38 protein-coding genes (1 of these 38 running past the window's edge) are annotated in these 57,671 nt (G+C 72.5%); 20 read left to right on the top strand and 18 right to left on the bottom strand.

Annotated elements, in window-relative coordinates; all coding sequences use genetic code 11:
• The 6 genes from J7E88_RS32200 to J7E88_RS32175 all read left to right on the top strand — a co-directional run.
• On the top strand, window positions 1–207 hold the end of the coding sequence (locus tag J7E88_RS32200) for an MFS transporter (protein WP_215186998.1). 1,092 nt of this gene lie to the left of the window's left edge; 207 of the gene's 1,299 nt are visible here — the last part of the coding sequence; its start codon lies beyond the left edge, outside the window; its stop codon occupies window positions 205–207.
• Between the two features lie 795 nt (window positions 208–1,002).
• Complete coding sequence (locus J7E88_RS32195; protein WP_215186997.1) at window positions 1,003–5,154, top strand: non-ribosomal peptide synthetase; 4,152 nt, start codon at window positions 1,003–1,005, stop codon at window positions 5,152–5,154.
• Complete coding sequence (locus J7E88_RS32190) at window positions 5,147–8,506, top strand: non-ribosomal peptide synthetase (RefSeq protein WP_215186996.1); 3,360 nt, start codon at window positions 5,147–5,149, stop codon at window positions 8,504–8,506. Before J7E88_RS32195 ends, J7E88_RS32190 begins: the two co-directional genes overlap by 8 nt.
• Complete coding sequence (locus tag J7E88_RS32185; protein WP_215186995.1) at window positions 8,506–9,927, top strand: condensation domain-containing protein; 1,422 nt, start codon at window positions 8,506–8,508, stop codon at window positions 9,925–9,927. The genes J7E88_RS32190 and J7E88_RS32185 overlap by 1 nt, the downstream gene beginning before the upstream one ends.
• 16 nt (window positions 9,928–9,943) lie before the next feature.
• Window positions 9,944–11,134, top strand: a complete 1,191-nt coding sequence (locus tag J7E88_RS32180; protein ID WP_215186994.1) for an acyl-CoA dehydrogenase family protein — start codon at window positions 9,944–9,946, stop codon at window positions 11,132–11,134.
• Window positions 11,131–12,276, top strand: a complete 1,146-nt coding sequence (locus J7E88_RS32175; RefSeq protein WP_215186993.1) for an acyl-CoA dehydrogenase family protein — start codon at window positions 11,131–11,133, stop codon at window positions 12,274–12,276. Before J7E88_RS32180 ends, J7E88_RS32175 begins: the two co-directional genes overlap by 4 nt.
• Before the next feature lie 108 nt (window positions 12,277–12,384).
• Here J7E88_RS32175 and J7E88_RS32170 read toward each other — a convergent pair whose 3' ends face one another.
• From J7E88_RS32170 to J7E88_RS32140, 7 genes are all read right to left on the bottom strand, one after another.
• Complete coding sequence (locus J7E88_RS32170) at window positions 12,385–12,738, bottom strand: ATP-binding protein (protein WP_308307686.1); 354 nt, start codon at window positions 12,736–12,738, stop codon at window positions 12,385–12,387.
• A gap of 338 nt (window positions 12,739–13,076) precedes the next feature.
• Entirely contained in the window at window positions 13,077–14,069 is a 993-nt protein-coding gene (locus J7E88_RS32165; protein ID WP_215186991.1) for a hypothetical protein, read from the bottom strand.
• A gap of 73 nt (window positions 14,070–14,142) precedes the next feature.
• Entirely contained in the window at window positions 14,143–15,120 is a 978-nt protein-coding gene (locus J7E88_RS32160) for an ROK family protein (protein WP_215186990.1), read from the bottom strand.
• Window positions 15,120–15,899, bottom strand: a complete 780-nt coding sequence (locus J7E88_RS32155) for a glucosamine-6-phosphate deaminase (protein WP_374196349.1) — start codon at window positions 15,897–15,899, stop codon at window positions 15,120–15,122. The genes J7E88_RS32160 and J7E88_RS32155 overlap by 1 nt, the downstream gene beginning before the upstream one ends.
• Before the next feature lies 1 nt (window position 15,900).
• Complete coding sequence (locus J7E88_RS32150; RefSeq protein ID WP_215186988.1) at window positions 15,901–16,041, bottom strand: hypothetical protein; 141 nt, start codon at window positions 16,039–16,041, stop codon at window positions 15,901–15,903.
• Window positions 16,038–16,304 carry an HPr family phosphocarrier protein gene (locus J7E88_RS32145; RefSeq protein WP_215186987.1) on the bottom strand — a complete coding sequence of 89 codons (267 nt, stop codon included), beginning with the start codon at window positions 16,302–16,304 and terminating at the stop codon, window positions 16,038–16,040. The genes J7E88_RS32150 and J7E88_RS32145 overlap by 4 nt, the downstream gene beginning before the upstream one ends.
• Window positions 16,305–16,348: 44 nt before the next feature.
• Window positions 16,349–17,584, bottom strand: a complete 1,236-nt coding sequence (locus J7E88_RS32140; protein WP_215186986.1) for a PTS transporter subunit EIIC — start codon at window positions 17,582–17,584, stop codon at window positions 16,349–16,351.
• Between the two features lie 325 nt (window positions 17,585–17,909).
• On the opposite strand from J7E88_RS32140, the gene J7E88_RS32135 reads away from it, so the two are divergent.
• The 6 genes from J7E88_RS32135 (at window position 17,910) to J7E88_RS32110 (ending at window position 22,314) form a co-directional block, all read left to right on the top strand.
• Entirely contained in the window at window positions 17,910–18,638 is a 729-nt protein-coding gene (locus J7E88_RS32135) for a GntR family transcriptional regulator (protein WP_215186985.1), read from the top strand.
• 164 nt (window positions 18,639–18,802) lie between these two features.
• Window positions 18,803–19,033, top strand: a complete 231-nt coding sequence (locus J7E88_RS32130; RefSeq protein ID WP_215186984.1) for a glucose PTS transporter subunit EIIB — start codon at window positions 18,803–18,805, stop codon at window positions 19,031–19,033.
• Window positions 19,030–19,491 carry a PTS glucose transporter subunit IIA gene (locus J7E88_RS32125; protein ID WP_215186983.1) on the top strand — a complete coding sequence of 154 codons (462 nt, stop codon included), beginning with the start codon at window positions 19,030–19,032 and terminating at the stop codon, window positions 19,489–19,491. The genes J7E88_RS32130 and J7E88_RS32125 overlap by 4 nt, the downstream gene beginning before the upstream one ends.
• The gene (locus J7E88_RS32120; protein WP_215186982.1) at window positions 19,488–20,225 is read left to right on the top strand and encodes an HAD family phosphatase; all 738 of its coding nucleotides are present in this window, start codon (window positions 19,488–19,490) and stop codon (window positions 20,223–20,225) included. The genes J7E88_RS32125 and J7E88_RS32120 overlap by 4 nt, the downstream gene beginning before the upstream one ends.
• Window positions 20,222–21,244 (top strand): Gfo/Idh/MocA family protein, encoded by a 1,023-nt coding sequence (locus J7E88_RS32115; RefSeq protein ID WP_215186981.1) that lies wholly within the window; start codon window positions 20,222–20,224, stop codon window positions 21,242–21,244. Before J7E88_RS32120 ends, J7E88_RS32115 begins: the two co-directional genes overlap by 4 nt.
• On the top strand, window positions 21,244–22,314 hold the full coding sequence (locus J7E88_RS32110) for a Gfo/Idh/MocA family protein (protein ID WP_215186980.1): 1,071 nt from the start codon (window positions 21,244–21,246) through the stop codon (window positions 22,312–22,314). The genes J7E88_RS32115 and J7E88_RS32110 overlap by 1 nt, the downstream gene beginning before the upstream one ends.
• Window positions 22,315–22,562: 248 nt before the next feature.
• Here the strand turns inward: J7E88_RS32110 and J7E88_RS32105 are convergent, their stop codons facing one another.
• From J7E88_RS32105 to J7E88_RS32080, 6 genes are all read right to left on the bottom strand, one after another.
• The gene (locus J7E88_RS32105; RefSeq protein WP_215186979.1) at window positions 22,563–23,144 is read right to left on the bottom strand and encodes a GNAT family N-acetyltransferase; all 582 of its coding nucleotides are present in this window, start codon (window positions 23,142–23,144) and stop codon (window positions 22,563–22,565) included.
• Window positions 23,141–24,235: a low specificity L-threonine aldolase gene (locus J7E88_RS32100; protein ID WP_215186978.1), complete on the bottom strand. Its 1,095-nt coding sequence runs from the start codon at window positions 24,233–24,235 to the stop codon at window positions 23,141–23,143. Before J7E88_RS32100 ends, J7E88_RS32105 begins: the two co-directional genes overlap by 4 nt.
• Window positions 24,232–24,921 (bottom strand): DUF2461 domain-containing protein, encoded by a 690-nt coding sequence (locus J7E88_RS32095; RefSeq protein ID WP_215186977.1) that lies wholly within the window; start codon window positions 24,919–24,921, stop codon window positions 24,232–24,234. The genes J7E88_RS32100 and J7E88_RS32095 overlap by 4 nt, the downstream gene beginning before the upstream one ends.
• Window positions 24,918–26,318, bottom strand: a complete 1,401-nt coding sequence (gene glyA, locus J7E88_RS32090; protein WP_215186976.1) for a serine hydroxymethyltransferase — start codon at window positions 26,316–26,318, stop codon at window positions 24,918–24,920. Before glyA ends, J7E88_RS32095 begins: the two co-directional genes overlap by 4 nt.
• Window positions 26,315–29,734 carry a non-ribosomal peptide synthetase gene (locus J7E88_RS32085; RefSeq protein WP_215186975.1) on the bottom strand — a complete coding sequence of 1,140 codons (3,420 nt, stop codon included), beginning with the start codon at window positions 29,732–29,734 and terminating at the stop codon, window positions 26,315–26,317. Before J7E88_RS32085 ends, glyA begins: the two co-directional genes overlap by 4 nt.
• Before the next feature lie 78 nt (window positions 29,735–29,812).
• Entirely contained in the window at window positions 29,813–31,684 is a 1,872-nt protein-coding gene (locus tag J7E88_RS32080) for a BTAD domain-containing putative transcriptional regulator (protein ID WP_215186974.1), read from the bottom strand.
• A 195-nt stretch (window positions 31,685–31,879) separates the two neighbouring features.
• Between J7E88_RS32080 and J7E88_RS32075 the strand changes: the two genes are divergently transcribed.
• Window positions 31,880–32,080: a hypothetical protein gene (locus J7E88_RS32075; protein ID WP_215186973.1), complete on the top strand. Its 201-nt coding sequence runs from the start codon at window positions 31,880–31,882 to the stop codon at window positions 32,078–32,080.
• A 276-nt stretch (window positions 32,081–32,356) separates the two neighbouring features.
• Here J7E88_RS32075 and J7E88_RS32070 read toward each other — a convergent pair whose 3' ends face one another.
• On the bottom strand, window positions 32,357–35,392 hold the full coding sequence (locus J7E88_RS32070; RefSeq protein WP_215186972.1) for a BTAD domain-containing putative transcriptional regulator: 3,036 nt from the start codon (window positions 35,390–35,392) through the stop codon (window positions 32,357–32,359).
• 185 nt (window positions 35,393–35,577) lie between these two features.
• Window positions 35,578–36,069: a MarR family winged helix-turn-helix transcriptional regulator gene (locus J7E88_RS32065; RefSeq protein ID WP_251023522.1), complete on the bottom strand. Its 492-nt coding sequence runs from the start codon at window positions 36,067–36,069 to the stop codon at window positions 35,578–35,580.
• A 221-nt stretch (window positions 36,070–36,290) separates the two neighbouring features.
• Here J7E88_RS32065 and J7E88_RS32060 point away from each other — a divergent pair, with 221 nt between their 5' ends.
• From J7E88_RS32060 to J7E88_RS32035, 6 genes are all read left to right on the top strand, one after another.
• The gene (locus J7E88_RS32060) at window positions 36,291–37,637 is read left to right on the top strand and encodes an MFS transporter (protein WP_308307685.1); all 1,347 of its coding nucleotides are present in this window, start codon (window positions 36,291–36,293) and stop codon (window positions 37,635–37,637) included.
• The gene (locus J7E88_RS32055) at window positions 37,597–49,062 is read left to right on the top strand and encodes a non-ribosomal peptide synthetase/type I polyketide synthase (protein ID WP_251023521.1); all 11,466 of its coding nucleotides are present in this window, start codon (window positions 37,597–37,599) and stop codon (window positions 49,060–49,062) included. Before J7E88_RS32060 ends, J7E88_RS32055 begins: the two co-directional genes overlap by 41 nt.
• A gap of 98 nt (window positions 49,063–49,160) precedes the next feature.
• Window positions 49,161–50,168: a branched-chain amino acid ABC transporter permease gene (locus tag J7E88_RS32050; RefSeq protein ID WP_215186970.1), complete on the top strand. Its 1,008-nt coding sequence runs from the start codon at window positions 49,161–49,163 to the stop codon at window positions 50,166–50,168.
• A gap of 10 nt (window positions 50,169–50,178) precedes the next feature.
• Complete coding sequence (locus J7E88_RS32045) at window positions 50,179–51,171, top strand: branched-chain amino acid ABC transporter permease (protein WP_215186969.1); 993 nt, start codon at window positions 50,179–50,181, stop codon at window positions 51,169–51,171.
• The gene (locus tag J7E88_RS32040; protein WP_215186968.1) at window positions 51,161–52,057 is read left to right on the top strand and encodes an ABC transporter ATP-binding protein; all 897 of its coding nucleotides are present in this window, start codon (window positions 51,161–51,163) and stop codon (window positions 52,055–52,057) included. Before J7E88_RS32045 ends, J7E88_RS32040 begins: the two co-directional genes overlap by 11 nt.
• Window positions 52,047–52,811, top strand: coding sequence for an ABC transporter ATP-binding protein (locus J7E88_RS32035; protein ID WP_215186967.1), 765 nt, complete (start codon window positions 52,047–52,049; stop codon window positions 52,809–52,811). Before J7E88_RS32040 ends, J7E88_RS32035 begins: the two co-directional genes overlap by 11 nt.
• Window positions 52,812–52,863: 52 nt before the next feature.
• Here J7E88_RS32035 and J7E88_RS32030 read toward each other — a convergent pair whose 3' ends face one another.
• Window positions 52,864–54,126 carry an ABC transporter substrate-binding protein gene (locus J7E88_RS32030; RefSeq protein ID WP_215186966.1) on the bottom strand — a complete coding sequence of 421 codons (1,263 nt, stop codon included), beginning with the start codon at window positions 54,124–54,126 and terminating at the stop codon, window positions 52,864–52,866.
• Window positions 54,127–54,390: 264 nt separating this feature from the next.
• Between J7E88_RS32030 and J7E88_RS32025 the strand changes: the two genes are divergently transcribed.
• Window positions 54,391–55,299 (top strand): aminoglycoside phosphotransferase family protein, encoded by a 909-nt coding sequence (locus tag J7E88_RS32025; protein ID WP_215186965.1) that lies wholly within the window; start codon window positions 54,391–54,393, stop codon window positions 55,297–55,299.
• A gap of 142 nt (window positions 55,300–55,441) precedes the next feature.
• Here J7E88_RS32025 and J7E88_RS32020 read toward each other — a convergent pair whose 3' ends face one another.
• Complete coding sequence (locus J7E88_RS32020) at window positions 55,442–56,443, bottom strand: NEW3 domain-containing protein (RefSeq protein WP_215186964.1); 1,002 nt, start codon at window positions 56,441–56,443, stop codon at window positions 55,442–55,444.
• A 44-nt stretch (window positions 56,444–56,487) separates the two neighbouring features.
• Window positions 56,488–57,671 (bottom strand): Gfo/Idh/MocA family protein (locus J7E88_RS32015; RefSeq protein WP_215186963.1); only part of this gene is annotated, 1,184 nt, incomplete at its 5' end.

The raw sequence follows: 57,671 nt of genomic DNA, 5'->3' as shown, positions 1-57,671 counted from the left end.
GCCGGCGGCGCGCTGGGCGAGGCCTTCGGCCTCACCGCGGCGCTGGCCGTCGCCGGAGCGATCACCATCGTCGGTGGTCTGACCCTGTTGGGCGGCCCCGTCGCCGCCATCAAGGAGATGCCGGGCGGCGACGCCACCGCCGAGGAGGGCGCCGAAGGCGCCGGACCGGCGGAGCCCGTGGCGGACGACGCCAAGGTCGGCGCGTAGGGCGACCTGTGCGCGTCGGAGCGGGTGGCGGCCCGACCGGCACCCGCTCCGCAGCCACACCGGCGCGGCCGACAAGACCGCGGCCGCGGCCCGCGACACGGGGCCGCACCGTCGGGGTCGTGCCGGAACGGCTGCACCTCCCGCCGCACCGGCGCGGCACGCCCCGCGAGTGGCCGCGGCGTCGCGGAGCGCGGTACCTCTGGGGCCGGCGGAACTGGCCGCACGTGGCCGGGCCGCGCGGCACGGCCGCACCGCAGGGGTTGGCTGAACGGCTCTCCCTCTGGGGTGTGCGGAATCGGCCGCCTCGTGGGTCGGCCGGAGCGGTCGTACCGGCGGGGTCGGTGGGAACGGCCGCCGCTTCGGGGCTGGCGCAGACCGCCGCATCTCCGGGAGCGCGATTGGGCCGCACCTGGGTCGGCCGGAATGGTCGCACTTCGTGGGTCGGCCGGAGCGGTTGTACCGCCGGGGTCGGTGGGAACGGCCGCCGCTTCGGGGCTGGCGCAGACCGCCGCATCTCCGGGAGCGCGAATGGGCAGCACCTTCCGGGCCGCCGCTCCGTAGCCCGGCGCACCTCCGGGGTCGCCGGGAACCGGCTGCACCTTCCGGGCTGAACGTCCGCACCGCCGGGGCGGCGCGAGCGGCCCACCTGCGGCCGCCGCAGAGGCCCCACCGGGGCCGCAGGCGGTCGCGTCCCGCACGACGGGGCGTTGCCGCCACCGGTCGTCCGGGGGCGCCCCGCGTCCCACCGCAAACCTCGCCGTATCCCTCATCCTTCAGACCGCACGGAGGCACAAGGTGAGCGAGTCCCTCGCCGAACGCATAGCCGCACTTCCGAAGCACCGCCGGGCGCTGTTCCAGGCCCTCGCGGGCCTGGGCGGAGGGCGCGCCGCCGTACGGGAGGACCCCGAACCGGCACCACGGGATCCCTCCGAGGCGCCGGTGCTCTCCTTCGCCCAGCGCCGCCTGTGGTTCCTCGACCAGCTGCAGCCCGGCAGCCCCGCCTACAACGTCCCGGTCGCCACCCGCATCCGCGGCCCCCTCGACGTGCCGGCCCTGCACGGAGCCCTTCAGGACGTCGTGGACCGCCACGAGGTCCTGCGCACCGTCTACCGCGACGTGCCCGGCGCCGCGGAGGCCGAGCCCCACGTGCTGCACGGGTTCCGCCTGCCGCTGCCGGTGACCGAACTGCCGGACGGGTCCGGCGTCCGCGCCTTCTACGACGCGGACGCCGCCGCCCCCTTCGACCTCGCGGGCGCCGTACCGCTGCGTGCCTCGCTCGCCCGTATCGCCGCCGACGACCACGTCCTCGTCCTCAACCTGCACCACATCGTCACCGACGGCTGGTCCATGCGGCTGCTCTACACCGAACTCGAGCGCGCCTACGCGGCCCGCGTGGGAGCGGCCGCCGAGCCGCTGACGCACCTCGCCCTGCAGTACGCCGACTTCGCCGCCTGGCAGCGCCGCCGCATCAGCGGCAAGCGCCTGGCGGAACTCACCGCCTTCTGGCGCGAGGAGCTCAGCGGCACCGGCCCCGTCGACCTCCCCACCGACCGGCCCAGGCCGCCCGTCTTCGGCCACGCCGGAGCCTCCCGCTACTTCGACCTGCCACCCCAGCTCATCGCGCGTCTGCGGGAGTTCGGCAAGTCTGAGGGCGCGACGCTGTACATGACGATGCTGGCCGGCTTCGCCGCCACCCTGCGGCGCTGGACCGGCCAGGAGGACATCGTCGTCGGCACCTCCGTCTCCGGTCGCGACCACCCGGCCTTCAGCGAGCTCGTCGGATTCTTCGTCAACACCCTGCCGCTGCGCATCAGAACGGGCGGCGACCCGGACTTCGCCGGGCTCGTCCGCGCCACCCGGCAGACCACGCTCCAGGCGTACGCGCACCAGGAGTTGCCCTTCGACCTGATCGTCGACGCGCTCGGGCCGCCGCGCGACCCCAGCCGCCCGCCGCTGACCTCCGTGATGTTCCTGCTGGACGAGACCCCGGACACCGCGCCCGGCCTCGCCGGACTCGACACCGAGCCGATCGACTTCTCCTCCCGGGCCACCAAGTACGACCTGATGATCAGCGTCCATGACACCGGCAGCGCGGTCCGCGCCCTCGTGGAGTACCCCACCGATCTCTTCGACGCCTCGACCGTCGACCGGCTGCTCGGCCACTTCCTCACCACCCTGGAAGCCGCCGTCGCCGTGCCCGACGTGCCGATCTCAGCGCTGCCGCTGCTGACCGGGTCTGAGCGCCGTACGGCCCTGGACGACTGGAACGCCACCCGCGCGCCCTTCCCCCAGGACGCCTGCCTGCACCAGTTGTTCGAGCAGCACGTCGACCGGCGCCCCGATGCCGCCGCGATCGTCTGCGGCGGCCTCGGCGGCTGGAACGTCACCTACCGGGAGCTGGAGGAGCGGGCCAACCGCCTCGCCCACCACCTGGCGGAGGCGGGCGCCGGGCCGGACCGGACCGTTGCGCTGTGCCTGCGCCGCGGACCGGGCCTTGTCACCGCGATCCTCGCCGTCCTCAAGGCGGGTGCCGCCTACGTCCCCCTCGACCCCGAGTACCCCGCCGAGCGTCTGGGGCTGCTGCTGCGCGACGCCGCGCCGCCGATCGTGGTCTCCGACTCCGAGCTGATCGGCCGGCTCCCGCTGGGCCCCGACACGGTCCGGGTCCTGCTGGACACCGACCGGCCGGTCCTTCAGACCCTGCCCGCGACCCGGCCGGCGGTCCCCGTCACCTCCCGCGACCTGGCGTACGTCATCTTCACCTCGGGTTCCACCGGCACCCCCAAGGGCATCGCGCTGGAGCACCGCGGGGTGGTCAACAACCTGCTCGACCTCAACCGCTCCTACGGCATCGGGCCCGATGACGCGGTCCTCGCACTGTCCTCGCCGAGCTTCGACATGAGCGTGTACGAGACGCTCGGCATGCTCGCCGCCGGCGGCACCCTCGTCCTGCCCGACCCGGCCGCCGCCAAGGACCCCGCCCACTGGGCCGACCTGATCGAGCGTCACGGGGTGACCGTGTGGAACTCCGCGCCCGCTCTGCTCGGCCTCCTCCTGGACCAGCTCGAGCACGCCGGCGGCCCCGCGCTGCCGAGGCTGCGCACCGCCTTCCTCGGCGGCGACTGGATCCCCGTCACCCACCCCGACCGGCTCCGCGCCTTCGCCCCCGGGCTGGCTTTCGCCGCGCTGGGCGGCGCCACCGAGGCGTCCATCCACTCCGTGGAGTACCGCGTCGACCGGGTGGATCCGACCTGGACGAAGCTTCCGTACGGCCGGCCCATGGCCAACCAGCACACCTACATCCTCGATCCGGCCGACCGGCTGGTCCCTGTCGGTGTGCCCGGCGAACTGCACCTCGGCGGAGTCGGACTGGCCCGCGGCTACCTCAACCGGCCCGAGCTGACCGCGGAGAAGTTCGTCCGCGTCGAGCTCGAACCCGGCCGCACCGAGCGGCTCTACCGCACCGGCGACCTCGCCCGCTACCGGCCCGACGGCACCATCGAGCTCCTCGGCCGCACCGACTTCCGCATCAAGCTCAACGGGCTGCGCATCGAGCCCGGTGAGGTGGAGAGTGCCCTGCGCGACCGGCCCGGCGTCCGCGAGGCCGTCGTCGTCGCCCGCCAGGGTGCCGGCTCGGCGCGCCTGATCGGCTACGTCGTCCCCGAGGACGGGGCCGCACCCGACACGGCCGCGTTGCGCGCCGCGCTGGGCACCGTGCTGCCGCCCCACTGCGTGCCCGCCGAACTCGTGCTCCTGGACCGGCTGCCGCTCAGCCCCAACGGCAAGGTCGACCGCAAGGCCCTGCCGGAGCCGCGGACCCGACGCCCCGAGGCCGCCGCACCCGCCGGCCCCACGACCCCCGCTGCCACGGACGGCGACCCCGCCGGCCCCGTCGCCGTTGCCATCACCGACGGCGCGCCTCCCACCGCCGGCGACGCCGTCGCCCGGCGCGTCGCCGCCGTCTGGGCCGAGGTCCTGGGCCTGGAGGCCGTCGGACCCGACGACGACTTCTTCGCCCTCGGCGGCGACTCCTTCGCCGCCGTCCGCGCGGTGCGGGCCGTGGCCGACGGGATGCGGCAGGCGCACGCCCTGCGCGTGGTGGACCTGTTCAGCAACCCCACCCCGGCGGGCCTCGCCGCCCGTGTCACCGAACTCGGCGGCCCGAGCGCCGACGGGGCCACGCACCGGCTGCTGCACCGGCTTTCCCAGGGGCCCGCCGAAGGCCCCGCCGCGCTCACCCTCGTCTGCTTCCCGCACGGCGGCGGCGACGCCATCGCCTACCAGCCCCTGGCCGCCCACCTCCCGCCGCACATCCAGCTGCTGGCCGTGTCCCCGCCCGGACACGACCCGCTCGTCCCCGGGCCGATGCTCCCGGTCGGGGAATTCGCCGAACTCGCCGCCCGCGAGATCGCCCGCACCGTCACCGGACCGTTCGCCGTCTACGGCCACTGCGCCGGGGTCGTCACCGCCCTGGAGACCACCCGGGTCCTCGAACGCGACGGCCTGCGGCCGGTCGCCCTCCATCTCGCCGCCGCCCTCCCGGAGGACGACCCCGAGTACGCGCTGGAGATGGAGCGCGTCTCCAGCGACGAGGACCTCGTCGGCTACCTCACCGCCATGGACGGCTTCGACGGCGTCCTCGACGACAGCGACCTGACAGCCGTGCTGCGGATGGTCCGGCACGACATGACCGAGGCCGCCCGCTTCTTCGCCCGTACGCCCGAAGGCTATGAACGCCCCCTCCGCACTCCCCTCACCGTCATCGTCGGCGACGCCGACGACGCGACCGAGGGCTTCGAGCAGGGCCACCGCGCCTGGGGCCGCTACGCCCCCGACCTGCGGCTCGCCGTGATCCCCGGCGGCCGCCACTACTTCGCCAAGCATCTGCCCGACCGGCTTGCCGCACTGCTGGCCGACCTGCACCGCAACGGAGGAACCCATGTCTGACCTCGCCGAACGGCTCGGCCGACTGCCACAAGGGCAGCGCTCCCGGTTGCTGGGCCGGATGCGCAACCAGATGACCGCCCCCGTCGGTCACCGAGGCGAACTGAAGCGCGCCGACCACGGCCCCCGTTCCCGGGCCTCCTTCCAGCAGGAACAGATGTGGTTCGTCGACCGGCTGGGCGCGGGCAAGGCACGCAACAACATCGCCCTGGCGATACGCCTGGACGGCCCGCTCGACCGGGCCGCGCTGCACGAGGCGCTCAACGCGGTCGTCGCCCGCCACCAGGTCCTGCACAGCAAGCTCGTCGAGGTCGACGGGGTGCCCTGGCAGGAGCCCGTCCCCGGCTTCGTCCTCGGGGTGCAGACCACCGACCTCAGCGGCAGCGACGACCCCGACGGCGAACTGGCCGAACTCACCGCCTCCTGTGCGTCGGCGCCCTTCGACCTGGCCGCCGCCCCACCCGTACGGGCGCACCTCGTGCGCCTCGCGGGCGACCGCCACATCCTGCTCTGGGTGGTCCACCACGTCGTGTGGGACCCCGGCTCCACCCGTATCTTCACGGAGGAGCTCACCTCCTGCTACGCCGAAGCCGCGCAGGGCAGGCGCCCGGAGCCCGGGGAACTCGCCGTCCAGTACGCCGACTTCGCCGCCTGGCAGCGCGCCAAGCTGGAACACCCCGAGCACCGGCGGGCACTGGCCGACAAATGGCGGCAGCTGCTCGCGGGCGCCGAGGCCACCGAGGTCATGCCCGACCACCCGCGCACCCCCGAGACACGAGGCGACGGCCGCGGCCTGACGCTCACCCTGCAACAGGACCTGCTGGACCGGCTGAACGCGGTGGCCGAGAGCTCCGACACCACCGTGTTCACCACACTGCTGGCCGCCTTCAACGCAACTCTGCGGCACTGGACGCACACCGAGGACGTCGTCGTCGGCACGGCGAGCGCCTCCCGCCCGCACCCCGACCTGGAGCAGGTCATCGGCTGCTTCGTCCAGATGATCACCCTGCGCACCGAGGTCGGGGACGACCTCACCTTCCGCGAGCTGGTCTCCCGCACGGCGGGCACCGTGATGGACGCCTTCACCAACAGCGAGCTGCCCTTCGAGCAGGTCGTCGACGCCGTCCGCCCGGCGCGTGACCCCCTGCGGCACCCTCTGTTCCAGATCGAGTTCACCTCGCTTGGCCGCTGGGGAACGCAGACGAGCGAGGCCGCCGGCGTCGAGCTCGCCGTCGATCAACTGCACGACGGGGCGGCGAAGTTCGACATGAGCTTCCTGGTCGGCGAGAACGACGGCCTGGAGCTGTCGCTGGAGTACAACACTTCCCTCTACCGGCACGGCACCGCCTCCGCGCTCCTGACCGCCTTCCGGCGCGTCATCGAGCAGGTGGCCGAGAATCCCGACCTCCGCATCGGCGAGCTCAGCCTCGTCGAGGAGCCGGCCGCCTCCCGGCACGCCCGTGAGCTGTCCCGTGGCGGTCCTCTCGACGAGGCCGCCTGGACCACCACCCTCGACAGCGCCTTCCGTGAGCGTGCCACCATCCGGCCCGACGCCGTCGCCGTCCGCCAGGGCGCCACCACGCTGGACTACGCGGCCCTGGACCGCTGGTCGGAAGCCATCGCCCACCGGCTGCGCGACCGGGGCGTCCGGCACGGCGACCCGGTGGCCGTCTGCCTCGGGCGGGGCGCCCCCGCTGTCGCCGCACTGCTCGGCATCCTCAAGGCCGGCGCCCACTACGTCCCCGTGGACCCGGCCGCGCCCGCCGAGCGCACCAGGACCGTCCTCGCCGACGCCAAGGTCCGCCACGCCCTGGTCGACGACGACGCCACCGCACTGCCCGTACCGCTGGAACTCGTCACCGCGGGCACCACCGCTCCCGTGCGCGAGGTGCCGTCCCTGCCGCCGACGTCGACCCCTGCCGACCTCGCCTACGTGCTCTACACCTCGGGCAGCACCGGCACCCCCAAGGGCGTGATGATCGAGCACCGCTCGGTCACCCACTTCTCCCGCACCATCGCCAGGGCGTACGAGATCGGTGCTGCCGACCGCGTCCTGCACTTCGCCCCCTTCACCTTCGACGTCTCGGTCTTCGAGGTCTTCACCACCCTGCTCGCCGGCGGTGAACTCGTCATCGCCACCGACGACGAACGCCGTGACCCCGCCCTCCTCCAGGCCCGCATGCGCGACGACGCGGTGACCGTCGCGGAACTGCCGCCCGCGCTGCTGCCCCTGCTCGACCAGGCCGGACTGCCCTCCCTGCGGCTGGTGTCCGTCGGTGGCGAGGCGTTCCCCGGCAGGCTGGTGGCCGAATGGACCGCGGGGGAGCGCCGGTTCGTCAACGGCTACGGCCCCACCGAGGCCACCGTCGCCGTCACCCTCATGGACTGCACCGGAAGCTACGACCGCAACCCGCCCATCGGCCGCCCCATGCCCGGCCACCAGGCCTTCGTACTCGACGACCGGCTGCGGCCGGTGCCGCCCGGCGTGCCCGCCGAACTGTGCGTCGCCGGCCCCGGCGTCGCCCGCGGCTACCTCGGCAGGCCCGAGCTGACGGCCGAACGCTTCGTCACCAACCCCTACGCCGACGGGCCCGAGACCGAACGCCTCTACCGCACCGGCGACCTGGTGCGCTGGCTGCCCGGCGGCAACCTGGAGTTCCTCGGCCGCACCGACCGTCAGGTGAAACTGCGCGGACACCGCATCGAACCCGGCGAGGTCGAGGCCGTGCTCATCGGCCACCCCCGCGTCCAGCAGGCCGTCGCCCTCGCCCAGCCGGCCGCGGGCGGCGAGCGGATGCTCGCCGCGTACGTCACCGTCGAGCAGGTCGGCGCGTACGCCTTGGAGGTGGTCGACGCCGAAGTGCTGCGTGCCTACGCCGCGTCCCGGCTCCCGGGCTACATGGTGCCGGTCGTCGTCGTCCTGGACGAGCTGCCGCTCACCCGGCACGGCAAGGTCGACGTCACGGCGCTGCCGCTGCCCGTCGACCAGGTCGCCGCCGGTGGCACCGCGCCCCGGGACGAGATCGAGGAGCAGATCTGCCGGGACATCCTCACGCCGCTGCTGGAGTGGTCCAGCCCCGACGTCGAAGGCGACTTCTTCGCCCTCGGCGGCAGCTCGCTCCAGGCCACCATCGTGGTCTCCCGGGTCCGTGCCCTGTTCGGCATCGACATCGCGCTCGCCGACTTCTTCGGCCGCCCGACCGTCGCCGGGCTCGCCGACCTCGTCCGCAGTGCACAGGCGGAGGCGGCCGGTGAGCAGGACCGGCTGCTCGCGGTGTTCGACCAGATCGAGAACATGAGCGACGACGAGGCCGCCGCGCTGCTGAGGTCCCTGCAGAACCCGGACGGCCCGTGATGGCCGCCCCCTTGGAGGCAGGGGTCGACCGGGCCATCGCCGCCCTCCCGGAATCCAGGCGCGAACTGGCCCGGATGCTGCTCGCCGCCCGCCGCCCCGTCCCCGCCCGACCCGCCCCGCGCTCCGGCGCGGGGCCGGTCCCGGCCACTGCCCTGCAGGCCCGGCTGCACCGGCGTGAACAGCACATCAGGCCGGGCGCCGGCACAGGATCGCACGCCGTGCGGCTCACCGGACGCCTCGACCGGGGACGGCTGCGGGACGCGCTCACCGGCGTCGTCGCCCGCCACGAGGCGCTGCGCTCCCGGATCACCGACTCCCCGGACGGCGGCCGGCCACAGCTGAGCGTCGACCCCGAGCCGACCCTGCGGCTCACCGTCACCGACCTCACCGACCGCACGCCCGCCGTGCGGAAGGAAGCCGTACGGCAGCAGATCGCCGAGAGCGCGGAGAGCGTGCTGGACCTGGAGAGGGGTGACACCAGCCGGTTCCGGCTCCTGGCGCTCGGCCCCGAGGAGCACGTGCTGATCCTGGCTTCGCACCTCGCGCTCTTCGACGGCTGGTCCTCCGGGGTGTTCCTCACCGACCTCGCCGCCGGGTACCGGGACGGCGCGGACAGCCTTGCCCCGCCGGACCTGCAGTTCCCCGACTACGCGGACTGGCAGCAGCGCTGGCTCGCGTCCCCGGACGGCGTTGCCGAACTGGAGCTCCGGCGGGCCGCGTTCGCCGGCGTCCCGCCGGCGCAGGCCGCCCCCGGCGGGTTCGAACGGGGGCATGTGCCGGTGCGGCTGGACCGCGGGCCCGGCAGCCCCCTCGACACGGGGCTCGCCCTCGGGGCCGCACAGGGAGCCACCCCCTTCATGACGCTGCTCGCGGCCCTCGCCGTGGTGCTGGCCCGCCGCGAGGGGAGCACCGACGTCGTCGTCGGCACTCCGGCCGCGGGCCGCTTCGCCACCCAACTCGAGGGGGCGGTCGGGCAGTTCACCACCGTCGTCCCCATCATGATCGACCTGGCCCAGGACCCGTCGTTCGCGCAGCTGCTGGAACGCACCCGCGCCTCGGTCGCCGACGCGCTGAGCCACCAGCGGCTTCCCGTCGACGAGCTCTTCGCCGCCGGGACCCAGCCGTACAGCGTCCTGTTCGCCCTCCACAACTACCCGGCCGTGCCCTTCGGCCTCCCCGGAATCGAGGTGAGCCAGCAACCCGGCCCCCCTGCACGCCACCTGGAGCTCTACAGCCCCGACCCCGCCGCCACCCTCGCCTGCATCGGCCTGGTCGAACGCGACGGCGAGATCGGCGGAACAGCCGAGTTCAACCGCCGAGCCGCCGCACCCGAGGACGTGACAGCGCTGATCACCGGCGTCGAGGACGTCCTGAGGCAAGCCGCCGAGTCGCCCACCGCCCCCGGGATCACCACCCGCTAGCCCCTGGGAGTATCCGTTGCTCACCACCGAGTTCTACCGGGCACCCGCCGACTGCGGGCTCGTCCGTTCCGGCGACGGCGTGCCCCGTACGCCCATGCGCGTCCTGCGCGAGGAGATCCACGACGTCCTCGTGTCCGCACCGGTCGCCGCCGCCCGGCGCACCCGGGACCCCCGCCCCGTCCACCGGGCGCTCGGCGAGGCCGGGCTGCTCGCGCCGCAGTGGCCCGAGGAGTACGGCGGCCGCGGCGTCAGCCAGGTCGCCGCCGCCGTCCTCGTCGAGGAACTGGCGATGCACGACGTGCCCGACCTGCTGCACACCCTGACCGTGCAGATCGTCGGCTCCACCCTCCTCAACGTCGCAAGCCCCGCCATGAAGGCCCGGCACCTGCCCGGCTTCGCCGCCGGGACCGCCTTCGGCTGCGTCCTCTTCAGCGAGCCGCAGGCCGGCTCCGACCTCAACATCCTGTCCACCCGCGCCGTCTCCGACGGGGACGGCGGCTACAAGCTGTACGGCACCAAGGTCCACTCCCTGTTCGCGGGACTCGCCGACTACGGACTCTGCCTGGCCCGCGGCGAGGACGACGCGTTCAGCCTGTTCCTGGTGCCCCTCGCCAACAAGGGCGTCACGATCCGAGCCGTCCCCGGCATCGGGGACGACGCCTTCCACGAGGTCACCCTCGACGGCGTGGCCGTCACCGCCGACGACGTGGTCGGCACCATCGGCCAGGGCTGGGCCATCGTCGTCAAGACCCTCGCCTTCGAACGCACGGGGCTCGACTACTACGTCAAGGCCCTGCGCTGGTACCGCGCCGCCGTCGAGCGGCTGGAGGGCCACGCCGACCGGCTGGCGGCCGGTCAACACGACCAGATCGGCCTCGCCAAGCTCAATGCCCGGCTGCTCGCCGCGGGCACGCTCGTACGCCGCGTCCTGACCCGGCTCGACCGGGGCGAACTCAACGAGGACGAGGCCGCGGCCGCCAAGTGGTACACCACCGAGCTCGCCGCCGAGGTCGCCTGGTGGGCGGCCGAACTCGACGGCGACCGCAGCATGACCCTCGACGACCCTTCGGTCGACGGGGTGGCACACCCACTGGACTCGGCGATGCGAGAAGCCCCCGGGATGCGGATATCCGGAGGCACCGCCGAAATGATGCTGGAGACGCTGGCCCGGCTGCGTCTCGACTCCGGGGCGGAGGTACGGCCGTGACACACTCCACGACGACGGGCCAGGAGGCCGCAGGACGGGCGGCACCCGCCGAGCGGTGGCGGGAGCGCGAGGAGGAGGACGCCCTCTTCCGCCAGCTCCGCCTCACCGTCCGCCAGGGCCTGGAACTCGACTCCGGCGGCACCGCCGAATGCGCCTGGGTGGCCTTGACCCAGGTCGGCGCCTGGGAGTTCGTCCTCCCCATCGACAAGGACGGTCTCGACCTCGGTCAGGCCGTCCTCGCGATGGTCTGCGAGGAGGCCGGCAACGCGATGCAGCCGCTCCCGCTGACCGACACCCTGCTCGCCCTCGACGTGCTGTCCGGGCTCGGCCCGCTCGCACCGGAGGCGACCGAGGGCCTGCTGGACCGGGTACGCGCCGGTGAGCACCCCATCGCAGTACCGGGCCGGCTGCCCGACCCGTGCGGCGCGGTCCCGCCCGGCATCACCTGGAAGCGGGACGGGGACAGCGGCGGCATCGTCCTGACGGGAACGGTGGGGCCCTTCGCCACCGGCGTCGCGCCCGGCTCGCTGCTCGTCCTGGCCACGGGGCCCGACGGGCCGTGCGTCGCCCTGGTGGAGCTGCCCGCCGAAGGGGTCGCGTTGCGGTCGCTGCGCGACCACGGCGGCGGAGCGGTCTCCAGCGCGGTCTTCGACGGGGCTCGCGTTCCCGCCGGGGCCGTTCTCCTGCGGGGGATCGCCGCCGAGCAGGCGCTGGCCCGGGTGGGGCTGCGGGCGGCAGTGCACCAGGCGTCGCTGCTCGCCGGCATCACCGCCGCCGCGCTCACCGCCGTGGTGACCCGGATCAGGGGCCGGCAGCAGTTCGGCCAGGCGCTCGTCAAGCACCAGGGGCCGCGGCTGCGGGTCGCCGGCCTCCTGGCCCGCCTCGACGCGGTCCGGTGGGCGGTCGGCGACGCGGCCAAGGACCTCGACGAGAACCGGCTCACCCCGGGGGAGGCCGCCGGGCTCATCGCCCTGACGGCCGAGACGGCCCTGGACGTGACACGTGAAGCGGTCCACCTGCACGGCGCGTCAGGTCTGGTGCGGGACGGGCTGGTCGCCGGCTGCTACCGGCGGACGGCTTGGGAGGCCCTGCGCTGCGGCCGCCCCACGCAACTGTGGGACACGGCGGCCCAGATGCCGTGACCGGCCCCGGCCGGCCCGAGCGGGACGCCCGTTCCACGGGACGGGCGCCCTCCCGGGCCGGACGACGCTCCACCGGCGCGGAGAGCCGCCGCTTTCTGGAGCCGGATGTCAAGGAGTCAACTCAGCCCATCGTGTGGCGCCTCTTTCGTGCGTGACGGTGCCGTGCCGAGTGGCAAGGGCCGCAACGATGGTCAACCCGCGGCCGTGTTCCTCCTGCGGATGGGCGTGCGGCGGCCGGTGGGGCTGCGGGCCACCGTCGGTCACTTCGATACGAAGGACGCTGCACGGCATGCTGAGGACGAGCAGGGCCGCGGGCGGCAGGGCGTGAATGATCGCGTTGGTGACCAGTTCGGAGATGATGAGCAGTGCGTCCTCACGCGCCGCGGGCGGCACGTGCAGGCCCGCGAGGAAGCCATCGGCGAGACGGCGGACCCGGCCGACGTCCTCGGTACAGGCGCTCACCAGGGCAAGATGCCTGTCTCCTCGGCCGTCCGTTCTGCGCCATGGCCCGTGACGATACGCCTGGCCGGGGTGGGGGACCGTGGGGCTCGGGTCCGCGTCGAGGAGTTGTACCGGCCCGGTCGGCTCGGGGAGTACTTGAGCATTCATGGCAACCTCACGTCTTCCGCGTATGCGCCGAGCGGTCGTTCAGGCCGCCGAACCTCAGGAAGGGAATAAACTGGTAATAACCAGTTATGACCAGATTGAACCCGCGGTGGTGGGGATGTCAACCGGGTCGGAGCAGGTGTTTTTGCCGGCCTTCGGTTCGGCGGGCGCAGGACGCGGGGCGGCGCGCATCGTCAGCGGCTGGTCTGGCGGCTCCTGGCCCTGAGCGCCCGGCGATACGCTTCCTGGACCTGCTGCAGGGGATCGCCGTCGAGTTCCCAGGGCCAAGCGGTGGCCACTCCTGACATCGCCTCGAAGACAGGCCATGCGTCGGGCAGGCGCGTGGCTTTGATCAGCATGTGGGCCAGGAGGTTGAGGTCGGCGAGTGCCGCTGCGTGGGTGAGGAAGCCGGGCTGGGGCCAGGTCGAGAGGGCTTGGTCGACGAGGGCGCGTTCGTGAGGCTGGTTCCAGTGCCGGTGCGCGGTCAGCGCTTCGATCCCGCCGGCTGACAGAGCTCTGCGGTACCGGGCGAGGGAGTGGGTGAGGCTCAGTGCCGCCACCGGGGCTCCGGGGGGCGCGGCGATGGTGACGGAATCGAGGAACTGCACGGTCAGGGCGCTGGATCCGCATTCGTGCGGAGACACGTAGTGCAGCATCTGCCGGTGTGCCTCGCGGTTCCAGCGGTCGCGTTCCTTGACGGCGTCCCACACGGGCCGCACCACCATGCCGGGTGCCCGCTGCATACGGTGGCAGCTGAGCATGGCAATCCAGGGGGCGGGGTCCGAGGGCGCGAGCGTCCCTGCCTGCCGGCACAGACGCACGGTGGCATCGATGTCGAGTGCCGTGCCGGCGGTACGGGCCCGGTGGATGTCGGCGAAGATCTGAAGAAGCAGGGCGTCGGCGGCGGCGGGGTCCCGGCTTCGCCATTGGCGGGCGAGGACGAGGGCTTCGGGGACGGTGCTGAGCACGAGCAGGCGGTGCATGCGCCGATCCCAGTCGTCGCCCGGGTCACGAAGCGCCTGCTCGATGGGGTACGTGAGGGCCCCGCGGTCGTTGGATTCCGCCAGGTTGTCGCCCTGGGCGGCGATCTGGGCCTTGAGGTGCGTCAGGGTGCGGGCGAGCTGTCCGTCGTCCAGTTCCGGGCACAGGCGGCGGGGCGGTCTTTGGCGTTGTCTTCGGGGCCACATGGTCACCCGCTCCTTCCGTCCGGTCGTGTCCGTGGGGCAGCGGCGCGGGATTGCCGCTGCCCCACCGAGGAGGTCAGGCCCTGCGCGGTGTCTGTGCCCGGGGCGAGGCGTCCCGGCAGGCTCGTCCCTGACCGGGGGCCGCGCCCGTGGCTGTCAGGGCGTGCAGTGCCGCTCCGAGGAGCCCGGCGTCCGCACCGAGAGGTGAGATCTCCACGGCTGGTGCGGTGCGCCAGGCGAGCCCTTGTTGCAGGCTCCGGCGGACCGGGTCCGTGAGGCGTGGTCCGGCCGCTGCCATACCGCCCGCCAGAACGATGCGTTGGTGATCGAGGAGAACGGTCGAGGTGACCAGGGCCCTGCCGAGGGCGTCTGTCGCCTCGGCCCAGACGCGGTCGGCGGCCGGATCGCTGTCCAGTCGTGCGGTGATGTCGGCAGCGGTGTCCGCGGTATTGCCCGTGCGGCAGTAGCGGCGGACCAGGGCGCCTGCTGCGGCGTAGGCCTCCACGCATCCGCGCTGGCCGCAGGTGCACAGCTCGCCATCGGCGTGCACCGGGATGTGGCCGAATTCGCCGGCGATGCCCGTCGCGCCACGCAGGAGTCGCCCGTCACTGACGATGCCTGCCGCCAGGCCGGTGCCGAGCACGACCACGAGCAGGTCGCTCACGCCGGCGCCCAGCCCGAACTGCCGCTCCGCCAGGCAGGCGGCCCGCACATCGTGCTCGAGCAAGACGGGCAGGCGCACGGCTTCGGAGACGGCTTCGGCAAGGGGCGTGTCGCGCAGTCCGAGATTCGAGGCGAAGCGGACGATGCCGCCGTCGGTGTCGATCAGCCCGGGAGCGCAGAGGCCGACGGCCCGTACGGGCGGGCGGACGAGGGCGCGGGCAGCCTGCACGACCGCGGCGACGACGGCATCGGGCCCCTCCGAGGAAGGTGTGGGGATCCGCAGGGTCTCCTCGGCAATCCCATGAGCGTTGTAACGGGCCGCCTTGATCGTGGTGCCGCCGAGGTCGACGGCCACGACGTGTGCGGGGCGTCTCGTTTCCGTGCCTGTCATCAGTACCTTTGTCCGGCGGGCTTGTGGCGGGCGATGCAGCGGTAGTAGGCCTGCTGTTCCAGCTGGGATGCGGCGAGTTCGTCCACCACCACGGTGGCGTGCCCGTGCAGCTGGAGGACCGAGGCGGGGCAGGCCGCGGTGACAGGGCCTTCGACGGCGGCCGCCACCGCGCGGGCCTTGTGCGGGCCGGTCGCGATCAACACGAGGTGGGATGCTTCGCCGATCGTTGCGAGCCCCTGGGTGATGACGTGGCGCGGCACGTCGTCGACGCTGCCGAAGAAGCGCGCGTTGTCGCGGCGGGTGTCGTCGGTGAGGGTCTTGAGCCGGGTGCGTGAGGCGAGGGAGGAGCCCGGTTCGTTGAAGCCGATGTGGCCGTTGACACCGATCCCGAGTATTTGCAGGCCGACGGGCCCTGCCTCGGTCAGGCAGTGCTCGAAGCGGCGTGCTTCCGCAGCGGGGTCGGCTGCCGTGCCGGAGGGCAGGTGGAGCCGTGCGGGATCGAGGTCGGCGGAACCGACCAGCTCGCGTCGTATCACCTGGGCGCAGGACCGCGGATGGGTGGGCGGGAGCCCGAGGTACTCGGCGAGGAGGAAGGCGTGGACGTCGGCGAAGCTGAGGCTTTCGTGACGGTGGCGGCGGGCCAGGTCCCGGTAGACCCCAAGGGGCGAGGAGCCCGTGGCCAGTCCCAGCGTTGTCACGCCTTCGGCCAGCGCACGGTGGACGATCCCGGCGACCGTGCGTGCGGCGTCGTCCGCGTCAGGGCGGATCAGCACCTCCACTTCAGCCCCCATGACGTCGTCGGTTGCCGCCCGGTGCGTCGTCGGGGTCGGAGACGACCGGCGGCGTCATGCGGGCCAGGGGGGCGCACGCAACTCCGGGGCTGACGCCGTGGCCGGTCATCGTTGTGGAGGTGGGGCTCACGCGTCGAGCTCCTTGCTCAGCAGGGTCGCCAGTTCCTCCAGGACGGTCTCCACCTGTGGACCTTCTGCGGTCAGGGTGACCTGGTCGCCGTAGCCGGCGCCGAGCGTCATGACGCCCAGCAGGCTGTCGGCGGCCACCGGGGGTTTGCCCTCGACGGTGATCGTGACCCGCAGGGGTGCCTGGGAGGCTGCCTGGACGAAGGTGGCGGCGGGCCTGGCGTGCAGGCCGCTGCGTGAGCCGATGGAGACGACGCGCTGCGCCATGGACGGTTTCCTTTCGAAGGGACTGTGCGGAGCGTGGGGCGGTGTCAGGCCGCGGGCTGGGGGCGGCGTTCCTGATCGGCCTCCGGGTTGTCCTCCTCGCGGCCGGGGGTGCGCAGGTTCCAGCGGCGGATGACGAAGCGGAACAGGACGTAGTAGAGGGCGGCGTAGCCCAGGCCGATGGGGATCAGCAGGAGTGGGTTGGTGGCCTTGCCCCAGTTGAGGACGTAGTCGATGAGTCCGGAGGAGAAGGTGAACCCGTGGTGGATGTCGAGGGCGTTGACCAGGGCGAGAGAGGTTCCGGTGAGTACGGCGTGCACCAGGTAGAGGGGCCAGGCCACGAAGAGGAAGGAGAACTCGATCGGCTCGGTGATGCCGGTGAGGAAGCTGGTGAGTCCGGCGGAGAGCATGATCCCGCCGACGGCCTTGCGGTGCTCGGGGCGGGCTTCGCGCCAGATGGCCAGAGCGGCGGCCGGGAGGGCGAACATCATTATCGGGAAGAAGCCGGTCATGAAGATGCCCGCCTCGGGGTCGCCTGCGAAGAACCGGTTGAGATCGCCGTGGGCGCCGTTGTGGTCGCCGAGGATGAACCACACGACGGAGTTGAGGATGTGGTGCAGGCCGAGGGGGATGAGCAGTTTGTTCGCGGTTCCGTAGATGCCACCGCCGACGATGCTGTTCTCGTCGACCGCCTCGCCGACCGCGGTGAGGCCGCTGTTGAACAGCGGGTAGACCACGCTCATCAGGACGCCGACCACGAGTGCGGTGACTGCGGTCAGGATGGGCACGAGTCTGCGGCCGCTGAAGAAGCCCAGGTAGGGCGGGAGCGCGGTGCGGTAGAAGCGTTGCCAGAGCATGGCGGCGAGCAGGCCGATGACGATGCCACCCAGGACCCCGAAGTTGACGACGGCCTGTTCGCCCGCCAGGTCCTTCTTCCCCTCCAGGACCACCGGGGACATCGCGGTGAAGACACCGTCCAGGACGAGATACCCGACCACCGCGGCCAGCGCCGTGGAACCGTCGGCCTTCTTCGCGAACCCGATCGCGATACCGACGGCGAAGATCAGCGGCAGATGCGTGAACAGCGCCCCTCCGGCGGCGGAGATGACGTGGGCGGTGTCCTTCAGGGCGGAGAACCGGCCCAGAACGTCGTCCTGTCCCAGTCGGAGGAGGAGGCCGGCGGCCGGCAGCGTGGCGATCGGCAGCATCAGGCTGCGGCCGAGTTTCTGCAGGCCCGCCAGGCCCGGACGGCGACCGGCGGATGTGGATGTACTGGTGCTCATGACAAACCTCGGGGTTGTGCGCAGAAGGGGCGGGAGCGCGAAGAGCCGGAGAGTGACGCAGCCCGGAGCGGCTGAACGACCGAGCTCATCCGGGTGGTACGTGGTACCTACTGGTAATGACCAGCTGTATTCCCAGAATGGCCCTGACTCCTTGGGCGTGTCAATGCCTCGTCACGGTATAACCAGGTTGAGGCTTGGCGCTGCTGCCGCCCGGGTCCCGGGGCGGGTGGCTCCCGCCGGGAGACCGAGAGGTCCCATACGTGTTGCATACTGGTAGTAACCACCCGTGAGGCAGACGCCTCCCGAGAACCGAGAGTGGGTCGCAGTGGCTACACAGCAGATCGGCGGCAAAGGCATGCTTCCGAAGCACGCGCAGCTCCGCGCGATTCTGGTCGACATGTGCACCAAGGAGCTCTCCCCTGGCGATGCGCTGCCGAGCGAGCGGCAGCTGTGCCTCGACCACGGAGTCAGCCGGGTGACGGTGCGCGAAGCCCTCAGTCAACTCGTGAAAGAGGGCCTGGCCGTCCGGGTGCACGGGCGCGGCACTTTCGTGGCCGAGCGGACCCACCGCTCCGAGCTCGGCCTGGCCTCCTTCCACGAGGACATGCTCCGGCTCGGCCTGGAGCCGGGCACCGTCGTGCTCTCCGTCGACCGGGAACCTCCCCCTCCCGCCACCGCCACGGCCCTCGGGATGACCGAGAGCCAACAGGCATGGCACGTCCGCCGCCTCCGGCTGGCCAACCAGACCCCCATCTCCTTCGAGGACGCGTGGTACAACGCCGACCTCCTGCCCGAACTGGCCGGCGTCGACTTCACGGCATCGATCTACGAAACGCTGGCTTCGCGCTTCGGATATCCCGTGGACCGCGCAGAGCAGACCGTCGGGGCCGGCCCCGCCTCTCCGGAGACAGCCGCCTTGTTGGGCATCCGCAAGGGCACCCCCGTCATGACCTTCGACCGCATCGCCTACAGCGCCGGGCAGCCCGTCGAGCACGCCTACTCGTGGTTCCGCGCCGACCGCTACCAACTGCACATGACCCTCACCGACCACTGATCGCGCGCCGTCGCGCCTCGGGGCAGCCCGGTTCGCGCCGGAAGCGCGACACCACCTGATTGACATGCTCATGACAGAGCGCTGATTGCGCTCCCGATGTCGGCCGGGCTACCCTGCGGTCATTACTGGTAATAACCAGTTGGGCTTAGTCAGGAGGCGCAGCCATGTCCAAAGCGCGGCTGATAGTGGAAGGGCTTGGCGGGGCGGACAACCTCGCCGAGATCGAAGCCTGTATCACCAGGCTCCGTACGGAGGTGCTTGACCCGGAGGCAGTGGATGTCCAGGCCCTGCGAGGGGCCGGAGCCCACGGGGTCCTGGTCTCGGGATGCGTCGTACAGGTCGTGGTCGGCCCCGAGGCGGACTCATTGGCCGAGGACATCAAGGAGATGCTGTGAGCCTTGCCGTTCACGCGCCCCTGTCCGGTGCCGTAGTGGCGCTCGGTAAAGTCCCGGATCCGGTGTTCGCTGCTCAGATGGTCGGGGCGGGGCTGGCGGTGGAGCCGCCGCACGAAGGCCCTGTGCCCGTCCTTGCTCCGGTCGCGGGCCGGATCGCCACCCTGCATCCCCACGCGTTCGTGGTCCTGACCAGTGGGGGCCGGGGGGTGCTGGTGCACCTCGGCATCGACACCGTACGCCTGCACGGAGACGGCTTCCAGAGGCATGTCACGGAAGGTGAAGAGGTCGAGGTGGGGCAGAAGGCGATCACGTTCGACCCCGATGTGGTGCGCGGGCACGGCCTGTCCGCGATGTGCCCGGTGGTCGTCCTCGATTCCCCGCCCGGTTCCGCGCAGCCGCCCGCCGTCACCGGTCCGATCCGGGCCGGAGCGCTCATGTTCCACTGGGCCGCGTCGTGAAGGCCACCGGCCTCACCGGAAGGCCCGAGGAATCGGTGTACGAGGCGGTCCTCATGGATTTGGACGGCACCCTCGTCTTCAGTGAAGAGGTGCACCGCCGCGCTTGGCAGTCGTTCTTCGACACCTGGGGCACGGTGGTGAGCGACACCGACTACGAGCAGCACTACATGGGGCGCCGGCCCGTAGACGTCATCGCCGGTGTGCCAGGACCGTGGACGGGAACGGACCCGGTCATCGCCGTGAACACGATGACCGCCTTCACTCTGGAGCACGCCGGCAGTGTGAACGTCGTGCCCGGTGCCGCCGCGCTCATCGAGCGGCTGCGCGTGAAGTACCCCGTGTCCGTCGTCACCAGCGCCGGCCGCCGATGGGCCGAGCACCTTCTGGAGGAGGTCCTGCAGGTGCGGGGGCTGATCGACGTGGTGATCACCTCCGAGGACATCACCTGTGGCAAGCCTTCACCCGAGGGCTACCTGAAGGCGTGCGCAGCTCTTCGGGCGCTGCCGAACAAGTGCCTGGCCTTCGAGGACTCACCCTCGGGCGTCCAGGCTCTGCGCTCCGCCGGCGTCCGGGACATCGTCGGCGTGACCACCACCTCGACCGCGGCCGGTCTCACCCGTGCCGGAGCGCGCTGGACCGTGCCCGACCTCACGCCCCAGCACCTGCGCGGCCGTCTCGGCCCGGGCTCCCGGGCCGCCGCCCACGGACGTAAGCCTCTGGAGGAGCGAGCATGACCAGGACCCTCGACGTGGCACTGATCGGTGCCGGCTTCATCGCACGGACCCACCTTCCGGCGTGGATCGCCCTCGGGGCACGTGTGCGCGTCTTCTCCACCGATGGTCACGCCGCCGGCCTTGCCGAGGAGTTCGGCGTCATGGAAGCCACGTCACTGCGAGCAGCCCTGGACGGGGCCGCCGTCGTCGACATCTGCACGCCCACCACCACCCACCGGGATATCGCCCTGGCCGCATTCCAGGCACGGGCGGACGTGCTGTGCGAGAAACCGCTCGCGCTGACGGCCGCCGATGCGCTGGCGATGGCGGAGGCCGCGCAGCAGGCGGGGCGCCGGCTGTATCCAGGTCACGTCGTGCGGTTCTTCCCCGCCTACGTGCGGCTTCACGAGGCTGTCACCGCAGGGAAGCTCGGACGCGTCGCGGTGGCCCGCTTCACCCGGACCGGCCGCTATCCGACATGGAGTCCGTGGTTCGCCGATGCCGCGCTCTCCGGAGGCATCGTCACCGACCAGATGCTCCACGACATGGACATCGCCCGGTGGCTCTTCGGAGACGTCGTCACCGTCCACGCCGCCCAGCGCGGTCAGCTCACCGCGCCGGCGCCCGAGGGAGCCGTGGCCACCGGCAGCGCGACCCTGACCCACGCCTCCGGTGTGATCTCCCAGGTGCTGGGGGTGTGGGGGCCGTCGGCCACTCCGTTCCGCTACACCTTCCACGTTGCCGGCTCCGACGGCACCCTCACCCACGACTCCCTGGCCCACCCTTCGCTGCGGATGGCCGGCGGCCCCGGCGCCGAAGGCTCCGGCGTCCCGACCGGCGGTTTCGGGGAAGACCCGTTCGCCACGCAGATACGCGAGTTCGCCGCCGCCTTCCAGGGCGGTCCCGAACCCCGGGTCACCGCGCTCGACGGTGTTGCGGCTGTCCGTATCGCCGCCGCCGCACGGAAGTCCGCGGCCACCGGTCTGGCCGTCGCAGTCGACGAGGCACACCCGCACACGCTCATGGAGGGAAGCCACTGATGAAGGTCGCCGTCCTGTCCTTCGCACATGTCCACGCGGAAACGTACCTGCGGCTGCTGCGCGACCGCAGCGACATCGAACTGATCGCCACCGACCCGGACGCGGAGCCTGGTGACCTCAAGCGGGGCAAGGCCCTCGCCGACGAACTGGGCGTCTCCTACCGGTCCAGCTACGAAGCGGTCCTCGCCGAACGTCCTCGGGCCGTCATCGTCGTCAGTGAGAACACCCGGCACCGGCACCTCGTCGAGCAGGCGGCAGCCGCGGGGGCGCACATCCTGTGCGAAAAGCCCTTGGCCACCACCGAGGCCGACGCCCGGGCCATGATCGAAGCCTGCGAGACGGCGGGCGTCAGCCTCATGACCGCCTACCCCGTGCGCTTCCACCCGGCCTTCACCGCCCTGCGGCACACCCTCGCAGGCGGCTCCCTCGGCCGGCTCCTCAGCGTCCACGGCGTCAACAACTCCTCCCCGCCCGCCCTGGAGCGCTCCTGGTTCGCCGACCCGGCCCTCTCCGGAGGCGGTGCGATCATGGACCACACCGTCCACATCGCCGACCTTCTCGACATCCTTCTCGACGGCGAACAACCCACACATGTCTACGCGGTGGCCAACAACCACCTCACCCCCCACCGCGACGACACAGCAGGAGGCGTCGAGTCCGCCGGCCTGATCACGCTGACCTATCCGCGCGGCCTCGTCGCCACCATCGACTGCAGTTGGAGCCACCCGGCCACCCACCCCACCTGGGGCGGCCTGACCCTCACCTGCGTCGCTGAGCGGGCGCTGGTCGAGTTCGACGCCTTTCCACCGCTCCTCACCGGCTACGACACCCACCGCGCCACACCCCATTGGGAGCCCGGCGGCATCGACCTCGACGCCGCCATGCTCAACAGCTTCCTCACCGCCGCCCGCACCGGACAACGCGCCCACCCCGACGGGGAGAGTGGACTGCGCACTCTTGAAACAGTCCTCGCCGCCTACCGATCCCTCCACACCGGCCGGCCCGCCCCCGTGACCGACGCAGGCAGCGGCCAGTCTTCCTCCGGTGAAGGTCACGACGACAGCCGGTGATGCCTGAAGAGCTGCTTGAAGGACCATTCGACGATTCCCGGGTCGTCCCTGGATCCTGCCCGCGTTGAGGTACATGACAGCGACGCCGCAGGCGAACGGCGGGTTTTGGACGTTCGAGTCACCGCTGGCCGAGAGTGTGCACGAGGGCGGCGGCTCGGGCATACGGGCCCACGCGGGAAGGGGCTCCCGCTGCGCGGAAGCCCCTTCCCCAGGCCGCGTACCGCGGCCCCCGTCGACGCCCCCGCCCGTCAGTCCAGGTCGCGGCGCATCACCCAGCGGTACCGCTTGTCGCTCTTGGCCTCCGTCCTCTTCACCCGGCGGAAGCCGGCCCGCTCGAACATCTCCATCGTGCCGACGTACGCGAGCGTCGGGTTCACCCGGCCGCCCTCGGGATCCACGGGGTAACCCTCCACCGCCGGAGCACCGTTGCTCCGGGCATGCTCCACCGCGCCCTCCAGCAGACCCGAGGCGACACCCTTGCCCCGGAAGTCCTTGCGCACGACGAAACAGGTCACCGACCACACGGGAGCGTCGTCGACCGGTGTGATCGTCTTCGACGACGTCAGACGGTCCAGCTGTTTGCGCGGCGCCACATTGCACCAGCCGGCCACCTCCCCGTCGAGGTAACCCAGCACGCCGGGCGGGGGATCGGCCGCCTCGACGAGGGAGCGCATGTGCGCGCCCCGCTCGTCGGCGGTCATCCGGCCGTAGTCGCCGGTGGTCAGCCGCCACGCCATGCACCAGCATGTGTGCGCGCTCTTCTTCGGCTGCAGAACCGCCTGCAGATCGTCCCAACGCCCGGCGGTCGCCGGCAGAACTTCCAGACTCATACCGCTACTTCGCTCTCTTCCCTTTGCTGTGCTTGCCCTGTGGCCGCGGGCCTCCGTGTCCGGGGACGGCCCTCACCCATAACGGCGGCGAGGACCTCCACGGCACGACGGCACGCCTGTCTTCCGACATCCAGATGCGTGACCAGCCGGACCACTCCCGGACCCGGCGCGGTCACCAGCACTCCTTCCCGCGCCGCCCGTGCCACGACGTCCTCGGCGCCGGGCGTCTCGACGAGAACGATGTTGGTCTCCTGGGGTCGTACCGCGAACCCCGCCGCACGCAACCCCGTCGCGAGCAGCTCCGCGTTGGCGTGGTCCTCGGCGAAGCGCTCCAGGTGGTGGTCCAGGGCGTGCAGGCCGGCAGCGGCCAGGATGCCCGACTGCCGCATGCCACCCCCCAGACCATGCCGCAACGACCTGGCTCTCGGCAGGAGTTCGGCGGACGTCAGCAGCACCGACCCCACCGGCGCGCCGAGTCCCTTCGACAGGCAGACCGCGAGGGTGTCCGCGACCGGCGCGCCGTACTCGGCCAGCGGGGTGCCAGTCGCGGCGTGCGCGTTCCAGATCCGGGCGCCGTCGATGTGCACCGAGATCCCCGACTCCGCTGTCAGTCTGCGCACCGCGCGCAGGGTGTGCAGCGGGTACACGGTGCCGCCCGCCCTGGTATGGGTCTGCTCGACCGCCACCGCCCGCGTGCCGACGGTGTACGCGTTGCCCGGTCGCAGGATCCCGGCCAGCGCCTCGACACCGATCAGGCCCCGCTCGCCGGACACGGTCCGCGTCTGGATCCCCCCGTAGCGCGCGGGCGAGCCCTCCTCATGGGCCAGGATGTGCGCCTCCGCGTCGCAGACGACCTCCTGGCCGGGGGCGACGAGCAGCCGCAGCGCGATCTGATTCGCCATCACGCCCGACGGGACGAACAGGGCGCCGGGGAATCCGAACAGGCCGGCCACCCGTTCCTCCAGCGCATGGACAGTGGGGTCCTCGCCGAACAGGTCGTCGCCGACCTCGGCGGCGGCCATGGCCCTGCGCATGCCGGGCGTGGGCCGGGTGACGGTGTCGCTGCGCAGATCAACGGTCTCGGCAGTCATGACGGTACGTCAGCTCCTTGGCCTCGGGGAACCGGGGTGAGCTTGCGGGCCGCGGCCCAGTCCAGCAGCGGGCGCACGAGCTGCCAGGTCTCGCGGACGAAGTCCGCGGCGCGGGCCGAACGGAGGTCGGCCCCCGGACCGAGCCGCCGCCCGGCGTCGATCCTGCGATGCCGCAGCAGGTCCAGCCGGGGATGGTCCGCCGGCACACCGCGCGGGCGGGACTTCAGCCGGTCGCCGCCGATGACGAAGCCCGCCTCTTTCAACCGCACGGCGACGGCGGCCAGTTCCGCGCCGCCCTCCTCCTCGTCGACGGCGGCGCGGTAGCGGGCGACCTCGTCACCGCCGTAGGGGTAATAGCGCCCGGAGGCGTACAGTCCGTCGCGGTCCAGATGCACCCAGAAGCCCAGACAGGGCAGCACATCGAGGTAACCGCCCTGGTAGGTCTTGTACGGGGACTTGTCGTGGGACATCCGGGTGTCCCGGACGTGGCCGAGCACGCTCACCCCGTCCGGACCGGCGTACTCGGCGAAGTCCGCGGACAGTTCTGCGGCCAGCTCCTCCATCGGCGTGCGTACGTCACGCTCGTAGACGGCCCGATGGCGCAGCCGCCACGCCTGCTTAGTGTTGTCCTGCACGAGGTCCGCGTACAGGCGCAGCGCCGAGGGCGGAAAGCCGCTGAACGTCACGACAGGTACCCCGGGATGGGGTAGCGGGCGCACAGCTCGGTGACGCGGGTGCGCACCGCGGCGCGCACCGCTTCGGGGAGCACCCCGGAGCCGGCCCGCAGCGCGTCGAGCACGTCGGCCACCAGGTCCGCGCACGCGGCGGCCGCGCCGCGGTCCATGCCACGGGCGGCGAGCGTGTTGCTGCCGAGCCGCAGACCGCCCGTGGTGCGCACGGGCGTCGTGTCGCCGGGGACGCGGTTGCGGTTGACGACGATCCCGCAGGACTCCAGGGCCTCTTCCGCGACGTCCCCGGTCAGGCCGGTGCCGCGCAGGTCGATGAGCACCATGTGGGTGTCGGTGCCGCCGGTGACCAGCCGCATGCCGCGTTCCAGGAGCCGTTCGGCGATGGCCTGGGCGCCGTCCGCGAGCCGTTTGGCCAGCTCGGCGAAGTCGGGGCCCGCCACGAAGTCCAGTGCGCGTGCCTTCGCCGCCACCGATGCCAGGTCCGGCGTGCCCTGGGTGAAGGGGAACACGGCCCGGCGCATGGTGGCCGCGAGGGTGCCCCGCTCCGGCCCGGCCTTGCGGGCGTCGCGGCCGAGGAGGATCAGCCCGCCGCGCGGGCCGTACAACTGCTTGTAGGTGCTGGTGGTGGTGATGTGGGCGTGATCGATGGGGCTGGGGTGCAACCCGGCGGCGACCAGGCCTGCGATGTGGGAGATGTCGGCCAGAAGGTAGGCGTTGGCCTCGTCCGCGATCTCGCGGAAGCGGGCGAAGTCGATGCTGCGGGGATACGCGCTCGCACCGCAGACGATCAGCTTGGGCCGGTGTTCGAGGGCCAGTTCACGGATCTGGTCGTAGTCGAGCAGCCCCTCCGGGGTGACGCGGTAGCCCTTCGCCCGGTAGTAGCGGCCGCTGACCGAGGCGGGAGAGCCATGGGTGAGATGACCGCCGCAGTCCAGGTCCAGGCCGAGCAGCGTGTCACCAGGGCCCAGCAGCGCGGTGAGCACCGCGAGGTTCGCCGACGACCCGGAGTGCGGCTGGACGATCGCGTCCCTGGCGCCGAACGCCGCACAGGCCCGCTCGATCGCCAGCTGCTCGATCTCGTCGGCCACCTGGCAGCCGGCGTGGTACCGCCCGCCGGGATAGCCCTCGGCGGTGAGGTTGCCCAGCGCGCTGCCGCCGCAGGCGAGCACCGAGGGGTCGGCGACGCTGGAGGCGGCGACCATCATCAACGTGTCGTTCTGGCGGGCCGACTCCCGGTTCAGCAGCTCGTACAGGGCGGCGTCCGTCTGCCGGAGCCGGGCGGCGGCGCGGCCGGCGAAGTCGACGAGGTCGGGTCCGTCCTGCGGGAGGCCCGCGGCCGGGCGGGTGCGGTCGCCGGCCGGTGCTTCGAACGGTGCGGGCAGCGTGAACGTCATGACTGTCCTCTCCTGGAGTCGCTGGAGCCGGCCGTCCGGTCCGGAGCGGCGGCGGCGTCGGCCGGCCTGCCCGCCCCGGGGGCCGCGGCCGGGCCGGCCGGGCTGTCGGTGTCGTCCGGGGACATCTCGGCCAGCGCCTGCGCGGCCGCCACCGCCCCGTCGCCGTACTCCTCGTCGGCCGCGATCTTTCCGGCGAGCTCGGCGACGACGGGGGTCTGGAACACGGTCTTGACCGGTACGGGAACCCCGAGCAGCTCCTGGAGCAGCCCGGCCAGCCGGGTGCCGCTGAGTGAATCCCCGCCCAGCTTGAAGAAGTTGTCGCCCGGGACCACCCGGTCGAGGCCGAGGATGTCGCCGACCGCCGCGCACAGCACCAGCTCCAGTGCGTCGCCCGGCTCCTCGTCGCTCCTCGCCCCGGCCGGGTCCTCGGCGCTGTGCTGCGCCCCGGCGGTGGACCCCAGCAGCAGTCGGTCCACCTTGCCGTTGCGGGTCAGGGGCAGCTCGTCCAGGACCGTGATCGCGGACGGGACCATGTACGCCGGCAGGTGTTCGGTGAGCTGGGCCAGGATCTGTTCACCGGAACCGGAACCGGAGCCGGAACCGGAGCCGGAGCCGGAGACGGAACCGGAGACGGAGCCGGAGCGGGCCTGCGCCGAGACGACATAGGCGTGCAGCCGGCGTACGCCGTGGGAGCTGGCCGGGGCGACCACGACGGCCGCGGAGACCCGCGGGTCCTGGCGCAGCGCGGCCTCGATCTCACCGAGCTCGATCCGATGGCCCTGCACCTTCACCTGGAAGTCGTCCCGGCCAAGGATCTCGATGCTGCCGTCGGGCAGGTACCGGCCCAGGTCGCCGGTCAGATAGGCACGTTCACCCGTCTCGGGCAGCCGGATGAAGCGGCTGCGGGTGCGTTCGTCGTCCCCCCAGTAGCCGAGTGCCAGACCCACGTCACTGGCCACCGCCATCTCGCCGACCACGCCGAGCGGACGCTCATGGGCGGTGCCGTCGACGATGTAGTAGCGCTGGTTGGTGATGGGCGTGCCGTACGGGATGCTCGTCCACGACGGGTCGATCTCGCCGATCGGCTGGAACAGCGACCAGCAGATCGTCTCCGTCGGGCCGCCCGAGCCCACGACCTGGATCCGCGGGCTCTGGGCGCGCAGCCGGTCCGGCAGTGTCAGGGGGATCCAGTCGCCGGAGAGAACCGACAGACGCAGGGACTCGAGCGGCCGGCCGCCGCCGCGTCGCTCGCGCACCTCCGCCTCACCGACGAGGAGTTCCATCAGCACGGGCACGGAGTTCCAGAGCGTGACCCGTTCGGCGGCGACCAGATCGGCCCACACGTCCGGCTGGGCGTGCTGGAACGGCGGCGGGATCACGACGGTGCCGCCCTGGGTCAGGACCCCGAACACGTCGTAGATCGAGGCGTCGAAGTGCAGTCCGGAGACGGCCAGCAGCCGGTCGGACGCGTCGATGCCGAATCGTTCGGCGACATCGCGGATCAGGTTGACCACACCGATGTGGTCGACCATGACGCCCTTGGGCTCGCCGGTCGAGCCCGAGGTGAAGATGGTGTACGCCAGGTCCGCGGGACTCTGCGCGGTCTCGGGCCTGGTGGCGGCGCCGACCTCGAAGTCCTGGTCCACCCGGTAGCGCCGGGCGTTGGGCGGCCAGGCGATCCGCGTCTCCAGCGAGGACTGGGTGAGGATCTTGTCCACGCCCGCGTCGGCGAGCAGCCTGCGCAGCCGATCCGGGGGCACGGACGCGTCGAGCGGAAGGTAGGCGGCGCCGGACGCCAGGACGCCGTAGACCGCCGCGTACTGCTCCCAGCCCTTCTCCATCACCACGGCGACCAGCTCCCCGGGCTCTGCACCGTGCCGGCGCAGCCGGTGGCCGATGCGCCAGGCGTAGGCGGCGAGTTCGGCGTAGGTCAGCCGGCGCTTCGCGTCGACCACGGCCTCGGCGTCGGGCGTGCGCGCGGCCTGCTCGGCGAAAAGATCGTGCAGGGTGGTGTACGGGATCTGCCCGGACGTGTCGTTGATCCGGCGGCGCAACTCGCGCTCGGCCGGCGGGATCAGGTCGAAACGGTCGGTGTGCAGGGCGGCCGGGTCGTCGGTGAGGCGCTGGAGCAGGGCGACGTACACGCCGAACGCCGCCTCGGTGAAGCCGGGGGCGAAGGCGCCGTCGACGTAGTCCCAGATGATCCGCAGCTCGCCGTCCAGCTCGCGCAGCTGGACGTCCAGGGAGACCTGCGGGGTCTGCGAGATCGAGTAGACCTCGCGGCCCAGGTCGGTGACCGGGCGGCGGACCGGGTAGTCCAGCAGGCTGGTGACGACGACCGGCATGCCGGCCTGGTCGCCGACGCCGTGCAGCCGGGTCAGCTCGCGAAGGACCCGCACCCCGTTGAAGGCGCCGTGCTCCATGTCGCGGTGCAACTGGTCGCGCAGGGCGTGCGCACGGTCCAGGAAGGTCGCGCCGGAGCTGTCCGCCGCCAGCAGCACGGCGTTGGTGAAGTCGCCGAGGACCCCGCCGATGTCCTCGTGCACCCGGGGCCGTTCGAAGACCGGGTAGTTGAGGGTGAAGTCGGCCTCCTGGGCCCAGCACCGCACCACCTCGGCGAACGCGGCGGTGAGCAGCACGGACGGGGTCAGCTCCGCTTCCCCGGCCACGCGGCGCAGCCGCTGCCAGTCGGCGGGGGAGAGCCGGTGCTCGTGGCGCGCGAAGCGGACCTCGCCGTCGCGGGCGCCTCCGGACGGCAGCGACGGGGCGGGCGGCAGCTCGGGCACCCGCTGGAGCCAGTAGTCCCGGGCCGCGCGGAACGTCTCGGTGTGAGGCATGTCCTCGGCACGCCAGCGCGCGTACTCGGCGAACGTGATGCCCGGCGCGGGCAGCTCGGCATCCGGGTTCTCGTAGAGATCGATCAGGTCGGGGAAGAGCACCTGGAAGGCGCTGGAGGCGTCCAGCACCTGGAGGTCGATACCGAGATGGATGCGGCTGAGGTTCCCCTCGCCGGGCAGGCGGATGATCCGCAGGTCGAACAGCGGCCAGCTGCCGACCGGGAACACCCGGTGGCTCATCTGCGACCGCAGCGCTCCGAGCCGCCGCTCGGCATCGGCCGCATCCAGCCCCCGCAGGTCGAGGACCGGTACATCGTAGGGCGGCGGGTCCTGGAGCACCTGCTGGGTGCCGTCACTGCGGCCGACCGCGCGGAGCATGTCGTGGCGGGCGACCACCCGCCGCCAGGCCGTCACCAGCCGTTCCGGGTCCAGATCGGCGCGCTCCCACTCGAAGTACCCGTAGCAGCCGATGCTGCCCAGCTCCACTCCCTCGCCCCGCCCGATCATCAGTGCCTGCTGGGTCTCGGTCATGGGAAACGGGGCGGCGCCGTCGACGCGGCCGTGCAAGAGCTCGGTCATGGTCCAACTCCACTCGCAGTAACGGGATTCAAAGGCTGTGGCTACAGGGGCGGTGCCGCGCTGCCGGGCACGGCGAGGCTAGGGCCGGGCGGTTAGCCACCGGTTACGCTCCGCGGGAGCCTCCTCCCGGTCCGCCCTCTCCCGCCCGTCCGCGAGGGAGAGGGCGAAGAGCCGCACCAGGGGGTGGAACAGATAGCAGGGCCGGCCCCATTCGTCGGCCCCGCTGACCTCCAGCAGCGCCGTATCCGCCATGGCCTCCAGCAGCAGTTCGGCGTCCTGCTCGGGCACGTCGAGCAGCACCGCCGCCTCCAGTGCCGCGAACGGCTCCGGCCCCAGCCCGGCCAGTGCGGGAAACGCCCGGCGCGCCTCGGGCTCCAGCGCCCGCCACGACGGCAGCAGCGCGGCGTGCACGTCCAGGTCGCCCGAGTGCAGTTCGCGCAGCCGGGCGGCGGGGTCGGCCAGCCGCCGGGCGAGCCGGTCCGGTGCGAAGTGCGGCCGGGCGGCGATCCGGGTGCCCGCGATCCGCAGAGCCAGCGGCAGACCGGCGCAGTGCTCGACGATGGCGGCCGCGGCGCCGGGAGCCGCGGCGATCCGGTCAGGGCCCGCGGCGGCGGCGAGCATCTCCAGCGCCGGGCCCGCCGCCAGCGGGTCCAGGGCCACGGTGTGCGCGCCCGCCACGGTGGGCAGGGCGGTGCGCCCGGTCACCAGGACGGCCGGCTCAGGGGTGTTGGGAAGCAGCGGGCCGAGCTGGGCGGCGCTCTCGGCGTTGTCCAGCAGCACGAGCAGGCGTCTGCCGCCGATCCGCTCCCGGTAGAGACGGACCAACTCCTCCAGATCGTCGGCGGCGCCGGCGTCCAGGGGGCGGCCGAGGGCGCGCAACAGATGCAGCAGCACCCGCTCGGCGGGCTGCGCGGTGCCGTCCGGGCCGCGCAGGTCGGCGTACAACTGTCCGTCGGGGAAGTGCTGTTTGCAGCGGTGCGCCGCGTGTACGGCCAGGGCGGTCTTGCCGACGCCGGCCATTCCGGTCACCAGGACCCGGCGCGGGCGGTCGGCCGCCGTGGCGTCCGGGGCGAGCGCCCGGTACAGCACGTCCAGCTCGCGCTCCCGGCCGGTGAAGTCCACCGTGTCCGGCGGCAGCGTCGCGGGAGCGCCGTAGGCGCTGTCGGAGGAGGGCTCGGCGGGGCGCCGCACCGCGGAGGTCCGCGGCTGCGGCAGGCGCACGAGCGAGCCGTCGAGGAGTGACTGGTAGGTGCTCTGCAGCTCCTCGCCGGGGTCGACGCCGAGCTCCTCGGCCAGCACCTCGCGTCCGTGGTGGTACAGGTGGATGGCCTCGGCCTGCCTGCCGGACCGGCACAGCGCGGTCATCAGCTGACTGCGGAAACGCTCGCGCAGCGGGAACTCCGCCACCAGGCCGGTCAGTTCGACGGTGACCTGCTCGTGGCGGCCGAGCGCCAGATCCGCCGCGATCCGGTGCTCCAGCGTGGCCACGCGGGCCTCGGCCAGGCAGGGCGCCTCGGCGTCGAAGAGATGTTCCGTGGTGTTCGCGAGCGGGCGGCCGCTCCAGCACGCCAGGGCGTTGCGCAGGAATTCGCCCGCCTTCTCGAAGTCACCCGCAAGCAGAGCTTCCCGCCCCTGGCAATCAAATTCCTCGAATTCTGTCAGGTCCAGCCGTGAATTTCCGATCGACATGACATATCCGGGTGGCATACGGTCGATGAGTACGCCGTCACCGAGTATTTTCCGCAGCCGTGAAATGTAGGTGTACAACTGCGCGTTCGCGGTGGCCGGCGGCGCCCACCCCCACAGCAGCCGACTGAGCCGGTCGTCGGACACGACCTCGCCGCGGGCCAGCAGAAACGCGGCGAGCACGGTGTGCAGCTTGGCACCGGAGAGCGGCGCCCTGCGTTCCCGGTCGCGCACCTCGACCGGCCCCAGAACTCGGAATTCCATGGCACCCCCCGTCCATGATTCATGCAGCGAACCTTCGCACGAATCTAGCGGTTGCCGTTGTTCTCTCGATGTCGTCTTGATTTCATGGGCCCCGGGACGGGAAACCGGCGGGACAGGAAATGGAAAGGGCAGGTCCCTACTGTCCGTCGTACCGCAGCAGAGCGGCAATGACGGTCGAGGGACGAGGGGATCGAGATGCGCAGCACTCGGACGGTGAAGCGAGCGGCGATGGCGGGTCTGATCGTACTGGCGGGACTGATCACGGGCACCGGGGCCGGGCTGGGCACCACCGCGCACAGGGATACGGTGACGGGTGACGACGACATGCCCTGGGGGGTCGTCAAGGCGACCGGGCCGACGTACGTCGTCTCCGGCGACGACATGCCGTGGGGCTGAACCGGGCGTTCCGCCGGCGGATCAGTGCCAGGTCGTGTCCGCAGAGTCCTGCCCGGCCCACGACGCCCTGCTTCCCCACGGCCTCCGGGGTGGGAGGAGCCCTCACCCTCGTAGCCCTGCGGGCACGGGACCCGCGCTGCGTCTGCCAAGAGTCCGAGCAGCTGTGCCACGAGGGCTCTTGGCAGCCTTGCGATCTTCTCCGTAGCCCTGCGGGCACGGGAGGGGCCCCCGGAACGGGACGCCGCGGGGCGGGCGACGATACTGTGCGGACGCTCCCTAGCGGTCCGCCAGCAGCAGTCGAAGCTCCTGCGGAGTGAGGGATCGTTCCTTCCCCGGGCCGGCGGCGCCACCGCTCCTGTCGCACTCGCACCGCACCGTGTCGAGCAGCCGCGTCACCGTGGCCCGCCACGGCTGGGCGCCCACTTCGCCCAGCGCCGCATGGGCCCGCTCGAACCGCGCAGCCGCCGCCGCATAACGGCCGCCGAGCGCCTCGACACAGCCGAGGTCGGTCTCCACCCGCGCATAGAGAAAGCGGTCGGCCAGTTCCTCGGTGATCTCCAGCGCCTGCGTCAGCGTGTGCTCGGCCGTCGTCAGCCGGCCCTGGGTCCACTGCGTCTCGCCCAGCCCGCGCAGCGCATGGGCCTCGCCGACCCGGTCGCCCTCCTTGCGGGACAGTTGCAGCACCTCGTGGAAGGATTCCGCGGCCCGGTCCAGATCGCCCGACCGCAACCGCACTTCGGCCAGCCGGTAGATGCTCTGCGTCACCGCGCGCACCGAGCCTGTCCGCCGGCTCAGCGCGAGTGCGTCGACGGCCAGCGGCAGCGCCCGCTTCACCTCACCGCGGTCCAGCTCGATCTGGGCCACGTAGCCGAGCAGATGGGCCTCGTTGCCGGTGTCGCCGGCCTCGCGGAAACCCTTCAGCGCCGCCCGGCAGTACTGGAGTGCCCGGTGCCAGTCGCCCTGGAAGCGGGCGCACATGGCCAGGTTCCGCTGCGCGAGCGCCGCTCCGGGCACGTCGTCGGTGTCCCCGAGCAGCCGCAGGGCCGCGATGTTCCATCCCTCGGCCTGCTCGTAGCGCCGCTGGTAGATGGCGAGCGAGCCCAGAACCCGAAGCATCGTGGCCTCGCCCCTGCGGTCGCCGCCGCGCCGGGCCGACGACAGCGCGGCCTTGGCGCAGCGCTGCCAGTCCTCCAGGTAGTTCCTGGTCTCGAAGTGGGGCACGGCGCTCTCGGTCAGCGCCCAGGCGTACCGCGCCCGGTCCGTCTCGGCCGCGTGCACCACGACGTCGGGGACGCCTGCGCGCTCGGAGTCGAACCAGTCCAGGGGTGCGGCCAGCAGCTCGTCCGCGGCGCCCCGCAGGAAGGCGGGCGCGGGCTCCGGCGGATGGGCGACCGGGAAGTTGCGTCCGTCGAGCCGACGATGGGCCTCCTCGGCGAGCCAGAGCCAGGCGGCGAAGATCCGGTCCAGCGCCGCATCGCACTCCTCCTGCGTCTCGTCGGCCTCGGCGCGCTCACGGGCGAACAGCTGGAGCAGGTCCTGGAACCGGTAGCGGGCCGCCCGGCCCGGCACCCGGTCGGCCGTCTCCAGCAACTGGGCGTCCACAAGCTGGTCGAGCAGCTGCTCGGCGTGCCACACATCGGTGCCCAGCGCCGCAGCGCCGACCCAGGCCGCGAAGTCCGCGGTGCGCAGCAGCCCGAGCCTGCGGTACATCCGCGCCGCCTCCGGGGACAGATCGCGGTACGTCAACCGGAAGCCTGCCCGCACCCCGCCCTCCGACGGGCTCAGCTCGTCCAGCCGCCGCCGCTGGTCGCTCAGACGCTCCACCAGCCCGCGCACGGTCAGATTGGGCTTGGTGGCCAGCCGCGCCCCGGCGATCCGCAGCGCCAGCGGCAGACAGTCACAGAGCGCGCTCAACTGCTCCAGGGCCACCGGATCGCTGCCGAAGCGGTCGACGCCGGCGATGTTGGTGAGCAAGGTCGTGGCCTCGGCCGGCGCAAGGACGCGCAGTCTGATCCGCAGGGCCGTGTAGTCGCCGGTCACGTCGTCCAGCGCCTCACGGCCGGTGGCGATGACGACACTGCGGCCGCCGCCCGGCAGGAGCGGGCGCAGCTGGGCGAAGGACCGCACGTTGTCGAGGACGATCAGTGCCTTGCGGGTGCTGAGCAGGCTGCGGAAGAGCGCCGCACGCTCGTCCGGCTCCGCCGGGATCTGCGGCGCGGGCGTCCCGAGAGCCCGCAGGAAGCGGTCGAGCACGACGGTGGGGGAGACGGGCGGGTTCTCCTCGTCGTAGCCGCGCAGGTCGGCGAAGAGCTGCCCGTCGGGGAAGCGCTCGGCGGCCTGGCTCGCCCAGTGGACGGCCAGCGCGGTCTTGCCCACCCCGCCGACTCCGACGATCGTCGCGAGCGCGGGTGCGTGCGGCTGGTACGGCTCCTTCAACAGCCGGTCGAGCAGGGCCAGCTCCTCCTGGCGGCCGGTGAATCTCATGACATCGGCGGGGAGTTGCGCCGGTGTGGTCGGCACATGAGCGGGGGTGGTCTGCACCGGGACCCCGGCGGAGGGGGCCGCGGAGACCGGACGGGTCAGCTCCGGCGAGTCGTGCAGGATCAGTTCGTGCAGCTGCTGGAGCGCGGGACCGGGCTCGATGCCCAGCTCCTCGTTCATCAGGCGGCGGCCCTGACGGAACACCTCCAGCGCCTCGGCGCGCTGCCCCGAGCGGTACAGCGCCAGCATCAGGTGCTCGCGCGACTGCTCGCGCAGCGGGTGCCGGGCGACCAGTTCGCCCAGTTCCCCGGTCAGCACCCGGTGGCGCCCCAGCTCCAGCATCAGCCCGGCGCGCTCCTCGATCAGATCGAGCCGCAGGTGTTCCAGCCGCGCCGCCTCGGCCTCGATGCGCTCCCCGGGCAGTTCGTCGAGTGCCGCGCCCCGCCACTTGCTGAGTGCCTCCTCCAGCAGGGCGCAGGCCTCCTCGGCCCGGCCGTGCCGTGCGGCGTTCCGGCCGCGCTCGGCCTCCCGCAGGAATTCCACGACGTCGATGCGGTGCGCGCCCTGGACGAGCACGTAGCCCGGCGCAGAGGTGAGCAGGAGTTCGCTCTCCCCGGCCTCCTTGAACGTCTTGCGCAGCGTCGCGACGCAGATCGCGATCTGGTTGCGGGCCGTCGCCGGCGGGGACTCGGGCCAGACGGCGTCCACCAGTGTGTCGACGGAAACGATCCGGTCCGCCGAGAGGAGCAGCATCGCGAGAACGGTGGACTGCCGCCTGCCCTTGATGCGCACCGGCTCGCCGTCGGCCTGAACGAGCAGTGGCCCCAGCATTCTGAAGACGAACTGATTCACTGGTCCCCCCGGCCTGTGACCTTAAGGCAGGCCGGTAACGGTACAACAAGGAAGTCGCCCTGGTGAGAGGGCAGTCGCCGCGCGACCGGGGTCGATTTCCGGCCAAGTGTGGGCCGTGGGGAATACGTGCCGGGACGGCGCGGGGCCGGGTGTCATCGCCGCCGTCAGGACCGGGCGTGCGGAACGACGGCTCCCAGCGCGAGCGACAGCTCGCGCAACACCTCGGTGGTCCTGCGGAACTCCTCCTCGCCGCCCAGCTCCGTGCACAGCCGGCGTGCCAGTTCGGCGTGGCCCGCGTCGATCTCGCGCAGAACAGCCTCGCCCCGGTCGGTGGCCACGAGAAGGCGGGCGCGCCGGTGTGCGGGGTTGGGGCGGTAGTCGGCAAGCCCCTGCTCCACCAGCAGATCGGCGATGCGCTGCACGCTCTGGCGGGTGATGCCCAGCAGGCGGGCCGTGCCGGAGACGGACTGCGGCCCGTCCCCGACCGCGCCGAGCACCTGCCACTGGGCGGCACTCAGCCCGGACGGCACCGTCAACCGGTCCAGCAGAGCGCCGAACCTGCCGTTGAGGTGGAAGACGGCCAGGGCGGAGCGGCTGAACGCGTCGACGGAGCTCATGCCGTCGCGGGTGCTGCCACCGGATGTCGCGACGCGCATAACGGCCCCCTCCGCCGGCAGTCGACACGGTGTATGTCCGTCGGTCCGCCACCCGGCGTGTTCCGGCCAGGCGTTGCTGCACCGTACATGCGTCCGACACCGGTGTCCATGAGGTCCCGGCACGCAAGCCCGTGGCGCACGAAAGCCCTCGACACATCCGGCCCGGCATGGCTACGGTTCCCGGGCGGCGGATGATCCGCGGTACTCGGGGGAGTAGTGAAGTGACCGGTGCGAGTGGGCAGTTCCGCTGCCTGGTGTCCGCATACGCCGTCTCCTCCTACGGCTCCTACCTCAACCTCATCGCGCTGAGCCTGTTCTCCTACGAGGTCACGGGCAGCGCGCTCGGCATCGGCGCGCTCATGGCGCTGCGTCTGTTCGCCGGCATGCTGGCCGGACTGGCTGCCGGCGCGCTGGCCACACGAGCGGGCCGCCGGGCCCTGATGGTCTCCGCGGACATCGCGCAGGCCGTGGCCATGGCCGTCCTCGCGCTGGCCGCGCCGCACACATCGGCGGCGCTGCTCGCCTGCGCGGTCGTGGTCCTGGGCGCGGGGAACACGCTGTTCACCGTCGCTCTGCGCAGCGCGGTGCCGGTGATGGTGGGTCACGAGGAGCGCGTACGCGCCAATGGCCTGCTCGTCACGGTGCGGTCCTTCGCCACCGTGCTCGGCTTCGCGTCGGCGGCTCCCGTCATCGGCTTCTGCGGCTACTCGGCCGCCTTCGCGATCAACGGCGTGAGCTTTCTGGTGTCCGCGGCGGCACTTCTCCTCCTGCGGCCACGCACCGACGGCGAGGAGCCGGACGCGTCGGCGGCGGCCCGAACGGAAGCCACCGGCGGCCAGGAGCCGGACGCGTCGGCGGCGGCCCGAACCGAGGCCACCGGCGCCGCGAGCGGTATGCGCGGTCTGCGCGGACTGTCCGCGCTGCTGATCGGAATGATCCTCCTGAGAGGCGCCGACGCCCTGGCGTCGTCCTCGCACAACGTGGCCCTGCCGGTGGCCGCCGGCGCAGCATCACCGGACAACCCGGCCCTGTTCATGACCCAGTTCTGGGCCGCCTGGGCCGTCGGCACGCTGCTCGCCCACCAAGTGCTGGGGCGCCGCGCGGACGCCGGCGCGGCGGCGGGCGAACGTGCCTTCGCGGTGGGCACCTGCGCCATGTCCCTCTTCTTCGTCCTGGCGTTCACCGGACTGCCCGGACCGGCGCTGGTGGCCGTGGCTCTGGGGGCCGGCCTCGCGGACGGCTGCACCGAGATCGTCTACACCTCGCGGCTGCAGGCGGTCCCCGACCGACAGCGCAGCCGGCTGTTCGGACTGTCCGCCACGGTGGAGACATCGGGGTTCACGCTCGGGACCGTGGCCGCCGCCGCGTCCCTCGAATCGCTGCCCGCCCTCGTCGTGGTGGGCGCGTTCCACGGAACGGCCGTCTTCGGGGCACTGGCCCTGCTCCTGTTCCTCGCCGTGCGGGGCGGTACCGCCCCGCGACGGACACGACCCACAACAGGTGCGACACAAGGAGGAGAGACCACGCATGGAGCGCGGACGGGGACAGGCAGTCTGCCGGGGGCCTGAGCCGGAGTTCACCGACGACGACCCGCGGGACGCGGTCCAGGCGCTGCTGCGCGCCGCGGACCGGGCCCGGGACGCGGCGGTCGTCACCGTCGGGCCCGACGGAGGCACGACCCGGCAGACCTACCCCGAGCTGCTGTTACGCGCCCGCGGACTGCTCACCGGTCTGCGCGGGAACGGCCTGCGCCCCGGCGACGCACTCGTGCTGTGCGGACTTCCCCTCGACGAGTTCTTCCCTGCCTTCTGGGCCGCTGTGCTCGGCGGTGCCCGGCCCGTTGCCGTCGCGGAACGCCCCGGCGAGAACCCCGCGGCCCTCGAACGGGTGCGTCACACCTGCGACCTGCTGGACGGGCCGCTCGTGCTCAGCGACGCCGCCGGAGCCGAGGCGCTGCGCCGGGCCGCCCCCGAGCTGCGCGTCGCGGTCGCGGCCGACTGCCTGCGCGCGAACCCCGCCTACGACCACGTGGAACCCGCCGCCACCGACACCGCCCTCCTGATGCTCTCGTCGGGCAGCACGGGCAGGCCCAAGGCGGCGCAGCTCACGCACGGCGGGCTCGCGGACTTCGCCGCGAGCAGCCGGCGGATCCTCGACGTCCGCCCCGGCCACACGACCGTCAACTGGCTGCCCGTGGATCACAGCGGCGCGTTTCTCCTGTACCACGTGCTCGCGGTCTTCACCGGGTGCACCAACGTCCACGTTCCCACCGGAGCCGTTGTCGCGGAGCCACTGCGCTGGCTGGATCTGATCGCCGAGCACCGCGCCGAGCACAGCTGGGCGCCCACGTTCGCCTACCAGTTGGTCGCCGACGCGCTCGCCGAGCGGCCCCACGGCGGCAGACGGCTCGACCACCTGCGCACCCTGGTGTGCGGTGGCGAGCAGATCACCCTGCCGGTGATGCGGCGCTTCCTGGCTGCCACCACTGCGTACGGCATCCGGGAGGAGCACATCGTGCCGGCGTGGGGGATGGCCGAGACGGTCACCGCCATCACCTACGGCAGGCTCGACCGGCCCGGCGCAGTGCACCGCATCCTCAGGAGCAGCCTCGACGGGGAACTGACGCCCGCCGCGGAACACACTCCGGATGAGGACTGCGTCACCTTCGTCGCCGTCGGCTCACCCGCGCACGGCGCCACGCTGCGGCTCGTCGACGACACCGGGGAACCGGTTCCGCAGGGGCGGATCGGCAGGCTGCAGGTGCGCTCCACAGCGCGCGTCACGTCCGGCTACATCCGCGACCCGGAGGCCGACGCGGCGGCCTTCCCCGCGGAACCCGGCTGGCTCGACACCGGGGACCTGGCCTTCTTCGCGGAAGGGCAGGTGGTCGTCACGGGCAGACGCAAGGACGTGATCATCCTCAACGGTCACAACGTCCACTGCCACGAGGTGGAGGACGCCGCCTCCGCCGTCGGCGGCGTCCGCACCGGGGACGTTGCGGCGTGCGGAATCCCCGATCCGGACAGCGGGACCGAGACTCTCGCGGTGTTCTTCGTGAGCCGGGGCGAGCGTGAGGACGCGCGCATCGCACGGGAGCTCAGGTCGGTGCTGTACGCCCGTCTGCGGCTCACTGCCTCCCATGTCGTGCCGGTTCCCGCGGAGGAGTTTCCAAGGACCCCCGCGGGCAAGGTGCGGCGAGGGGAGCTGCGCGATCGGGCGGCCGCCGGCGCATCCGCACCCGCCGCCGAACCCGTCCTCGCGCCGCCCGGGGACCTCCCGTCGGCCGTGCAGGAGGAGATCACCGCGCTCCTCGGACGGCCGGTGCCCGCGCACGTGCCGTTCTACGAACTGGGCCTGAACTCCGTGATGCTCGTCCGGCTGCGCGCCCGCCTGGAGGAACGGTTCGGCACCGACATCCCGCAGACCGCGCTCTTCGAACACCCCACCGCCGCCGCGCTCGCCGCCCACCTGGCCGCCGCCGCCGAGAAGCCCGGGCGGACGGCTGCCGACAGCGCCTCGCACGCGGCGGCGGACCGCCGTATCGCCGTCATCGGCATGTCCGCGCGCTTCCCCGGGGCGGACTCGACCGCGCAGTTCTGGGCGAACCTGCGCGACGGCGTGGACAGCGTCCGCCGCTTCACCGCCGACGACCTCGCGGCAGCAGGGCTCTCGCCGCAGCAGGCGCAGGCCGTGGACCGGGTTCCCGTCGCCGGAGTGCTCGACGGCATCGAGGAGTTCGACGCCGACTTCTTCGGGGTGAGCCCCAAGGAGGCGGCCCTCACCCACCCGGCCCACCGGCTGTTCCTCGAATGCTGCCACGAGGCGCTGGAGGACGGCGGTTACGCGGCGAGGCAACCGGGCACACGGGTCGGGGTGTTCGCAGGGTCCGGGATGAACCTCTACGGCCACCAGCACCCGCCCGTCGCCTCCCGCGACGACGGCGACCCGGCCACCGGCATGCAGACGGCCATCGGACAGCAGCCGGACTTCCTCGCCACCCGGGTCGCCTACCGGCTCGGCCTCGAAGGCCCCGCCGTCGGCGTCCAGACCGCGTGCTCGACCTCGCTGGTCGCCGTGCACCTCGCGGTCCAGGCACTGCTGACATCAGACGCGGACCTGGCCCTGGCGGGCGCCGCCGCCGTGCACACGCCGCAGGAGACCGGCTACCGCAGCCACCCCGGATCGATCCTCTCGCCCACCGGGCGCTGCCGCGCCTTCGACGCGGACGCCGACGGCACCGTGGGCGGCAACGGCGTGGCCGCCGTGCTCCTCAAGCGGCTCGACCGGGCCCTCGCCGACGGGGACACCGTCCACGCGGTCATCCTCGGCTCGGCGGTCAACAACGACGGGGCCGGCAAGGTCGGGTTCAGCGCGCCGGGTGTCGCGGGCCAGGCCGATGTCGTACGGCAGGCGTTGCACCGGGCAGCCGTCCCCGCGGACACCGTCTCGTACGTCGAGGCGCATGGCACGGGCACACCGCTCGGTGACCCGGTGGAGCTGGAGGCGCTGGCCCGCGCCCTCGGCGAGAACACCGACCGCACGGGTTTCTGCACCGTGGGCTCGGTGAAACCTGCCATCGGGCACCTCGACAGCTGCGCCGGCATGGCCGGCCTGATCAAGACCGTGCTGATGCTCGAACACCGCACGCTGGTTCCGACGCTCCACCTCGACCGGCCCAACGCCGAACTGCGCCTGGCCCACGGCCCCTTGGTCCTCGGTACGCGGACCGAGCCCTGGCGGCCGCCGAACGGCGCGCCGCGCAGGGCGGGAGTCAGCGCGCTCGGCGTCGGCGGCACCAACGCCCATGTGATCCTCGAAGAGGCCCCCGAGCGCCCCGCACCCCCCGCCACGACTCCTTCGGATGAACCGGTCGAACCGGTCGAACCTGTCCTCGTACCGCTGTCCGCGCGCGATACCGAGGCGCTGGCCGAGTCCGCCACCCGTCTGCGCGACCACCTGCTCGCCCACCCCCGGATCGCGCCCGCCGACGTGGCCGCGACGCTGGCGCTCGGCCGGCCGCACCGGGAGGCGCGCACCGCCGTCGTGTGCAGGACGGCCCACGACCTCGTCCGAGCGCTGGAACGGCCACCCGCCCAGGGCGCGCCCCTCGGCCCCGTCGCCTTCGCCTACAGCGGCCAGGGCAGCGCCCGCCGTGGCATGGCGCGCGGCATCTGGGACGCGTATCCCGAGGCCCGCCGTGTGCTCGAACGCTGCGAGCGGATCCACGCCGACGAGTTCGGCGGCACGCTGCTGCCCCTGCTGCTCGACGAGGGCGCGGCGGACGACGCCACGGCGGACGACATCACTGCGGACGACATCACGGCCGGCGGCGGCATCTGGCCCACCGACACGGCCCAGCCCGCCCTGTTCGCCCACCACATGGCGCTCACCGAGCTCTGGCGCGCATTCGGCGTGCGCCCCGCCCTGGTCCTCGGACACAGCGTCGGCGAGTACGCGGCCCTGTGCGCGGCGGGTGCCCTGTCCCTGGAGGACGGTCTGCGGCTCACCGCACGGCGCGGCAGGCTCATGCACGAGGCCGCGGCACCGGGCGGGATGCTCGCCGTGCGTACGGACGCGGCGACCGCCGAGCGGATCGCGTACGCCGCCGGCGCCGAACCGGCCGCCTTCAACGGGCCCCGCGCCCAGGTGATCTCCGGACCGCGGGAGGCACTGGAAGAGGCGGTGCGCCTCCTCGGCAAGGAGGACATACCGTGGCGGGCCCTGCCCGTCGACCGGGCATTCCATTCGGCCGGGCTGGACGAGGCGGTACGTGCGTTTCGCGCACACGCCGAGAGGACGGCGTACGCGCCGCTGCACACTCCGCTCGCGTCGGGACTCGACGGCGAGGCGCGCCCCGTCGGCTGGAGGGTCGACGCCGAGTACCTCTGCCGCCAGGCGCGGCAGCCGGTCCGGTTCGCCCTGGCGGTGGCCGCCGCGTCCGGCCTGCGGTGCGCCGACTTCCTGGAGATCGGCGCGGGCAGCACGCTGACGGGTCTGGGCAGGCACTGCGCACCCGGGAGCCGCTGGTACGGCAGCCAGGGCCAGGACGCCGAGCAGTTGACCGGAATGCTGGAGACCCTCGCGGAGCTGTACCGAGGAGGGGCCTCGCTCGACTGGCAAACCGTCAGCAGGGGCGGCGGCAGGATCCCCCTGCCCGGCCATCCGCTGCGGCGGCGAAGGGTCGCCGCAATGCCCGCGACGCCGGCGGCCGGACCTGCGGCCGGAGCCGGGCAGGCTGCCGCCCCATCCGTGGATGTCACTGCGGCTCCGGACGAACTGCTGGATCAGATACGGCGTTTGACCGCGGAGAAGCTGGGGGCCGAGGTCGCCGACACCGCGCCCGACACCTCGTTCTTCGCGCTCGGCGCCGACTCGCTCGCCCTGATGGGGATGGTGGCGGAGCTGGAGCGCCGTCACGGGGTGCGTGTCCGGGTGCGGGACCTGTTCTCGGACGCGGACACCCCGCGGAAGCTGGCGGCCCACGTGGCCGGCCTGCGCGGCGGAACGGCGGCCGAGCCTGCCGTGCAGCCGCCGGTCACAGGGCCCGGGGTACAGCTGCCCGTCGCGGCCGAGCCCGCTGTGCAGCCGCCCGCCGCAGAGCTCGTGATGCAGCCGCCCGTCACAGCCGGGCCCGCGGTACAGCCGCCTGCCCCGGCGCCGGGCTCGCCGCCTGCCCCGGCGCCGGGCTCGCCGCCTGCCCCGGCGCCGGCGCCTGCCGGAGACGAGAGCCTGCACCAGCTGTTCACGCAGCAGATACGGCTCGCCGAGAACCTGGTGGAGCAGGTGACCGGTCTGCTCACCCGCCAACTGGACGCTCTTGCCGGGGCTCAGCCGACCCCGGCCGTAGGACCTGCCCCGGCCGCAGAACCGGCTCCAGCCGTGCATCCTGCCCCCGCCGTACGACCCGCCCCTGCCGTACAGCCGACACACGCCCTACGACCGCAACCCACCGCACGACCCGCCCCCGGGGCACAGCCGACTCCGGCCGTACCACCGGACCCGGCCGTGAAAACGGCTCCCGCCGTGCAACCGGCCCCCGCCGCACCGCCGTTCGGCGCGCGCGGCGACGTCCCGTCGGCCACCGGAGCGGAACCGGAGCGGGTGCACCGGGCAGAGCCCGAGCCGGCACGGGCGGCCCCCGTAACCCAGCCCGGGCCGGCGCACTGCGACGTCAGCCTGTACTTCTTCGGCGACTACCCGGAGGAGGCCCACGACGACAAGTACGCGCTGATCACGGAGGCGGCCGAGTTCGCGGACCGGCACGGCTTCCACGCCCTGTGGTTCCCCGAACGGCACTTCAACTCCTTCGGCGCACTGTTCCCCAACCCCTCTGTCCTCGCCGCCGCGCTGGCCGCCCGCACCGAGCGGATCCGGCTGCACGCGGGCTCCGTCGTCCTGCCGCTGCACCACCCGATCCGCGTCGCGGAGGAGTGGTCGGTGGTCGACAACCTCTCGGGCGGCCGCGCCGGTCTGTGCTTCGCGAGCGGCTGGCACGCCAAGGACTTCGCCCTGGCCCCGGAGAACTACGGCCGGCACCGCGAGGTCATGTACGAGCGGCTGGAGGACGTCCGCCGCCTGTGGTCGGGGCAGCCGCTCCCGGTGACCGCAGGGGACGGCACGGCGACCGAGGTCAGGCTGCACCCACGCCCCCTCCAGGAGCAGCCGCCGCTGTACGTCGCCGTGGTGGGCAACCCGGACAGCTACCGGCAGGCAGCCGCCCGCGACCTGGGTGTGGTCACCAACCTGATGGCGCAGACCGTCGAGCAGCTCGCGGACAACATCGCCCTGTACCGCCGCACCCGCGCCGAGCACGGACTCGACCCGGCGGCAGGCCGTGTCGTGGTCCTCGTGCACACGTATCTCGGCGACGACGCGGAGCAGGCACGTGCCGAGGCCTACCGTCCTTTCGTGGCCTACCTGCGCTCCTCGCTGTCCCTCTTCGACCAGGTCACGAACAGCCTCGGCTTCGAAGTGGACCTGGAGAACACACCCGAGGAGGACGTGGAGTTCCTGCTCGGGCGGGCCTACGCGCGGTACTGCGACTCCCGGGCCCTGATCGGCGACGAGAACGCGGCGGCCGGGACGGTACGCCGCCTGGTGGACGCCGGAGCCGACGAGATCGCCTGTTTCGTCGACTTCGGCGTCCCGGCACAGCGGGTGCTGGCCGCGCTGCCCGTCCTCGACCGGCTCCGGCGACGGCTGCGCGGGACGGCCGGGACCCGCACCGGCGGCAACGAGCCGCGGATGCCGCTGACGCCCGCCCAGCGGCGCATCTGGTTCCTCGAACAGCTGCACCCGGGCACGAGCATGTACCACGAGCCCAAGGCCGTCCGGCTCGACGGACCGCTGAACACAGAAGCGCTGCGGTGGGCGCTGCAGCAGGTGGCTGACCGCCACCCTGCGCTGCGCACCGTGTTCAGGGAGGCGGACGGTGCCCCCTGCCAGGAGGTCCGCCCGCACGTGCGGCTCGACTGCCCGGTGGCCGACCACACCGGGGAGACCGAGGAGTCCGCGCTGCGGGCCGTCCTGGAGACCGAGGGCCGCCGCACCTTCGACCTCGGTGAGGGGCCGCTGCTCTCGGCCCGCCTGCTGAGGCTCGCGCACGACCGGCATGTGCTCTTCCTGCTCGCCCACCACATCGTCTTCGACTCGTCCTCCACCGCCGTCCTCACCCGCGACCTCGCCGCCTTCTACCGCGCCTGGCCGCACCACGGCGATGCCGCGCCGGAGCTGCCGCCGCTGACCGCCCTGCCCACCGGTGCGCCCGACCCCGCACGGGCCGCCGAGGCCCTGGCGTACTGGCGGCGCGAGCTGAGCGGTGTCCCGGAGACGGCCCTGCCCACCGACCGTCCCCGGCCCCCCGTCAGATCTGGCGAGGGAGCCCACCTCAGCCATGAACTGGACGCCGAACTCACCAGCGGCCTGCGGCGGTTGGCGGCCGACCACCGCGCCACCCTCTTCATGGTGCTCATCAGCGCGATCGGCGCCGTGCTCGGCAGGTTCGGCGGACAGCAGGACGTCGTGGTCGGCACCGCCGTCGCCGCCAGGCCGACCGGAGCCGAACACCACATCGGGCTGTTCCTCGACACGGTGCCGCTGCGCCTGGACCTGTCCGGTGACCCGGACTTCGGCGAACTGCTGCGGCGGGTACGGGAGAGCAGCACCGCCGCCTTCGAGCACCGCGACGTCCCCTTCGACGAACTCGTCGGCGCCCTCAACCCGCAGCGCGACCCGGGCCGCAACCCCCTCTTCCAGGTGCTGGTCGAGTACGAGAACGAGGGCGAGGTGACGTTCGACCCGCCGCGGGTCACCGCCACGCTGCTCGACATGCCCAGTGCCCGTGCGCCTTTCGACCTCACGGTCTACCTGACGCACCACCGCGAGGGCGTGCGGTGCGCGGTCGAGTACGACACCGCCCTCTTCGACGATTCCACGGTGCGCAGGCTCCTCGCCGCCACGGAGAGCGTGCTGCGCAGGACGCTGGAGCAGGGCGGCGCCGCCCTGTCCCAACTGACCGCCCCCACCGACGCGGACCGCACCGCACTGGCCCGCCTCGGCCGCCTGGAGGATCCCCTTCCGGCGCACGCCGACACCCTGCACGGGCTGTTCGAGGCGCAGGCGCGGCAGACCCCGGATGCGGTCGCGCTCGTCCACGGCGACGAGCGGGTGGACTACGCGGAACTCGACCGGCGAGCCGACCGCCTGGCCCGGCGGCTGAGGGCGAGGGGAGCGGGACGCGGCGAGCGCGTGGCGGTGCTGCTGCCGCGCGGTCCGGAGCTGATCACGGCGCTGCTCGGAGTGCTCAAGAGCGGCGCCGCGTACCTGCCGCTCGACGTCCTCGCGCCCACGGCCCGGCTGGAGCTGCTCCTCGGCGACGGCACACCGGCACTGGTGCTCACCACGGCAGCCCTGCTCGACCGGCACCCGGGCCTTGGGGCATGGCCCGTGCACCTCGTGGGCGGACCGGACACGGCAGCCGGGGACGAGGACGACGTCCCCGACGGCACAGGATCCGTCCCGCACGAGGGGCCACGCCCACAGGACCCCGCGTACTGCATCTACACCTCGGGCTCCACCGGCCGCCCCAAGGGCGTCGTCGTACCGCACCGCGGCCCGGCCGGCCTCGTACGCGGCCACCTGGCACAGCACCCCGCCCTGCGCACCCTGCAGTGGACCTCGCCCGCCTTCGACGTCAGCGTGCAGGAGATCTTCACCACCCTGGCGGCCGGGGCGGAGCTCGTCCTCATCGACGACGACGTACGGCTCGATCCGGCCGCGGTCTGCGACGCCGTGCGCCGCCACGCTGTTGAGCGGATCTTCATGCCCTGCACCCCGCTCAGGTACCTGATGGAGACCGGCCCCGAACTGCCGTCCCTGCGCGAGCTGTTCTCGGCCGGTGAGTCGCTGGAGCTCACCGCGTCCTTCCGCCGCTTCCTCGCCACGCACCCGCAGTGCGCGCTGTACAACCAGTACGGCCCCACCGAGACGTCGATCATCGTCACCTCGCACCGGGTCGACCCCACCGGAGAGGAGCGGCCTCCCATCGGGACCCCGGTCCCGGGAGCCCGTATCCGGCTCCTCGACCCGGCGGGGCGACCCGTGCCGCTCGGCGCGATGGGGGAGATCCATGTGGGCGGCACACCGGTCTCGTACGGATACCACGCACGCCCCGAGGAGACGGCCGCGGCTTTCGTCACCGACGAGACGGGCGCGCGCCTGTACCGGACGGGCGACCTCGGCCGCTGGCGCGCCGACGGTGCGCTGGCCTACCACGGCCGCGTCGACGACCAGGTCAAGATCCGGGGCCACCGGGTCGAACCGGCCGAGGTCCAGGTCGTCCTGAACGCCCGCGCGGAGGTCGTCGAGGCCGCCGTCGTCGCCCGGCGGGACCAGGCCGGAGAAGCCGAACTCGTCGCCTACGTCGTCCCGGTGGAACCGGAAGCCGACCTCGGGCGGCTGCGCGGTGCTCTGGCCGCGGAAGTCCCCGATCACCTGGTGCCGCGCCACTGGGTCCGTATGCGCAGGCTGCCGGTCAACGCCTCCGGCAAGCTGGACCGGGAGCGGCTGCCCGCACCGGGTGACGCAGCGCCGCTGGCGGGCGCCGAGCCCGCCACATGGCTGGAGAAGGAGCTGCACGAGCTGTGGTGCGGCGAACTCGGCCTGCCGCATGCGTCCGTGACACGGTCCTTCTTCGAACTGGGCGGGCATTCCCTGAGCGCGATCCGGCTGCTGAACCGGATGTCGGTGCGACTCGGGATCGAGCTGGGCATGGCCGAGTTCTTCCCGGCCCCTACGATCCAGGCGGTCGCGGCGCGGTTCGAGGCGGACACGCCGGGGGCGGACGCACGCCTCCCGCAGCCGCCCGCGCCCAAGGCGGAGGGCCCTGCCCGCCCGACGGCGAAGGCGACGGAAGCGGTCGCGGTTAGGACGTCAACCGAGACGGCGACGGAAGCCGCCGCGGCTCGGACGGTGACGGCAGGCATCGTGCCCCGGACGGAAACGAACAGCCCTGCCCGCCCGACGGCAACGGAGACGGCGACGGAAGCGGTCGCGGTCCCGACGGCAACCGAGACGGCGACGGAAGCCGCCGCGGTGACGGAGTCGGCAGCCACCACGCCCGTCGCCCTGCCGCACGACGACGCAGCCGCCACACCCGTCGCGGACAGCGTCCCCATGACGTCCGCGCTGCGCCGACTGTGGCGGCGCCACCACGAGCGCACCGACCCCGGCGTCTACAACGTCGCACACCGCATCGACCTCCACGGCGCCCTCGACCCGGACGCCCTGACTCAGGCGCTGGAGGACCTGGTTGACCGGCACGAGGCGCTGCGCAGCCGGGCCGTGCACCGCGACGGCGAGCATCTCGTCGAGGTGCTCACCGAGGTGCCCGTGGACGTCGGGGTCACCGACCTGACGGCGTACGCCGGCGACGCGGTCCGCGTCGAGCGCTGGTGCCAGGACCAAGCGTCCGAACCGTTCGCACTGGACACCGCCCCGCTGTTCCGCTTCCGGCTCGGCCGGCTCGGCCCGGACCGCTGGGTGCTGGTGGCCGTACTGCACCATGCCGTCTGCGACGGCTGGTCCATGGGCATCCTCTGGCACGACCTTGAGAAGCTCTACAACGCCCGCAGCGAAGGCTCCGCCCCCGCTCTCGCGGCGCCGTCGGCACAGTTCACCGACGTCGCCCGCGCCGAGCACCGGCTCGCCGACATGCGCCGGGAGGAGCTGGAACGGTTCTGGCGCGCGGAGCTCGCGGGCCTGCCGCTGAAACCGGACCTGCCCTGCGACCGGCCGCGGCCCGCCGTGCCGTCCGGCCGCGGCGCCCTGCACACATGGACGGTCGGCGGCGTCGTGCCGGGCCGGGTGGCCGGGACGGCCGAGCAGCTGGGCGTCACCCCGTACGCGGTCCTCGCGGCCGCCTTCGCCACCTGGACGGCCCGGCTGTGCGGGCGCACGGACGACGTCGTCCTCGCGGCCTCCAGCGCCAACCGCACCCGGCCGGAGCGGGAGGGCGTGGTCGGGCTGCTGGGCGACGCCGTGCTCCTGCGCGCCCGCCTGTCCGAGGCCCCGGTGTTCGCGGATCTGGTGACGCGGCTCGGCTCGACCCTCTTCACCGCCCTCGACCACCAGGAGCTGCCGCTGACCGAGGTCGTGCGGCTCCTCTCGCCCGAGACGGCCGAAGGGCTTTTCCCCACGGTGCTGTTCACGGTGGTCACGACGCCGCCACCGGCCCTCTGCCTTCGAGGGGTTTCCGCCACGGTCCGCGGCCTGCCCACCCGAGCCGTCGCCCGCAACGAGCTCTACGCCGTCCTCCTGCCCCGCGGTGACGCCATCGACATCACCTTCGAGTACGCGACCGACCTCTTCGACGCGGCGACGGTCCGCGCCTGGAGCGCGGACTTCACCGCGCTGCTGGAGCAGGTCACGGCGAAGCCGTCGACCCCGGTCGCGGAGCTGCTGCGCCCGCCCGGGGGGAGGGAGGGCACCTGCTGAGCGCCCCGCCTTCGACCGCCTGAACAGGTCTGCGCCGGCACCCCGACACGCGCCTACACTGAGCGCATCGGGGTGCTTGCGAGAGACCGGACCGGACCGTGCGGCATCAGCGGTTGTTCGTGGCGGCACTCGCCCTGTTCCTCACCGTCCTGCCGGCGGCCGGCAGCGCGGCAGCGGACAGCGCGCAGGGCGAGGAGGTCCCACACGGCCCCGGTTTCGGTGCGCGGGCCCTTCAGGCACTGATCGACGGAATCCAGTTCGGTGTCATCATCGCGATCACCGCCGTCGGTCTGTCCCTGATCTTCGGCACCATCCACCTGATCAACTTCGCGCACGGCGAGCTCGTCACCATCGGCGCCACGTCCGCCTTCTTCCTGAACGTCTCGCCGGCGGGCCCCGGCTGGCACCTGGTCCCCGCCGCCCTCGCCGCCGTGGCCTTCGGCGCCCTGCTGGGCGCGGCGATCGACCGCGGCGTCTGGCGCCCGCTGCGGGCCCGCGGCACCGGGCTGATCAACATGTTCATCGTCACGATCGGCCTGTCCCTGCTGCTGCGGCACATCGTGCTCGTGCTCTACGGAGCCCGCCCCGGCTCCTACGCCCAGTACGACATCCAGCAGGCGATCGACCTCGGCCCGGCCGGCATCACACCCCGGGACCTCACCGTCACCGTGCTGTCCCTGCTGACGCTGCTCGGCGTCGCGGCACTGCTGCAACGGACCCGGATCGGCACCGCGATCCGTGCGGTCTCCGGCAACCGCGACCTCGCCGAGGCCTCCGGCATCGACGTGCAGCGCGTCGTGCTCGTCGTCTGGATGCTCGGCGGAGCGCTCGCCGCCCTGGGCGGGGTCTTCTTCGGACTGGTGGAGGTCATCACCTGGGACATGGGATTCAAACTGCTGCTGCTCATGTTCGCCGGGGTGATCCTCGGTGGTCTCGGCAACGCGTACGGCGCGATGGCCGGCAGCCTCGTCATCGGCGTCGTCGCGCAGATGTCCACCCTGTGGTTCCCGGTCGACCTGCAGTACGCATGGGCCCTGCTCGCCCTGATCATCGTTCTGCTGGTGCGGCCGCAGGGCATCCTCGGCCGGGCCGAGCGCATCGGGTGAGGGGCGCGCCGTGGACTTCTCCGTGATCCTCTCCGACGCGATCCGCTCCGGCATCGGTCCCATCGCCGCGATCTACGCGATCGCAGCCCTCGGTCTCAACCTGCACTTCGGCTACACGGGGCTGCTCAACTTCGGCCAGGTCGGTTTCATGCTCGTCGGCGGCTACGGACTAGCCATCACCGTGGTGACGTGGGGCGGTTCGATGTGGCTCGGCATCCTGGTCGGGCTCGCCTCCGCGCTCGTCCTGGCGCTGCTGCTCGGCCTGCCCACCCTGCGGCTGCGCGCCGACTACCTCGCCATCACCACGATCGCCGCCGGGGAGACGCTGCGGCTGTTCTACCGCTCCAGCTGGGCCGAGCCCACCACGGGCGGGGTGTTCGGCCTCCAGCGCTTCGCGGGCGACTTCTACGACCTCAATCCGATCCCGCCGGGCCGCTACGGCGTGTGGAAGGTCGAGTTCACCGCCCGGGACCTGTGGGTGCTGATCGTCGCCTGGGCTCTGGTCGTCATGATCGCGGCCCTCCTCGCCCTGCTCCTGCACAGCCCCTGGGGCCGTGTCGTCCGTTCCGTGCGCGAGGACGAGACAGCCGTACGCAGCCTGGGCAAGAACGTCTACGCGTACAAGATGCAGAGCCTGGTCATCGGCGGCGTGATCGGGGCTGTCGCCGGGATCCTGCAGGCGATCCATGTGCAGTCGGTGAGCGCGGACAGCTACGACCCGGCCGTCACCTTCTTCCTCTACACGCTGCTGGTGCTGGGCGGCGCCGGGCGGATCCTGGGGCCGGTCGTCGGCTCGGTCCTGTTCTGGTTCGTCCTCACCTTCCTCGACAGCGCTCTGCGCCAGGCCATCGGCACCGGGGCCGTACCGTCCGACGTGATCAGCACGTCGGAGGTCGGCGCCGTGCGCTTCGCCCTGGTCGGGCTCGCCCTCGTCCTGCTCGTGGCGTTCCGCCCGCAGGGGATCCTCGGGAGCCGGAAGGAGATGCTGCTCAGTGGCCGCTGAGAACCGCAGCCCCGCCACGCCCGGCGGCCCCCGTGCCGCGGGCGCGCAGGCCGTCGCGGCCGAACCCGGTGTGCGCAAGCCCGACGCGCTGCTCGTCCTGGACGAGGTGCGCCGCAGCTTCGGCGGCCTCGCCGCCGTGCATGTCGATCACCTGGAGGTGCAGCGCGGCACCATCACGGCGCTCATCGGTCCCAACGGCGCGGGCAAGACCACGCTGTTCAACCTGGTCAGCGGCTTCGACCGGGCCGACGGCGGCCGGTGGTCCTTCGACGGGCAGGCCCTTGCCGGCCGCCCCGCCCACCGGATCGCCCGCAGCGGACTGGTGCGCACCTTCCAGTTGACCCGCACGCTCGCCCGGCTCACCGTGCTGGAGAACCTGCTGCTCGCCGCGACTCAGCAGCGCGGCGAGCGGCTGCTGCCCGCGCTGCTGCCACCGCTGTGGCGGGGGCAGGAACGGGAGAACGAGGCCAGGGCCGATGACCTGCTGGACCGTTTCCGTCTCGCCCCGCTGCGCGACGACTTCGCGGGCACGCTCTCCGGCGGGCAGCGCAAACTGCTCGAACTCGCCCGCGCGCTGATGGCCCGCCCGCGGATGGTGCTGCTCGACGAGCCCATGGCCGGGGTGAACCCCGCGCTGACCCAGTCCCTGCTCGGCCACATCACCCAACTGCGCGACGACGGCCTGACGGTGTGCTTCGTCGAGCACGACATGGACGTGGTGATGGGAATCAGCGACTGGGTGGCGGTCATGGCGGGCGGCCGCCTGGTGGCGGAGGGCCCGCCGGCCGCGATCGGCCGGAACGCGGCCGTGGTGGACGCCTACCTCGGCAAACACCACGACGAACCCGAAGCCACCGGCGAGGAGGCTGAGCCCCGTGACACCTGACCGCACCACACAGCCGCGCCCGAACGGGGCGCCACCCGTGCTGGCGGCCGAGGACGTCGTCGCCGGCTACCTGCCCGGCGTCGACGTACTGCGCGGCTGCAGCGTCGAGGTCGGGCCCGGCGAACTGGTCGGCGTGATCGGCCCCAACGGCGCCGGGAAGTCGACCCTCGCCAAGGCCGTCTTCGGACTGCTGCGCATCCGCGGCGGCTCCGTGCGGCTGCACGGCGAGGACGTCACCGGTCGGCCCGCTCACGAACTGGTCCGAAGGGGCGTCGGATACGTTCCACAACTGCAGAACGTCTTCCCCGCGCTCACCGTCGAGGAGAACCTGCGCATGGGCACGTACCTGCGCCCCAGGGCCTACGCCGCGCGGGCCCGGGCGGTCGAGGAGATCTTCCCGGTCCTGGCCGACCGCCGGAAGCAGAAGGCGGGTTCCATGTCCGGCGGAGAGCGGCAGATGCTCGCGATGGCCCGCGCGCTGATGACCGAGCCGCGGCTGCTGCTGCTCGACGAGCCCTCGGCCGGCCTCTCACCGCGCTACCAGGACCAGGTGTTCGACCGCGTCAAGGAGATCAACGGCGCGGGCGTCGCGGTGCTCATGGTCGAGCAGAACGCCCGCAGGTGTCTGCAGATCTGCGCCCGTGGCTACGTCCTCGACCAGGGCCGCAACGCGTACACCGGCACCGGCGCGGATCTGCTCCGCGACGCGAAGGTGATCGAGCTCTATCTCGGCACCCTCGCCCGCGTCCGCTGACACCTGCGACCACACGTCCTCTGCGGACTCTCACGACCTTCCGGTGTGTTCCTCACTCCTCGCCCCGGCTCACCTCCGTGCGCACGGTCTGCAGCTTGCCCTGATCGTCGTACGTGTAGACCTCGATCGTCGCCTGGCCGGGCTCACCGGCGTCGGTGAACTCGAGCGGGCCGCTCACACCGTCGTAGTCGATGTCCTTGCCGTCGGCCAGCAGCTCCCTGCACGCGGCGAAGGACGTGCACTTGTCACCGTCCTTGGTGACACCGACCATCTCCTCGGCGAAGGTGCCGGGGTCGTCCGACTTCGCCTTCTCGGCGGCGAGCGCGATCGTCGTCACGCAGTCGAAGACCTGCGGCGCGAACTGCAGCTCCTTCAGCTCCGGCGCGAACGCCCTGAGCTGCTTGACGTACTCGGCGTTGGACGCCGATGCCGGCGCCGTGCCCTTCATGCCTGCCAGCCGTTCGGGGTTCTTCGGCGCGACCAGTGAGGGCAGTTCCGCGCTGCGCAGGCCGTCGGCTCCGTAGACACCGATCTGCTGCGGCCCCACCCCGGCCTCGATGAGTCCTTGCAGGATCTGTGCGCCCTCCTCGAACGAGATCACCACGACGGCGTCCGGGTTCGCATTCCTGACCTGCTGCACGAGCTGGTCGTAGTTCGTCGCCTTCGGGTCGTACGTCTCGGCGACCGCGACCTCCGTGCCGCCCTTCTCCAGAGCGTCCCTCGTGGACTCCAGCAGCCCGCGCCCGTAGTCGTCGGCCCGCGCGACCAGCGCCACCCGGTCGTGGCCGTCGCCCTGGACGACGTCGGCCAGCACCGGCGCCTGCAGCACGTCGCTCGGCGCGGTGCGGAAGTAGAAGCCGCCGTCGTCGTAGTCGGTGAAGGTCGGTGCCGTGTTGGACCCGGAGCACTGGACGACGCCGGCCCCGGTCACGCGATCGATGAACGCCAGCGACATCCCGGACGCCGCGGCACCGATGATCGCGTCCACTCCGCTCGCCAGCACGCGGTCCGCCGACTGCGCCGCCACGGCCTCCTGGCCTGCCTCGTCACCCGAGACCACCGCGGGGACAGGCTTGGCGAGAACTCCGCCCGCGTCGTTGATCACCTTGATCGCGAACTTCATCGACTGGATCTGGGGAGGTCCGAGAAAGGCCAGCTGACCGGTCTCCGGCAGGACGTACCCGAGTTTGAGTTCGCCGTCCTCCTCGCGGGCCACCGCGGCCGATGCGCCTCCACCGCCGCTCGAACCGCAGGCGGCCACCAAAAGCGCGGCCGCGCCCAGGAAGGTCGCGGACCGCCGTATCGACGTGTGCATGTCCGCCTCCCTCAGTAGAGGCTGTGTTTTTGTTAAAGAATAAACCGCAGGGAGCCCGTCGGTGCCGCCCGATCCGTCCGAACTCCCTGGTCGACGATGTACTCAAGGGAGAGCGGCCCCCCGGCTCCGGCGGGTGGTGGCCGATCGTGTCCGGCGCGCGGAAATGCCGTCGCTGCGGACCGGAGCCGCTCGTTAGACTCCCGCTCCCGGCGGCCGTGACGCGTACACGGACGCCGTTACTGATGAACCCCTCCGAGGAGGTCCATGTCCGGCATGAAGACGCATGCCGACGAGGTCGACATCGACGCGTCACTCGTCGGCCGGCTGGTCGCCGCGCAGTTCCCCCGCTGGGCGCACCTGTCCGTCACGAAGGTCCCCTCCGCGGGCACCGACAACGCCATGTACCGGCTGGGGGACGACCTGGTCGTCCGCCTGCCCCGCATTCCCGGCGCGGAGCGACAGGTCGACAAGGAGCAGCGCTGGCTGCCCTTCCTCGCCCCGCGTCTTCCGCTGGCCGTGCCGGTACCCCTCGGCAAGGGCGTTCCCGGCGAGGGGTACGAGCTGCCCTGGTCGGTCTACCGATGGCTCGACGGCGCGAACGCGTTCGACGAGCCGGTTGCCGATCTCGCGCACACCGCCGTGGAGTTGGGCCGGTTCGGCGCGGCCCTGCGCACGGTCGACGCCGCCGGCGGTCCGGCGTCCTTCCGCGGCGGCCCGGTCCGTACGGGCGATGACGAGGTCCGGGCGGCCATCAGCGACTTGGGCGCGGACGGCACGGTGGACGCCGACGCGGCGACGGCGGCCTGGGAGGAGGTCCTGCGGCTGCCCCAGTGGACGGGCGATCCCGTATGGGTCCACAGCGACCTCCTGCCGGGCAACCTGCTCGTCAGGGAGGGCAGGCTCAGCGCCGTCATCGACTTCGGCTGCGTGGGCGTCGGGGATCCCGCCTGCGACATGATGGCCGCCTGGACCCTGCTCACCGCCGGGACCCGGGGCCTGTTCCGCGAGGCGGCCGAGGTGGACGACGCCACCTGGGCACGCGGCCGCGGCTGGGCGCTGTCCTGGGGGCTGGTCACGGAGCACTGCTACCGGGTCAAGAACCCCGTGCTCGCCACCGTGGGCCGCCGCGCGATGCGCGAAGCCCTGGCGGAGTACCAGGCCGCGGCGGGCTGAGACGACAAGGCGTCACCGCAGCCGGTGCGCCGCCGGCCCCCGGGCAGGACGTCAAGCCGCGGTGACCACGCAGCAGCCGATGAACGCCGGCCGGCGGAGGGGCTTCACTCCGCCGGCCGGCCGTACCGTGTGGACCCTGGTGCTACGGGGCGACCGCCATGTCGAACAGGTGGACGCCTGCGTTGGCCGGCAGCACGACCACCTCGACCGTCTTCGCGGGATCGAGCGGGATCGAGTTGGCGAAGACGCGGTAGGCGATGCCCGCGTTGCCGTAGCCGTCGGGCCGGTTGCGGCCGTTCGTCGACTCCACCAGCGTCGCGCCGTGCTCCGTGGCCTCCTGGAAGGACCAGTTGGGGAAGCCCACCGCGCCACTGGTGCCGGACCCGTCGGTGTAGATCACCGTGGCCGTGCCGGTGGCCCCGGTGGTGACGCCCGAGCCGAGGAAAACCAGCCGGCTGCCCTTGCCGTCGAGACGCACGGCCTGTCCGGTGCTCGCCGCGTTGTTCTTGGTGCCCGGGGCGGCGGACGGCCAGGTCAGCCGGGCTCCCAGTGCGGTCACGGCCGCTCCGGGCGTGAGCCCGACGTCCGCCAGCTTCTGCGCGGAGAAGCTGTTGCCCTCACCGTCGTAGTCACCTGGCCCGGTGTTGTTCTCGTCGGTGATGCCGACGTTGTTGTACGCGTCCGCCAGGCGGGCCAGGACCGGACCGGAGCGCTGCACCCGGGTGCCCGTGGCAGTGCCCTCGCCGTCGCCGCCCTCATAGGTGGCGGTGGCGGTGAAGGTGCGCATCGTGAAGCCGGAGCGGGGCTCCGGCACCTGGATCCTGAACTCCGCCGTGGCGTCGGCGCCCGGTGCGTACGAGCCGTCGACGCTGCGCAGTGCGGGCTGCACCGCCCACCCGGCGGGACCTTCGAAGGCCACCTTGAGGCGTCGCATGCGGTCCGGCCCCGCGTTGGTGACGGTGACCTTGACCGCCGAGATGGCCGGGCCGTTCAGATCGACGGGGGAGATGGCCACCTCGGTGTGAGCCGCGGGTGGCCGCTCCTCGGCGGCCGGTGCCGCGGCCGCGGGGGCACCGGTGAACGCCACGGTCGACACCGCCAGGGCGGCCACGGCTCTTCGGGGCGCGGTCAGAAGCAGGAACATCGCTGCTCGCTCCTTGTCTGAAGGGGACGGGGAAGGGCGGAAGGTCACACCGGCGGCATCTCGGTCATGCGCGAGTCGAGCCCGCCGCGCAGGTTCACCCAGGCGCCCCGCGTGAAGTCGGGCATCGCCACGGGCCTGCCCTTGCGTTCCAGGGACATGACGCTCAGCGGGACCGGCGAACACCAGGCCGCCGAGTCGTACACATCGATGTCCGGCACCAGACCGGCCCGCATCTGCTGCACCGTGCGCCACTGCAGGACGTAGTCCATGCCGCCGTGGCCGCCGTTGTTCGCGGCGTCGTCACCGATCTTCTCCCAGAGCCAGTGGTCGAACTCCTTGCGGTACTGCAGGAAGTCACGCCATGCGTGTCCGCCGTGGTCGGGCTCGAAGTAGACCCGGCCGCCGGTGGAGGACGTGCCCGCGTAGTCCTCGAAGATGCCGCGGCTGCCCGCGATCGTGTTGATCCGGCTGTAAGGGCGGGGTGAGCTGACGTCGTGCTCGGCCCGGATCGTCCGGCCCTGGGCGGTCTCGATCATGCACGTGACGAGGTCGCCGTTGATGTACGTCTCGTTCCAGGAGGGGTGCTCCCTGGGAACGAATCGCTCGCGGTAGTCGGCCAGCCCCTTCGGGGCGGTGGCGGTGGCGCGCAGCGTCGTCATCCGGTCGCCGCGGTTGATGTCCATCGCCGCCGCGATCGGCGCGAGTCCGTGCATGGCGTAGAAGGACGCCGTGCTGCGGGTGTGCCACAGGCGGCGCCAGGAGTCCGTGTAGTACGTGTTGGAGAAGAGCAGGGCGCGCAGATCGTGCAGGTAGCCGCCGTGCCCGTTGGTTATGTCGCCGAACACGCCTTCGTGCGCCATCTTGAGCATCGCCAGCTCGTTGCGCCCGTACGAGCAGTTCTCGGCGAGCATCAGATGCCGGCGGGTCCGCTCGCAGGTGTCGACCAGGTCCCACAGCTCGTCGAGCCCGGTGGCGATGGGGAGTTCGACGATGACGTGCTTGCCCGCGAGCAGTGCGGCCCGGCCCTGCTCGTAGTGGAACTCCCATGGCGTCGCGATGTACACGAGGTCGATGTCGTCGCGTCCCAGCATCTCGGCGTGCGCATCGGCGGTGCCGCCGTACTCGGCGGGGCGGGGCTTGCCCGCCTTGACCAGGTCGTCCGCGACACGCTTCGCGCGATCGGCGCGGATGTCGCAGACGGCGGTCACCCGGCAGCCGGGAACGGCGG

The organism is Streptomyces sp. ISL-10 (genome assembly GCF_018614575.1).
Classification (GTDB): Bacteria; Actinomycetota; Actinomycetes; order Streptomycetales; family Streptomycetaceae; genus Streptomyces.
The sequence above is the reverse complement of the archived record's forward strand: the minus strand, read 5'-3'. Positions and strand labels throughout refer to the sequence as shown.

Bases quoted from the DNA above. Each gene is read 5' to 3' on its own strand.
- J7E88_RS32190 (WP_215186996.1), top strand. From the start codon at position 5,147: ATGTCTGACCTCGCCGAACGGCTCGGCCGACTGCCACAAGGGCAGCGC.
- J7E88_RS32185 (WP_215186995.1), top strand. From the start codon at position 8,506: ATGGCCGCCCCCTTGGAGGCAGGGGTCGACCGGGCCATCGCCGCCCTC.
- J7E88_RS32165 (WP_215186991.1), bottom strand. From the start codon at position 14,069: ATGTGGCCCCGAAGACAACGCCAAAGACCGCCCCGCCGCCTGTGCCCG.
- J7E88_RS32160 (WP_215186990.1), bottom strand. From the start codon at position 15,120: ATGACAGGCACGGAAACGAGACGCCCCGCACACGTCGTGGCCGTCGAC.
- J7E88_RS32145 (WP_215186987.1), bottom strand. From the start codon at position 16,304: ATGGCGCAGCGCGTCGTCTCCATCGGCTCACGCAGCGGCCTGCACGCC.
- J7E88_RS32140 (WP_215186986.1), bottom strand. From the start codon at position 17,584: ATGAGCACCAGTACATCCACATCCGCCGGTCGCCGTCCGGGCCTGGCG.
- J7E88_RS32130 (WP_215186984.1), top strand. From the start codon at position 18,803: ATGTCCAAAGCGCGGCTGATAGTGGAAGGGCTTGGCGGGGCGGACAAC.
- J7E88_RS32115 (WP_215186981.1), top strand. From the start codon at position 20,222: ATGACCAGGACCCTCGACGTGGCACTGATCGGTGCCGGCTTCATCGCA.
- J7E88_RS32110 (WP_215186980.1), top strand. From the start codon at position 21,244: ATGAAGGTCGCCGTCCTGTCCTTCGCACATGTCCACGCGGAAACGTAC.
- J7E88_RS32105 (WP_215186979.1), bottom strand. From the start codon at position 23,144: ATGAGTCTGGAAGTTCTGCCGGCGACCGCCGGGCGTTGGGACGATCTG.
- J7E88_RS32100 (WP_215186978.1), bottom strand. From the start codon at position 24,235: ATGACTGCCGAGACCGTTGATCTGCGCAGCGACACCGTCACCCGGCCC.
- glyA (WP_215186976.1), bottom strand. From the start codon at position 26,318: ATGACGTTCACGCTGCCCGCACCGTTCGAAGCACCGGCCGGCGACCGC.
- J7E88_RS32085 (WP_215186975.1), bottom strand. From the start codon at position 29,734: ATGACCGAGCTCTTGCACGGCCGCGTCGACGGCGCCGCCCCGTTTCCC.
- J7E88_RS32080 (WP_215186974.1), bottom strand. From the start codon at position 31,684: ATGGAATTCCGAGTTCTGGGGCCGGTCGAGGTGCGCGACCGGGAACGC.
- J7E88_RS32075 (WP_215186973.1), top strand. From the start codon at position 31,880: ATGCGCAGCACTCGGACGGTGAAGCGAGCGGCGATGGCGGGTCTGATC.
- J7E88_RS32070 (WP_215186972.1), bottom strand. From the start codon at position 35,392: ATGCTGGGGCCACTGCTCGTTCAGGCCGACGGCGAGCCGGTGCGCATC.
- J7E88_RS32065 (WP_251023522.1), bottom strand. From the start codon at position 36,069: ATGCGCGTCGCGACATCCGGTGGCAGCACCCGCGACGGCATGAGCTCC.
- J7E88_RS32055 (WP_251023521.1), top strand. From the start codon at position 37,597: ATGGAGCGCGGACGGGGACAGGCAGTCTGCCGGGGGCCTGAGCCGGAG.
- J7E88_RS32030 (WP_215186966.1), bottom strand. From the start codon at position 54,126: ATGCACACGTCGATACGGCGGTCCGCGACCTTCCTGGGCGCGGCCGCG.
- J7E88_RS32025 (WP_215186965.1), top strand. From the start codon at position 54,391: ATGTCCGGCATGAAGACGCATGCCGACGAGGTCGACATCGACGCGTCA.
- J7E88_RS32020 (WP_215186964.1), bottom strand. From the start codon at position 56,443: ATGTTCCTGCTTCTGACCGCGCCCCGAAGAGCCGTGGCCGCCCTGGCG.